At 40.9% G+C, this 57,671-nt stretch carries 56 protein-coding genes and 1 pseudogene (2 of these 57 cut by a window edge); 23 read left to right on the plus strand and 34 right to left on the minus strand.

What is annotated here, in order from left to right:
* A protein-coding gene (locus B1202_RS14875; RefSeq protein ID WP_078191378.1) for an APC family permease crosses the window boundary here: on the plus strand, positions 1–1,063 show its 3' portion. 335 nt of this gene lie to the left of the window's left edge; only the last 1,063 of its 1,398 coding nucleotides appear in the window; its start codon lies off the left edge, out of view; the stop codon is at positions 1,061–1,063.
* Positions 1,064–1,124: 61 nt separating this feature from the next.
* On the opposite strand, the gene B1202_RS14880 is transcribed toward B1202_RS14875, so the two are convergent.
* From B1202_RS14880 to B1202_RS14890, 3 genes are all read right to left on the minus strand, one after another.
* Positions 1,125–1,763 (minus strand): hypothetical protein, encoded by a 639-nt coding sequence (locus B1202_RS14880; RefSeq protein WP_078191379.1) that lies wholly within the window; start codon positions 1,761–1,763, stop codon positions 1,125–1,127.
* The gene (locus tag B1202_RS14885; protein ID WP_078191449.1) at positions 1,741–2,553 is read right to left on the minus strand and encodes a DUF6502 family protein; all 813 of its coding nucleotides are present in this window, start codon (positions 2,551–2,553) and stop codon (positions 1,741–1,743) included. Before B1202_RS14885 ends, B1202_RS14880 begins: the two co-directional genes overlap by 23 nt.
* Positions 2,554–2,619: 66 nt before the next feature.
* Positions 2,620–3,816, minus strand: a complete 1,197-nt coding sequence (locus tag B1202_RS14890) for a cupin-like domain-containing protein (RefSeq protein ID WP_078191380.1) — start codon at positions 3,814–3,816, stop codon at positions 2,620–2,622.
* 152 nt (positions 3,817–3,968) lie between these two features.
* Between B1202_RS14890 and B1202_RS14895 the strand changes: the two genes are divergently transcribed.
* Both B1202_RS14895 and B1202_RS14905 read left to right on the plus strand, forming a co-directional pair.
* Entirely contained in the window at positions 3,969–4,364 is a 396-nt protein-coding gene (locus B1202_RS14895; protein WP_078191381.1) for a hypothetical protein, read from the plus strand.
* Positions 4,365–4,434: 70 nt separating this feature from the next.
* A complete protein-coding gene (locus B1202_RS14905; RefSeq protein WP_171262669.1) occupies positions 4,435–6,072 on the plus strand; it encodes a PT dipeptide repeat lipoprotein in 1,638 nt (545 codons plus the stop codon).
* A 112-nt stretch (positions 6,073–6,184) separates the two neighbouring features.
* On the opposite strand, the gene B1202_RS14910 is transcribed toward B1202_RS14905, so the two are convergent.
* The 9 genes from B1202_RS14910 to rplU form a co-directional block, all read right to left on the minus strand.
* Entirely contained in the window at positions 6,185–6,685 is a 501-nt protein-coding gene (locus tag B1202_RS14910) for a hypothetical protein (protein ID WP_078191384.1), read from the minus strand.
* 168 nt (positions 6,686–6,853) lie between these two features.
* A complete protein-coding gene (locus tag B1202_RS14915; protein ID WP_078191385.1) occupies positions 6,854–7,333 on the minus strand; it encodes a tRNA (cytidine(34)-2'-O)-methyltransferase in 480 nt (159 codons plus the stop codon).
* A 318-nt stretch (positions 7,334–7,651) separates the two neighbouring features.
* Complete coding sequence (gene cysG, locus B1202_RS14920; RefSeq protein WP_078191386.1) at positions 7,652–9,052, minus strand: siroheme synthase CysG; 1,401 nt, start codon at positions 9,050–9,052, stop codon at positions 7,652–7,654.
* A 73-nt stretch (positions 9,053–9,125) separates the two neighbouring features.
* The gene (serS, locus tag B1202_RS14925) at positions 9,126–10,397 is read right to left on the minus strand and encodes a serine--tRNA ligase (protein WP_078191387.1); all 1,272 of its coding nucleotides are present in this window, start codon (positions 10,395–10,397) and stop codon (positions 9,126–9,128) included.
* A gap of 117 nt (positions 10,398–10,514) precedes the next feature.
* Complete coding sequence (locus tag B1202_RS14930) at positions 10,515–11,306, minus strand: RsiV family protein (RefSeq protein WP_143221623.1); 792 nt, start codon at positions 11,304–11,306, stop codon at positions 10,515–10,517.
* A gap of 161 nt (positions 11,307–11,467) precedes the next feature.
* A complete protein-coding gene (lolA, locus tag B1202_RS14935) occupies positions 11,468–12,163 on the minus strand; it encodes an outer membrane lipoprotein chaperone LolA (protein ID WP_078191388.1) in 696 nt (231 codons plus the stop codon).
* A gap of 232 nt (positions 12,164–12,395) precedes the next feature.
* Positions 12,396–14,111 (minus strand): YadA family autotransporter adhesin, encoded by a 1,716-nt coding sequence (locus B1202_RS16750; protein ID WP_078191389.1) that lies wholly within the window; start codon positions 14,109–14,111, stop codon positions 12,396–12,398.
* 180 nt (positions 14,112–14,291) lie between these two features.
* Complete coding sequence (rpmA, locus tag B1202_RS14945) at positions 14,292–14,546, minus strand: 50S ribosomal protein L27 (protein WP_067764378.1); 255 nt, start codon at positions 14,544–14,546, stop codon at positions 14,292–14,294.
* 19 nt (positions 14,547–14,565) lie between these two features.
* Positions 14,566–14,877: a 50S ribosomal protein L21 gene (rplU, locus tag B1202_RS14950; RefSeq protein ID WP_078191390.1), complete on the minus strand. Its 312-nt coding sequence runs from the start codon at positions 14,875–14,877 to the stop codon at positions 14,566–14,568.
* Between the two features lie 459 nt (positions 14,878–15,336).
* Between rplU and sdsA the strand changes: the two genes are divergently transcribed.
* The 8 genes from sdsA (at position 15,337) to B1202_RS14990 (ending at position 26,046) form a co-directional block, all read left to right on the plus strand.
* The gene (sdsA, locus tag B1202_RS14955) at positions 15,337–16,314 is read left to right on the plus strand and encodes an All-trans-nonaprenyl-diphosphate synthase (RefSeq protein ID WP_078191391.1); all 978 of its coding nucleotides are present in this window, start codon (positions 15,337–15,339) and stop codon (positions 16,312–16,314) included.
* Positions 16,315–16,345: 31 nt separating this feature from the next.
* On the plus strand, positions 16,346–18,397 hold the full coding sequence (locus B1202_RS14960) for a site-specific recombinase (RefSeq protein ID WP_078191392.1): 2,052 nt from the start codon (positions 16,346–16,348) through the stop codon (positions 18,395–18,397).
* Positions 18,398–18,549: 152 nt separating this feature from the next.
* A complete protein-coding gene (locus B1202_RS14965) occupies positions 18,550–19,146 on the plus strand; it encodes a phosphatase PAP2 family protein (protein WP_078191393.1) in 597 nt (198 codons plus the stop codon).
* A gap of 42 nt (positions 19,147–19,188) precedes the next feature.
* On the plus strand, positions 19,189–20,454 hold the full coding sequence (locus B1202_RS14970; RefSeq protein WP_078191394.1) for an efflux RND transporter periplasmic adaptor subunit: 1,266 nt from the start codon (positions 19,189–19,191) through the stop codon (positions 20,452–20,454).
* 12 nt (positions 20,455–20,466) lie between these two features.
* The gene (locus B1202_RS14975) at positions 20,467–23,646 is read left to right on the plus strand and encodes an efflux RND transporter permease subunit (protein WP_078191395.1); all 3,180 of its coding nucleotides are present in this window, start codon (positions 20,467–20,469) and stop codon (positions 23,644–23,646) included.
* Entirely contained in the window at positions 23,646–25,100 is a 1,455-nt protein-coding gene (gene adeK, locus B1202_RS14980; RefSeq protein WP_078191396.1) for a multidrug efflux RND transporter AdeIJK outer membrane channel subunit AdeK, read from the plus strand. The genes B1202_RS14975 and adeK overlap by 1 nt, the downstream gene beginning before the upstream one ends.
* Before the next feature lie 151 nt (positions 25,101–25,251).
* Positions 25,252–25,608: a YbjQ family protein gene (locus B1202_RS14985; RefSeq protein ID WP_078191397.1), complete on the plus strand. Its 357-nt coding sequence runs from the start codon at positions 25,252–25,254 to the stop codon at positions 25,606–25,608.
* 3 nt (positions 25,609–25,611) lie between these two features.
* On the plus strand, positions 25,612–26,046 hold the full coding sequence (locus B1202_RS14990; RefSeq protein ID WP_078191398.1) for a YbjQ family protein: 435 nt from the start codon (positions 25,612–25,614) through the stop codon (positions 26,044–26,046).
* Between the two features lie 288 nt (positions 26,047–26,334).
* Here B1202_RS14990 and B1202_RS14995 read toward each other — a convergent pair whose 3' ends face one another.
* Together B1202_RS14995 and B1202_RS15000 are read right to left on the minus strand one after the other, a co-directional pair.
* A complete protein-coding gene (locus tag B1202_RS14995; RefSeq protein WP_078191399.1) occupies positions 26,335–27,141 on the minus strand; it encodes an SDR family oxidoreductase in 807 nt (268 codons plus the stop codon).
* 44 nt (positions 27,142–27,185) lie between these two features.
* Entirely contained in the window at positions 27,186–27,857 is a 672-nt protein-coding gene (locus tag B1202_RS15000) for a hypothetical protein (protein ID WP_078191400.1), read from the minus strand.
* 184 nt (positions 27,858–28,041) lie between these two features.
* On the opposite strand from B1202_RS15000, the gene B1202_RS15005 reads away from it, so the two are divergent.
* The 3 genes and pseudogenes from B1202_RS15005 to B1202_RS15015 all read left to right on the plus strand — a co-directional run.
* Complete coding sequence (locus B1202_RS15005; RefSeq protein ID WP_078191401.1) at positions 28,042–30,936, plus strand: valine--tRNA ligase; 2,895 nt, start codon at positions 28,042–28,044, stop codon at positions 30,934–30,936.
* A gap of 61 nt (positions 30,937–30,997) precedes the next feature.
* A complete protein-coding gene (locus tag B1202_RS15010) occupies positions 30,998–31,600 on the plus strand; it encodes a hypothetical protein (RefSeq protein WP_078191402.1) in 603 nt (200 codons plus the stop codon).
* Between the two features lie 12 nt (positions 31,601–31,612).
* Positions 31,613–31,789: pseudogene (locus tag B1202_RS15015) on the plus strand (hypothetical protein); the annotation flags it as partial.
* A gap of 45 nt (positions 31,790–31,834) precedes the next feature.
* Here the strand turns inward: B1202_RS15015 and B1202_RS15020 are convergent.
* The 7 genes from B1202_RS15020 to def all read right to left on the minus strand — a co-directional run bounded on the left by B1202_RS15020 (position 31,835) and on the right by def (position 38,203).
* Entirely contained in the window at positions 31,835–32,560 is a 726-nt protein-coding gene (locus B1202_RS15020; RefSeq protein ID WP_143221624.1) for a hypothetical protein, read from the minus strand.
* 260 nt (positions 32,561–32,820) lie between these two features.
* A complete protein-coding gene (locus tag B1202_RS15025; protein ID WP_078191405.1) occupies positions 32,821–33,192 on the minus strand; it encodes an endonuclease domain-containing protein in 372 nt (123 codons plus the stop codon).
* A gap of 181 nt (positions 33,193–33,373) precedes the next feature.
* Complete coding sequence (locus B1202_RS15030; RefSeq protein ID WP_078191406.1) at positions 33,374–34,408, minus strand: molecular chaperone DnaJ; 1,035 nt, start codon at positions 34,406–34,408, stop codon at positions 33,374–33,376.
* 97 nt (positions 34,409–34,505) lie between these two features.
* A complete protein-coding gene (locus B1202_RS15035; RefSeq protein WP_078191407.1) occupies positions 34,506–35,783 on the minus strand; it encodes a glutaminase in 1,278 nt (425 codons plus the stop codon).
* Positions 35,784–35,847: 64 nt separating this feature from the next.
* Positions 35,848–36,300, minus strand: a complete 453-nt coding sequence (locus B1202_RS15040) for a hypothetical protein (RefSeq protein ID WP_078191408.1) — start codon at positions 36,298–36,300, stop codon at positions 35,848–35,850.
* A gap of 18 nt (positions 36,301–36,318) precedes the next feature.
* Complete coding sequence (locus tag B1202_RS15045; protein WP_078191409.1) at positions 36,319–37,530, minus strand: GGDEF domain-containing protein; 1,212 nt, start codon at positions 37,528–37,530, stop codon at positions 36,319–36,321.
* Between the two features lie 190 nt (positions 37,531–37,720).
* On the minus strand, positions 37,721–38,203 hold the full coding sequence (def, locus tag B1202_RS15050; RefSeq protein WP_078191410.1) for a peptide deformylase: 483 nt from the start codon (positions 38,201–38,203) through the stop codon (positions 37,721–37,723).
* 724 nt (positions 38,204–38,927) lie between these two features.
* Here def and B1202_RS15055 point away from each other — a divergent pair.
* Positions 38,928–40,208: an MFS transporter gene (locus tag B1202_RS15055; RefSeq protein ID WP_078191411.1), complete on the plus strand. Its 1,281-nt coding sequence runs from the start codon at positions 38,928–38,930 to the stop codon at positions 40,206–40,208.
* A gap of 51 nt (positions 40,209–40,259) precedes the next feature.
* On the opposite strand, the gene B1202_RS15060 is transcribed toward B1202_RS15055, so the two are convergent.
* The 4 genes from B1202_RS15060 to pnuC form a co-directional block, all read right to left on the minus strand.
* Entirely contained in the window at positions 40,260–40,757 is a 498-nt protein-coding gene (locus B1202_RS15060) for a DUF2505 family protein (protein ID WP_078191412.1), read from the minus strand.
* 166 nt (positions 40,758–40,923) lie between these two features.
* Positions 40,924–41,217, minus strand: a complete 294-nt coding sequence (locus B1202_RS15065) for a hypothetical protein (protein ID WP_078191413.1) — start codon at positions 41,215–41,217, stop codon at positions 40,924–40,926.
* A 94-nt stretch (positions 41,218–41,311) separates the two neighbouring features.
* Complete coding sequence (locus tag B1202_RS15070; protein ID WP_078191414.1) at positions 41,312–41,611, minus strand: hypothetical protein; 300 nt, start codon at positions 41,609–41,611, stop codon at positions 41,312–41,314.
* A gap of 82 nt (positions 41,612–41,693) precedes the next feature.
* Complete coding sequence (gene pnuC, locus B1202_RS15075) at positions 41,694–42,278, minus strand: nicotinamide riboside transporter PnuC (RefSeq protein ID WP_078191415.1); 585 nt, start codon at positions 42,276–42,278, stop codon at positions 41,694–41,696.
* 222 nt (positions 42,279–42,500) lie between these two features.
* Here pnuC and B1202_RS15080 point away from each other — a divergent pair, with 222 nt between their 5' ends.
* Genes B1202_RS15080 through B1202_RS15090 form a run of 3 tightly spaced genes read left to right on the plus strand, consistent with a single transcriptional unit; the run spans position 42,501 to position 44,845 of the window.
* Positions 42,501–43,286: a crotonase/enoyl-CoA hydratase family protein gene (locus B1202_RS15080; protein ID WP_078191416.1), complete on the plus strand. Its 786-nt coding sequence runs from the start codon at positions 42,501–42,503 to the stop codon at positions 43,284–43,286.
* 54 nt (positions 43,287–43,340) lie between these two features.
* Positions 43,341–44,231: an alpha/beta fold hydrolase gene (locus B1202_RS15085; protein WP_078191417.1), complete on the plus strand. Its 891-nt coding sequence runs from the start codon at positions 43,341–43,343 to the stop codon at positions 44,229–44,231.
* Positions 44,232–44,281: 50 nt separating this feature from the next.
* The gene (locus B1202_RS15090) at positions 44,282–44,845 is read left to right on the plus strand and encodes a TetR/AcrR family transcriptional regulator (protein ID WP_078191418.1); all 564 of its coding nucleotides are present in this window, start codon (positions 44,282–44,284) and stop codon (positions 44,843–44,845) included.
* Here B1202_RS15090 and B1202_RS15095 read toward each other — a convergent pair.
* The gene (locus B1202_RS15095; RefSeq protein ID WP_078191419.1) at positions 44,827–45,315 is read right to left on the minus strand and encodes a hypothetical protein; all 489 of its coding nucleotides are present in this window, start codon (positions 45,313–45,315) and stop codon (positions 44,827–44,829) included. The two genes, B1202_RS15090 and B1202_RS15095, sit on opposite strands and share 19 nt — an antisense overlap.
* Positions 45,316–45,751: 436 nt before the next feature.
* Here B1202_RS15095 and B1202_RS15100 point away from each other — a divergent pair, with 436 nt between their 5' ends.
* Positions 45,752–46,198: a GNAT family N-acetyltransferase gene (locus B1202_RS15100; RefSeq protein WP_078191420.1), complete on the plus strand. Its 447-nt coding sequence runs from the start codon at positions 45,752–45,754 to the stop codon at positions 46,196–46,198.
* A 141-nt stretch (positions 46,199–46,339) separates the two neighbouring features.
* On the opposite strand, the gene B1202_RS15105 is transcribed toward B1202_RS15100, so the two are convergent.
* The 5 genes from B1202_RS15105 to B1202_RS15125 all read right to left on the minus strand — a co-directional run bounded on the left by B1202_RS15105 (position 46,340) and on the right by B1202_RS15125 (position 51,090).
* Entirely contained in the window at positions 46,340–48,136 is a 1,797-nt protein-coding gene (locus tag B1202_RS15105) for a diguanylate cyclase domain-containing protein (protein WP_143221626.1), read from the minus strand.
* A 187-nt stretch (positions 48,137–48,323) separates the two neighbouring features.
* A complete protein-coding gene (locus B1202_RS15110) occupies positions 48,324–48,662 on the minus strand; it encodes an FKBP-type peptidyl-prolyl cis-trans isomerase (protein WP_078191421.1) in 339 nt (112 codons plus the stop codon).
* Positions 48,663–48,742: 80 nt separating this feature from the next.
* On the minus strand, positions 48,743–49,366 hold the full coding sequence (locus B1202_RS15115) for an MgtC/SapB family protein (protein WP_078191422.1): 624 nt from the start codon (positions 49,364–49,366) through the stop codon (positions 48,743–48,745).
* Between the two features lie 114 nt (positions 49,367–49,480).
* Complete coding sequence (locus B1202_RS15120; protein ID WP_078191423.1) at positions 49,481–50,011, minus strand: YaeQ family protein; 531 nt, start codon at positions 50,009–50,011, stop codon at positions 49,481–49,483.
* Positions 50,012–50,076: 65 nt separating this feature from the next.
* On the minus strand, positions 50,077–51,090 hold the full coding sequence (locus tag B1202_RS15125; protein ID WP_078191452.1) for a CobW family GTP-binding protein: 1,014 nt from the start codon (positions 51,088–51,090) through the stop codon (positions 50,077–50,079).
* A gap of 568 nt (positions 51,091–51,658) precedes the next feature.
* Here B1202_RS15125 and B1202_RS15130 point away from each other — a divergent pair.
* The 3 genes from B1202_RS15130 to B1202_RS15140 all read left to right on the plus strand — a co-directional run bounded on the left by B1202_RS15130 (position 51,659) and on the right by B1202_RS15140 (position 54,631).
* Positions 51,659–51,880, plus strand: a complete 222-nt coding sequence (locus B1202_RS15130) for a hypothetical protein (RefSeq protein WP_078191424.1) — start codon at positions 51,659–51,661, stop codon at positions 51,878–51,880.
* Between the two features lie 343 nt (positions 51,881–52,223).
* Positions 52,224–53,828 (plus strand): bifunctional 3-(3-hydroxy-phenyl)propionate/3-hydroxycinnamic acid hydroxylase, encoded by a 1,605-nt coding sequence (locus B1202_RS15135; RefSeq protein WP_078191425.1) that lies wholly within the window; start codon positions 52,224–52,226, stop codon positions 53,826–53,828.
* 122 nt (positions 53,829–53,950) lie between these two features.
* On the plus strand, positions 53,951–54,631 hold the full coding sequence (locus B1202_RS15140; protein WP_078191426.1) for a hypothetical protein: 681 nt from the start codon (positions 53,951–53,953) through the stop codon (positions 54,629–54,631).
* A 174-nt stretch (positions 54,632–54,805) separates the two neighbouring features.
* Here B1202_RS15140 and B1202_RS15145 read toward each other — a convergent pair whose 3' ends face one another.
* Positions 54,806–55,414: a glutathione S-transferase family protein gene (locus B1202_RS15145; RefSeq protein WP_078191453.1), complete on the minus strand. Its 609-nt coding sequence runs from the start codon at positions 55,412–55,414 to the stop codon at positions 54,806–54,808.
* Positions 55,415–55,629: 215 nt separating this feature from the next.
* On the opposite strand from B1202_RS15145, the gene B1202_RS15150 reads away from it, so the two are divergent.
* On the plus strand, positions 55,630–56,538 hold the full coding sequence (locus B1202_RS15150; protein ID WP_078191427.1) for a DUF4349 domain-containing protein: 909 nt from the start codon (positions 55,630–55,632) through the stop codon (positions 56,536–56,538).
* Between the two features lie 118 nt (positions 56,539–56,656).
* Here the strand turns inward: B1202_RS15150 and B1202_RS15155 are convergent, their stop codons facing one another.
* Positions 56,657–57,550: a LysR substrate-binding domain-containing protein gene (locus B1202_RS15155; RefSeq protein ID WP_078191428.1), complete on the minus strand. Its 894-nt coding sequence runs from the start codon at positions 57,548–57,550 to the stop codon at positions 56,657–56,659.
* Positions 57,550–57,671: the 3' end of an MFS transporter gene (locus tag B1202_RS15160; RefSeq protein ID WP_078191429.1), read on the minus strand. 1,084 nt of this gene lie beyond the right edge of the window; only the last 122 of its 1,206 coding nucleotides appear in the window; its start codon lies off the right edge, out of view — the gene reads right to left on this strand; its stop codon occupies positions 57,550–57,552. Before B1202_RS15160 ends, B1202_RS15155 begins: the two co-directional genes overlap by 1 nt.

Raw genomic sequence — 57,671 nt, forward strand, 5'->3', positions numbered from 1 at the left:
TATTATTCTTGCAGTGATTTACCTTGAAGCACTATTTCCAACAGTTAACCACTGGGTATGGGTCATTGTGCTAACGGCATTCATGACTGGAATTAACTTACGCGGTGCGCGTTTTGTTGCTAACTTTAACAGCCTGATTGTACTTGTGCAGTTATTAGTAATTGGTATTTTCACGTGGATGGTCTACAGCAAGCTTCAAATGGGCTTCAATGCTGATGGCCCGATTTCTGCGGCAGAACGCTACCAATTATGGAGCCTTGAGCCATTCTGGAATGAGCTGACGTCTGTTGGTGCGCTGATTACAGGTGCAACATTACTGTGCTTCTCCTTCACTGGTTTTGACTCATTAAGTTCATTGGCAGAAGAAACCAAAGATACTGAGAAAACACTGCCGAAAGCGATTTTCTTAACTGCTTTAATCGCAGGGATTATCTTCATTATTAGTACCTACTTCATGCAGCTATTCTTCCCTGCTGAGCCGGGTAACTATTTCAAGAATATTGCTGAAACGCAGCCAGAGATACTCATGCTCGTCGGCGGCTCACTGTTCCAATCCTATGTTTTAACTTTTGCGATTGTGACAGTAATGGCATCAGGTATTTCTGCACATGCCGGTGTATCACGTCTGATGTACGTAATGGGGCGTGATGGCGTCATTAACAAAAAGATTTTTGGTCATATTAGTCCGAAAAACTTCACACCATCGTACAACATCATGATCGTAGGTGCGGTTGCATTAACTGCGGGCTTTATGGATCTTGATATTGTCATTTCAATGATTAGTTTTGGTGCATTGACAGCGTTTACATTCGTGAACTTATCTGTGATTTCACGTTATGCACTTCGTGATGGCCGCACAAAAACAGCCAAAGATATTTTTAGCTTTGTCGTTATTCCAATGCTTGGCTTTATCAGTATCTTTGCGATGTGGTTAGAAATTGAAGAAACTGCATTGAAATACGGTTTATGGTGGGCAATGTTCGGTATTTTATACCTTGGTTATAAAACTAAAGGTTTTAAACACCCTGCACCGCAACATAACGAATTTGATGACAAACTTTAAGTTTTCCATCTCATAAAAAAGGCGCTTTAAGCGCCTTTTTTTTATTTCTAACAAATGATCTTTAAGGCTGAATACGCTTAGCTGATTGCTTAAAGTGGATTGTCATTTCTTCGCACTTCTCGCCTGTATTGCCTTTAAACTCAACAGCGGTTCCCACACCGTGGGTCCATGTGCCTACTTCCACGGTTTCCAGATTGACTGCCGCTTCAAAGACATACTGCTGCTGCGGATACAGCTTGATTTCACTTGGCGTTTCACAAGTCTGTTTTGGAAAATACGGTCGAACTTGCTCATCCAACTGCATTGTTAATGGCATATCACATTGCAATTGAATCGTGACTGGCACGCTATTGGTGTTCTTTAATGTCAGACGTACATTTTGTGAATTTAGTTCAGACTGTGCAGCTGGTATTTCTACAAACGTCTGGGTGTCTATTTTTTCACGGTCAAGTGGATTTAAGAACGTCAATTTGCGCTCTACACCATGACAGGTATCTTGCTCAGGCGCAGAAAATTCTAGATAGCGTGTTCCAAGTATAAAGCTACCATTCTGCTCACCCGCATGACCAATATCAATAATTGGATCACCTGTGCCTTCGATCGTTACCCCACCGCTCGAAAAAAAATCAATCTCACAGCCTGACAATATGGACATCAGGCTGCAAAGTGTCAGTATTTTAAAATTTAATTTTCGCATCATGTTGATAAACTCCAAAGCGAAATGCACGATTTGCTTCAGGATTCCCGTCATCCATTGCGCAACGCTCCGCGGCAAGTTTTAAAAGTTGTAGTGAGTATTTCTGCCAAAGCTCCAAGCTCATTTCATGTAATTTATTAATCGATTCTTCTGTTAATTCGTCGGCACAAATGGCTTGTTCTAAGTAAGGTATTTCATCAGGATTCAATAAATTATGCAAACCCGCTTCTAAATGCGCTTGAACATTTCGCGTTAAAATTTTACGTGCTTCTAACTGCGAAGGATCAGGAATAAAACGACGTTGTTGTAAATACACCTGTCCATCTTTTTCAGTGGCAATTTCCAAACGAACAAGCTCATTGAGTACCGAACGTGGATGGCGCTCGGTGGAGATTCGTTTCACTAACATTTCAAAACTATTTTCCGACTCACTGCTGAAGGGCAATGAATCCCCCCAGCCTTCTGCAAGCCACAAACCAATCACACGTGATGGCACACTAATTGGCTCAGAAACAGTCGCTTCAGTCAGATCCTTACCCTCAGAAATCACTTCTTTATAAGCAGTCACGTCTTTACGGTGTAGACCAGAAAGTAAACTGATCGCAGAAATTGTCGGTTTTTGATCGATACGCTCTAACTCATGTACAGCTTGTTGGAAAAAAACCGGTTTCAATGCAGCAGTAAACTCGGTATACCCCACACCTGAGCGAATCAGCCATTGGCTCAGCTCATTCATCAGCACCAATACTTGCTGTAAATTTTGATCTGCCTCATTAGTGAGAAGTTTGCTCATTGAATTGCCATGAAAATTAGACTGCATAAGTGAAATTTTCGCATTGTTTAATCTACTTCACAATTTTTATCTGATGAGATCTTGAGGATATTCAGTAAAAAAATGATTATTTACATTAAAATGCGTAAAAGAAACACTGATCGAGATATCTAAACTTTCAACACTATGCCACCAACCAATTGGGATAAATAAGGTTTCCCCTGGCTGCAAAATGCACTCGATAGGCGTCACTTTTTCTAACAGTGGATAGGCTGCGAGATCAGCCTTTGCAACGTCTGAAACCTGACTGAATACCCAATGATCGTTATACATATACGGCATTTGCCATGCAGGAATCAAAGTCACTTTTTTACGTCCATAGATTTGTGCCAACATATTATTGGTTAAGTCATAATGCAGTGGTGTAAATGTGCCTGCTGGACCAAACCATAAAAAATGTCGATCTTTGATCTCGTTTTGACAATAACCTTTGGCGAAGTCACCTAGATCTTCACTTATCTTTTGCATGAACTGCTTATTTTGAGCGGCGTTATTCGCAGTTAAATAAATGTCATTGCTACGCTTAGTGGCTTTGATTTGTGCGACAAAATCTTGCATCAAAATAATGCGTTTCAGCTGTACCGATTTTTTTTCAAATTCTTGATGCTGCTCACGATGCATCTGGACTTCAACCAACTCATTTTCAAAATGCTGTGCAAAATAATCAGGACTCCATTTATGCAATGCAGGCCAATGTTGTATCCCACCTTTTAAAATGACTGGCCGCATCTGGCTATAATACTGCTCTATAAATGTTTTAAAATCAGGTATTTCTATGCAATCGATTGTGGATGGACTGTGGTCGTTCAATTGATTCAATTGACCCATCACCTGTAATAACCAGCGCTGTTTATTCTGCTGTTGCTGTAGTTGCTTCAGTTTTTTAAAAATTACGTTATTGTTTACATGCTTTAAAAACAGAATGATCAAATGATTTGAAATATTTTTTTGCTTAATTTTTTCTAAAATTTCAACTATCTCTAAGCCCTCAAGACTGTAGCCTAAAAGTTCATTTTGCAACTGTTCTGAAAGTTGGTCTGCATCAGAAAATAGGTATTGATCCGCCCTTGGGCTTAATCCATGTGATTGTAAAATTTCACTTATTTTCTGTACATCGCAACCATTTTCAATATTTTCATTCAACCAATTTTGCCATTCCGTCGGTAAGGACTGATACCAATTTTTACTTTGCTTTAGATGTTCACTCTGGCTTTCTACATTCATTTTCACCACTCCACCCTCTTTACAAGTGAAGTATAAATGATCTATTTTAAAAATGCTAAATTTTCGCATTTTATAATTATTTAAACACCGCGAATGTTATGAATCCGTCAAATATCACGCGGAATGACATAACAAAGTAAAGGAGAAAGTTCATGAAAATTCGTCATTTAGTCATCGTTAGCAGTCTGTCTTTAGCTTCAATACCGGTATATGCAGGTTTTGCCGATACCATGCGTGATTTAAGAAATACGCTGAATCAATTTAATGAAACATCCAAAGAAGTATCGAATACCGCAAAAGAATGGACAGGCAGTCGGGCCACGACTAACTCAAGTTATGCTGCAAATGGTTTCAGCATGGGACAGCAACTCAGACCTAAAATTAATAATCTACCGCTTTATCAAACTGCAGATAAATCGAGCCAAGTCATTAATAAACTGTCAAAAAATGCAGACATTATTTTTGCGGGAAACATGACTAAAACAGGTTTGATCGAAGTCACTACAGAACATGGCAATGGCTGGATTGAGTCACACCTTGTGCAATAAATCTAGATTATAAAAGTGTATACAACGGCATCAGCCCTACATAACAACTTCACTCTATTGAGCACTAGTCATGAATAATAATCACAAAATCAGCATTATCGCTGCTGTATTTACGACATTGGTGGGCTGTGGTGGATCAAGCTCTAATGATGATGGCGCGACACCTACACCTACACCTACACCTACACCTACACCTACACCTACACCTACACCTACACCTACACCTACACCTACACCTACACCTACACCTACACCTACGCCAACACCAACACCAACACCAACACCAACACCAACACCAACACCAACACCAACAACTGTAGCGGATAAATTCACAGGTGAATGGATTCAAGGGAACTCTGCCCTCGGTAACAGTAATTGCGATTTACCACAAATTTCAATTCATAAAACCAGTGAAAATTCAGTCAGTGCACAGAACGAAGAACTAAAATATGCAGTACACAATAGTTCAAGCAAAACCTGCAGCGGTGAATTTATTTCCAAACGCTATCAATTACTTCATGACATGGTCATGAGTGAAATACAGCCGGCTGCAACACTAAATAACTTTGAATATCATGCGATTAAGTTTCAAGCAGTCAGAGGTGGCGCGACGAGCAACCGTGTCTTAACTTTTTTAAATAATAATTCTTTCTGTGTGATCAACGCGACGATTTCAAATCCAAGCTATATCATCATGCAACGCGGTCTAATTACTGACCCACTCAAGGACAGCCGCTGCTATACAAAAAACACCAATGAATTCTTCACCAATTTAAAACCGAAAGCCAAAATCACAACTGCAGACTTTAAGTCTGAAAGTTTTATTAATTCGACCGACACAGTAAACTTCTTGGCTCAGCTCAATACAATGGGACAAAGTGGTTATAAGTTAATTGGCTATGATTCTAAAACTTTGGACAATGGCAATGTTAATAGCTACATGAAACTTGCCAATGAAAATACGCGTTTCAATCATATTGTGGCAGATCGTACAGCACCCTCTACCGCTGACATTTATTTTACATGGCGTAATCAGTTAAATGAAAAAGGCAAATCAGGTTATCAATACTTGCATAGCGTCAGACCGACCAATGCCCTGAATTTCAAAGATTATTTTATTAAGAAGGAAAATGATACCGCAACATACACCTATGACAGCGGCTATGCTTCCCCACTCGTAGACCCAGTGCAACTGGAAACCATGCTTAATACACTGGGTGCCCAAGGCTGCCGTATTATTCAATTCAAAAGTTATTTCACTGGTTTACGTCCTGAAATTCTGAACGGCAATCAAAATAGTCCTAAAGTTGCAACCTGTATAAATAGCAGCGCACACCATGGCACCTACAGCTATCGTCATAAAACTTACCCAACCGGCAGCAATAGTGTAGAGCGCAGCTTAAAATTACAGGAGTTGATTGATGAGCAGGCTAAAGACGGTTACCGCTTAGTCAGCCGTGCTTTAGATATGAGTTCAACCACCAAAAACGGCATGCTGTTTATGAAAGACAGTGAAAACACCAATGTCGGTGAGTTTAAAGTCTTTAGCGAAACTGTCTTTGCAACGTCGACGTTTAACGATGTCTTGCTGAAACGTCTTCAGCAGCAAGGTCAACTCGGTTGGTTATACACCAGTGGTCAACTACTGTTTGCAAACAATCCAAAACATCTACAAACAGAACTGAGTGACTTTAATTTAATTGATTAATTCACGAGGTAATTTGAGCTTTTAAAAGTCCTTGAGCTTTTCCATGTCCTTGATGTCTCGGCATCAAGGACATTAATTATTGAGATGGATCAAAAGGGTTTCAGCAAACCACTTATTTTAAGCGGCAATTAAAACCCATCTTGGTATCTACGATATTTTTTTCATAACCCAAACTTTGAATAAATTGATTTCGATCTGCTACTAGCTGTTGATCAGCAACGCTAAGACGCGCTTTATTTTTTTGAGCCAAGCTGTATGTTTCATTGACTAAGCCTTGATATAGTCCACATACTTCCTGACGCTTTGCTTTTTTCAATTGGCGACCACCATACCAAGAACGCTCAAAATCGTCGGCTTTTAGTGTTTTCCCCCATTCCTCAATACGCTGATTTTGTCTTTGCTGCATTTCCAGCATGCCCTGCTGGATTTCAGCCTTAGTAAAAGGCTTAATCACCTCAGCCTTTGGTACAACTGGAACATTTTCTGTAGTTGCAGTGACGGTCACTGGTGTCTGTTCCGTTGTGGTCGATACGGTTGGATTAGCCCAACTCATTGATGAAATGAATCCGGTCGCAATCACGACACCAAAAGCTTTTAAATTTATAGATTTCAAGTTTTAAGTACCCGTTTTATTTCTTCACAGTGTTCTTATACACATTTTTATATTGATGCTGAAGTTTTTAACCCCTTATTTTACAAAACTTCATTGCTGTAAACGGTTCACTGTGCTCACTCCCAATAAAAAACCGCTCGATAGAGCGGCTTTTTGAACAGATCACACTTAGACCAATTCTTTAAAGTCTTGCTGACGCCAAGCTTCATATAAAATCACAGCAGTAGCATTAGACAAGTTTAAACTGCGTGAATTAGGTGCCATCGGCAGGCGAATCCAATGTTCTTTCGGGAACATCAAACGGACATTTTCCGGCAAACCACGTGTTTCTGGCCCCATCAACAAAGCTACAGGACGGTTTAAATTAGAGGTATGCGGTGTTTCAAAACCTTTGGTGGTTAATGGATAAATGGCATCCATCTCAATACCTTGCGCTTTTAAGCCCGCAAGGCATTCTTCAACGTTTTCCCACACTTTCATGTGTGCCCATTCATGATAATCCAAACCTGCACGGCGAAGTTTTTTATCATCCAGCTCAAAACCTAATGGCTTGACCAAATGTAACTGCGCTCCAGTATTGGCACATAAACGAATGATATTCCCTGTATTTGCAGGAATTTCTGGCTCGTATAAAACAACATGGATCACAGTTTTTTTCTCTACTCTTTAGTTAAATAATGGCTTTAAGCTCAGGCTATAGTTTCTATAGCTGAAGCATAAGTTTAGATGGTACAACAAGCGCTTGCTTATCTACATTGCTTAGCTTGCGCATTGCATATGGACTATACGAGAGTTTGCATATCCTCTTTGCTTAGCTTTCGCATTGCGATTGGATAATATCAGAACTTGCTTATCCTCTTTGCTCAGGCATAGCCTTCGCCTTGCATTTGGACAATTCAGCAGCTTGCTTATCCTCTTTACTCAGGCATAGCCTTCGCCTTGCGCTCGGGCAACGCGTTGCGTTGCTTATCCTCGCTCATGCCATTGAAGTTGTTCACGCAGACTCACCACATCACCAATAATGGTCAATGTAGGCGCCTGAATTTGGTATTCACTGACTTTAGATGCAATATCTGCCAATGTCCCGACCACGACTTTTTGTTCAGGTGTCGTCCCTTTAGAAACCAATGCGACAGGCATGTCTGGACGCTGCCCATACGCGATGAGTTTCTCACAAATTTTTTCTAGACCGACCAAGCCCATATACAGCACGAGCGTTTGATTTTGATAAACCAACTCATTCCAAGGTAGCTCAGGTGAACCTTCTTTCAGATGCCCTGTCAAGAAGCGTACACTTTGCGCATAATCACGATGCGTTAAAGGAATCCCTGCATAAGCCGAACATCCAGAGGCAGCAGTAATTCCCGGAACGACTTGGAAGGCAACGCCTGCCGCAAAGAGTTCCTGAATTTCTTCACCGCCGCGGCCAAAGATGAACGGATCTCCACCTTTTAAGCGGCAGACGCGTTTTCCTTCACTGGCATATTTCACCAGTAAGGCATTGATGCCTTCTTGCGGAACAGCATGATTGGATCTTGCTTTACCTACATAGATTTTTTCAGCATCACGGCGGCAGAGGTCCATAATCGGCTGAGAAACCAAACGGTCATAGATCACCACATCCGCTTGCTGCATTAAACGTAGGGCTTTTAAGGTCAGTAGTTCAGGATCACCCGGCCCTGCACCCACCAAATACACCTCACCTTTCGGCTGTTTCCATTCCAATAAGGCCTGTTCAATCAAACGATTGGCTTCAGTCAAATTATCATTAAACACCTGCTCTTTGAGCGGACTTGCATACAAGTCTTCCCAAAAAATACGGCGTTCATCTGGATTAACAATTTTGGCTTTAACAGCTGCGCGCCATTGACCTGAGAACTCAGCCAGTTTGCCCATGCCATGCGGTATTGAGCTTTCTAACTGGGTACGTATTTGGCGCGAGAGTACTGGTGATGTGCCATTGGATGCAACGGAGATGACCAGCGGAGAACGGTCAATAATTGCAGGAACCATAAAACGGCAATGTGGCGGATCATCAACACTATTGACCAAGACATTTTCAGCTTCACAGGCTTCAAATACCGCCTGATTGACAGCTTTGTCATTGGTTGCTGCAATCACTAAACGAAACTGACGCAGCGCAATGGCATTTTCTTGATAAACCGATTCGTGATAAACCGAGTTGAGATATTGACCTTGGGTTTGATTAACCAAGCTCAATAAATCATCTTCAATTTCGGGTGAACAAACTGTCAGCTGTGCGCCCGCTTTTGCAAGCAGCACAGCCTTTCGATATGCAATTCGACCACCACCAACAATCAGACAAGGTTGCTGCTGCAACTTCAAAGAGATTGGAAAGATATCCACACACGACCTCAATAGTTTAAATCTGATTGTCTTAAGCAATTTTTGTGCACAAATGTATGCACTTTATCGACTATTAATCGATAAATTCAGCACCGCCCATATATGGACGAAGTACTGCTGGAATTTCAATTGAACCGTCTGCACGTTGATAGTTTTCCATCACGGCAAGTAAAGTACGCCCAACGGCCAAACCTGAACCATTCAGCGTGTGTACAAACTCAGTTTTCTTTTGGTCAGCACGGTAACGCGCTTTCATACGGCGTGCTTGGAAGTCACCCATGCATGAGCAAGATGAAATTTCACGGTAGGTATTTTGACTTGGCACCCAAACTTCTAAATCATACGTTTTGATTGCGCCAAAGCCCATGTCGCCGCCGCAAAGTACGACTTTACGGTACGGTAAACCAAGTGCTTGCAAGATTCCTTCCGCATGGCCTGTTAACTGTTCCAATGCTTCCATTGACGTTTCAGGTTTTACAATTTGAACCATTTCAACTTTGTCGAATTGATGCTGACGAATTAAGCCACGCGTATCACGACCATACGAACCTGCTTCACTACGGAAACATGGCGTATGCGCTGCATATTTTAATGGCAAACGTTCTGGGTCAATGATTTCATCACGCACGAAGTTGGTTACAGGCACTTCTGCAGTCGGGATCAAGTAGTATTCTTTTTCGCCTTGAAGTTTAAATAAGTCTTCTTCAAATTTAGGCAATTGACCTGTACCACGTAAAGAATCTGCATTAACTAAATACGGTACATAAGCTTCGGTATAGCCATTTTCCAAGGTATGTGTATTTAACATAAATTGGGTAATTGCACGTTGTAAACGCGCCAATGGGCCTTTGAGTACGCTAAAACGAGTACCAGTCAATTTAGTTGCGGTTTCAAATTCTAAACCGCCCATCATTTCACCTAGGTCAGTATGGTCTTTGATCTCAAAATCAAACTGACGTGGTGTACCCCATTTTAAAACTTCAACATTGTCATTTTCATCTTTACCTTCTGGCACAGACTCATGAGGTAAATTTGGAATCGATAAAGATTTGGCTTCGAGTTCAGCTTGAAGGTCAGTAAGTGCGAGTTCAGCCGCTTTAATTTCATCGCCAATAGCAGACATACGTGCCATGATTTCAGATGCATCACCGCCAGCTTTTTTAATTTGACCAACTTGTTTTGCACCAGCATTACGTTCAGCTTGTAACGACTCAGTTTTAGACTGAATTTCCTTACGGCGAGCTTCAAGGTCTGCCCACTCTGCTACGTTGAGTTGAACACCACGTTTTGCTAAGGCTAAGTTTACAGCCTCAATATTATTTCTGAGTAATTTCGGGTCGATCATAGCCAATCTTAAGTAAAGAAAAAAACTGGCTATAGTGTAAGCTCTTAACACTTAAAAATACAGTGACCGAGCTTACAGCTGCCCCTTATTAGACCAATAATCTTGCTGCAAATTGTCTTATTTGGTTTCGTAATTTGGCAAACTTGGTAAATATTCAGGTTTAAATAGCCCTTTAGCCATAAAATATGGAAGTTTTAGCTCAGGCATGCCCTCTGCGTAGCTCGCCAATTCATACAATGGATAAGCAAATACGATCCCGTTCGCGCCATAATAAAAATTATCGCTTAACTGTAGTTTTGAACGTTCAATATCGTGACTATCTAACCACATATAGTTAGCATCAAAAAGTGCGCTAATCACTTTCGCATCTGCACCTTTGACTAAGACATCTTGTAAAGCCAAACGTTTTTTGGCTTTTAAATCAAAATTGACATATTCAACATGCGACATGCCATGAGCAGCATGCGCTGCGTAGGTATAGCTTTCGATCGCAAAAGTTGCGATATGCCCCCACTGACTAATATATCGAACAGAAGTGGTACTTTGACTTAGGCCTGCATCGGTCTTGTCCGATAAATCAATTTTTTGATTCGGCTCAGTTGAAAATGCAATTGGATCTGCCTTTTTAATCCGGTCAGTAAAATATTGATTGATCCAATCAACATTGGTTTCAACCGTTTGAATCGTATATTGGGTACAACCTTCCGCATCGCAAGCTTGTGCTTTCGGCAATTGCATCGCAACAGATTTAGATTGAATAAGTGGAATCGCATCAGCGACGACCGCTGGCTTCTGTTCCGTTGTTGCACCTTCAACAGGTTCATTTCGAGGATGACAGGCCGTTAATGATCCGACTAAAACCACAGCTGAAACAGCCCAAGCTATATTATTCATATGATTTTTTTTCATCCCAAAATTCCCTATAGCAACAGTCAAAACCACAAGTCACTTCATTTAAGTAACCTGCGAATATCAGCATACTACTAAATTTCACTTAAATTCAGCTTGCTTGCTTTACATTTCTCCATAAAAAAAGCAGACCGATGTCTGCTTTTTTTCGTTCATGACAATTATTGATCGATAATGTCCGTACCTTTTGGAGGTACAAAGTTAAAGGTTGACGCTGGAATAGACGCATTCACCTTCACATTATTGAAACGAACATTTGTTGTTTGACCTAATGAGTCTTGGAGAATCATTAAGGTCGGCGCATTTTTCGCACCAAAACTAATGGTTAAGCTTTGAAACACACCATCATCACTTTTTGGGTATAAGGTGTAATATGTTTTGGTCTTATTCGGCTGTGTAATACGATAAGACTTCATGATTTGAGCAGTATTACCTGACAATAATAATGCAGGCGTATTCGCAACTTGGTCATCTAAGCTTTGGCGTACTGCTTGTTGTAGGTCTGGGTCATAGATCCAAACTGTTTTACCTGTAGTCGCAATGGTTTGCTTAGATGGGCTGGTTGTTTCCCAATAGAATTTACCCGGACGCTGAACTTTCATGACCCCACTAAAAGTTTGGTTCATATGCTGCGCACTTAAACCTTTCTTTTGAGTAGCTTTCGGGTTAGTCACTTTTGTAGTTTGCTGAAAGTTAGCTGTAAAACTTTTAATACCCGATAATTGTTTCACCAAATTGGCAGTTGCCTGCTGCTCCGACGCTGCAACTGGTGCCGCGAATACTGTCGTACTCATAACCGGTGCCAGTGTCGCTGCACCTAATGCCATAGCACAGATGGTTTTACGAAGCATTTTCATAGATTCACCTTTTATATTTGCATCAACGCAATTTGTTAGATGGCTCCATCTTAAACCACTTTCATTGACTAAATTTAGAGAAAATAAGAAGTTTTGTATGGTTATTAATGCAAATTGCTGTTTTTTATTCATCATGATGGAGAAATATAAAGTAAAAAGGCACTTGATTTAACTCAAATGCCTTTCAAATAATTAAACAACATTTTAGCAATTTCAACATTCCAATATTGAGTTATTTCCATTGCCAACCGATCGATGCACCAGCGCCAAAGTCACCTTCAGAGTTTCCTGTTGCAGCCAATTTATAAACATATTTATTGCTCTCAGTTACTCCACTAAAACCTACTGCATAGCCTTGTGAACCTTCCCAAGTCCCCATACCTACGCTAAACATGTTGTATCCAGCATCTGTCGGTTGCGGTAAGGAGGCGATTGCAATACTTGAAGCAACAGCACCATAAACATTATCTTTAAATTTATTGAAATTATGGTTCAATTCATTCACACGTTGGTTGGTATAACTATTGGCTTGATTGAGTACATTTGCCCCATGTTGATCTGTATATGCTTTTGAGTTATTTAACACGTCTAGATCGGCGTCTCGCATTTGTTTCACATTTACCGCATCGGTGTCCGCCGTACCTGCTGCCACATAAATAATTTGGCGCTCTGCACCAGTCGATCCAACAGAAACCGTATTATTGCGGTTAGAGCTTGAACCATTGCCTAGTACTACAGCATTATTTGCCGATGTGTTGATATTGTTACCAACCACATAGGTATTATTACCTGTGACTGTGTTATTTGAACCTACTGCACCAGAGCCATCACCATTGACGGTATTGTTTACACCGAGGGCAATAGACTGATTACCATCAGCTTTATTACCTGCACCGACTGCAATCGCATCTTGTCCATTCGCAGTTGGTTTAGGTGCTGTATTGGCAACGTTTGATTGGATTTTAATGTACGGATCTGTTCCTTTTAAGCTCAATAACCAGTCCACTTCAGTACCTACAAATCCATTTTTTATCGCAAGTTCATATGCACTGAAACCATTTTCACCAGTTAGTCCTTGTGCGCCAACTGCACCACGTAGACTTTCTAACCATTGGTCTTCATTGCCTTCATAACCATTGCTCACCGCAACTTGATAAGCACTTGCACCATCTAGACCATTGCTGCCATTCAGACCGTTCAAACCATCCTTACCATCGATGCCGTCTCGGCCATTGAGTCCATCTTTACCAGTTGCACCTGTAGCACCTACTCCACCAGTATCACCTTTGTCACCCTTAGCTCCGGTTGCACCTGTAGCGCCTACTGCGCCAGTATCACCTTTGTCACCCTTAGCCCCAGTCGCACCTACTGCTCCAGTATCACCTTTGTCACCCTTAGCTCCGGTTGCACCTGTAGCGCCTGTTGCGCCAGTATCACCTTTGTCACCCTTAGCCCCGGTCGCACCTGTAGCACCTACTGCTCCAGTATCACCTTTGTCACCTTTAGCTCCGGTTGCACCTGTAGCGCCTGTTGCCCCAGTGTCACCCTTAGCTCCAGTCTCTCCTGTAGCACCCGTATCGCCTTTGTCACCTTTAGCTCCAGTCTCACCCTGTGCACCCGTAGCACCCGTATCACCTTTTTCACCAGCAGGACCTTGAGGTCCCATTGGCCCTACTGGCCCTACTGGCCCTTCTGGCCCAGGAATACCACTATTGCAACGATTACAATTATGCTCAGGATATGACGAGCCACTCCCACCAGCCCATGCAATTGAGCCTAGAGAAAGTAAAATACTCACAGCAAGTAATTTTGGTACAGCTTTAATAGCGATTGAAGTTGTTTCACCAAGTCCTAGTGTCTTTTCAAATGCAATTTGTTGGCTTTTATCAGGACAATTCCTTTTCTGATAGTCAGCATTGATAAAAACTGTATTCAATATTTTATTCATGTCCTTATCCTTTTTTTGTATTTGTACTCCTCTATTACGCTCTTTAAATTTTGTGATTTAAATCACTATTTATGGTGATTTATTGCTTTATACATCATTTGTAACAATCAAAAAAAATACATCACATTTTCTTCAGACGAAAAAAACCCGCAAAAATTGCGGGTTTTTTTCTATTAAAGCTTACGCTTCAACAGATACGTAGCGACGACCGAATTGGCCTTTCACTTCGAATTTCACAACGCCGTCAGCAGTTGCAAATAAAGTATGGTCACGGCCCATACCTACATTTACACCAGCGTGGAATTCAGTACCACGTTGACGAACGATGATGTTACCAGCAGTCACAGATTGACCGCCGTAGATTTTAACACCCAACATTTTTGGGTTCGAGTCACGACCGTTTTTAGTCGAACCACCGGCTTTTTTAGTTGCCATGTCTACTTACTCCTCGTAATTAGCCTGAAATAGCTGTAATTTTCAACTCAGTGAACCATTGACGGTGACCTTGTTGTTTACGATAGTGTTTACGACGACGCATTTTGATGATGCGGATTTTGTCGTGACGACCATGGCTAACTACTTCAGCAGTTACTTTAGCGCCAGCTACTACTGGTGCACCAATTTGAATGCTGTCACCGTTAACAAGCATCAACACGTCATCAAAAGTAACAGTTGAGCCAGTTTCAGCTTTCAATAATTCTACTTTAAGGGTTTCACCCTCAACTACACGGTGTTGTTTACCACCGCTTTGGATTACTGCGTACATTTAAGTACTCCAAACATGCCCGTGTTGTCGTGCCGGTAAAGGGATATACCGATCTTAAAACGATCGTCACTGGGGTTTTGCAAAGGCAAAGATTTTAAGGGATAACCCGAAAAACAACAAGTCATTTCCGTAAAATATTAGATGAGTATGCGTTTATTATATAAACAGCGTCATTAAAACCATTAAAATGAGTGCTCTATTTCACTTATCATGCTTTTGGCAAGGTTTGACATAGATTTTTAGCAACAATTCGCTAATATACACTGGACTGACATCAACAACATGCTGTTCAAACAACATGCTAAAGATAAAAGTCTGTTAAAAAATAAGTACAATACTTCCGCTTGATGAAAAAAATCACTTAAGATTAAGTCAATTGAGTAAGTTCTTATCTGTTATTCATATAACAAATTGCTACACTACGTCTGTAATTCAAAAATTATTGAGGTTTCTCTTCATATGACCATCGACTTTAAGCAAGATATTCTCGCGCCTGTTGCCACTGACTTTGCTGCGATGGACAAATTTATTAATGAAGGGATCACCTCTAAAGTTGCCTTGGTCATGGCAGTCAGTAAACATGTGGTTGAAGCAGGCGGTAAACGCATGCGTCCAATTATGTGCTTACTTGCAGCAAAAGCTTGTGGTGCAGAAGATTTAGAAAAACACCGTAAACTTGCAGCAATTATTGAAATGCTACATACCGCAACCTTGGTACATGACGACGTAGTAGATGAATCGGGTTTACGCCGTGGTCGGCCAACCGCAAATGCGACATGGAATAATCAAACTGCCGTACTTGTGGGTGATTTTCTAATTTCTCGTGCTTTTGATTTATTGGTGGATCTAGACAGCAAGGTATTACTCAAAGACTTTTCAACAGGTACCTGTGAAATTGCTGAAGGTGAAGTTTTACAACTTCAATCACAGCACCAACCAGAAACCACAGAACAAACTTATTTAGATATTATTCACGGCAAAACATCACGTTTATTTGAGCTCGCTACCGAAGGTGCCGCAATTCTGACTGGTACACCAGAGTACCGTGAACCGCTTAGAAAATTTGCCGGACACTTTGGAAATGCCTTTCAAATTATTGACGATATTTTAGATTACACCTCAGATGCTGAAACATTAGGTAAAAATATTGGTGATGATTTGATGGAAGGTAAACCAACTTTACCTTTAATCTCTGCCTTAAAGAATACCACTGGCGAAGAACATGACATTATTCGCCGCAGTATTGCCACAGGTGGTACGGCAGATTTAGAGCGTGTTATTCAAATTGTACAAAGCTCTGGGGCACTCGATTATTGTAGCCAACGTGCGACTGAAGAAACTGAAGCAGCACTAGCCGCTTTAGCAGCGCTACCAGATACTGAATATCGTCAAGCTTTAATCAACCTCGCAAACTTGGCATTACACCGAATTCAATAATTAACAATATTCATCGTAATTCCCCTTGCCTATGCATATAAAACTGAATGATATCTTTTTGACCATGCAGCAACAGCTCGATACCCCTCGGGCTGTGCTGGATGAAAACTTGCTGATCGAATTGGTCAACCGAATTCGACCAGAAGATACAAAAAATACTGACGAAATTAAGAAAAAATTTCAGGCTTTCATCCAAGCTTTACTCATCACGCCAGATGCAGCCTCTACCCTGCAAAGCTTTGTTCTAAAACTCATTAGCCGATATAAACAAACCAGTTTATATGCGGACACGGGTATTTTGTCTCTCGATGGTTTTTGGGGACAACTGTTCCAACGTCTTGGCGCACATTTTCTTCCCCTGATCAATGACGAAACTCAATTACAAGATTTAGTCCGTCGAGTTTTTTATCGTCATAGCGACAAATATTGGCTCGACAGTATTGATGATCAGCAATGGATGCAGCTCTTTCGATTGTTTAACCAAGGCCATAGCAATCAAGAAGAAAAAAAGAAAATTCGCCGTGAGTTAATTAAGGCCATTACCGTTTTGTCCTATCGGGTAAGTGGTATTGGCTTATATCCTGAATTTATTAATGCGCAGCCTGAACTGACCGAATATGAATCGCCTTTTTTGGTGCAAAACCGTGAAATAAACGATTTTATTCAACAGTATAAAAAGCTCCATCAAAGTGCTGAAGAAATGAGTGCCGTGCTACCGCCAGATGCTTCTCAAGCGTTGGTGATGCTGGAACAATGTCGTGATGTAGTCCTGAAGATTCGCCGTGCGACCAAACGTATTGGTGTAAGTGTCAGTCTGACTTACTTATTATCACTTTTAGAACAGTGTTTAGATCGTTTAGAAATCTTACTCAACCTGATAGTTGAAGAAGATGACGTCCGCTATGTGTCTATGGGCAGTTTACTCAGTGATGTGACGTCAGCGATTTATAGCGAGCGCAGCGTGCGCGATTTACTTGCCACCAATAGTGAGTTAGTTGCGCTACAAGTCACCGAAAACGCAAGCAAAACTGGCGAACACTATGTAAGTACCGACAAACAAGGCTTTATGAGCATGTACCGATCTGCGGCAGGTGCCGGCGTGATCATAGCATGTATGGCAACGTTAAAAGTGCTGATGGCCCGTGTGACCATGGCACCGCTCATGCAAGCCATTTCATATAGTCTGAACTACTCTTTCGGCTTTATGCTGATTCATGTTTTACATTTTACAGTTGCCACTAAACAGCCTGCAATGACAGCTGCCGCACTTGCCTCGACGGTTCAACATCGTAAAGGCTCGAAAATGGCGCAGATTGCCGAACTGGCTGCGCTGATTATTAATATTATCCGTACACAGTTTATCGCGATTTTAGGCAACATCAGTATTGCGATTCCAGTTGCAGCACTGATCGCCCTCAGCTGGGACATGGCTTTACATGAACCTTTAATGAATCATGCAAAAGCAGCCAAAACCTTACACGACCTTAACCCCTTCACTTCTCTCGCTGTCCCACATGCTGCGATTGCTGGGGTATGTTTGTTTTTATCCGGTTTGATTGCTGGTTATTTTGACAACATGGCGGTTTATCGCAAAGTTGGACCACGAATTCAAGCGCATCCAAAGTTAAAACGCATCATGGGTCAAGACAGACTGGATAAATTTGCCGCTTACATTGAACGAAACTTAGGTGCTTTGGCGGGTAACTTCTTATTCGGGATCATGCTGGGTAGTATGGGAACAATTGGTTATATCTTAGGTTTACCTTTAGATATTCGCCATATTGCCTTCGCATCGGCCAACTTCATTCAAGGCCTCATCAATATCAATGGTTCACCAGACATTGGCTTAATCATTGTGTCATTCTTGGGGGTTATTCTGATCGGTCTTACCAACTTATTCGTCAGTTTCACGTTAACAATTATTGTGGCACTACGGGCACGTCGCGTAAGATTTGAACAATGGAAACCTCTGGCTAAATTGGTGATGACTCATTTTCTAACTCGACCAAGTGACTTTTTCTGGCCACCAAAAACCCCACTTGAAGTTGAAGATGGCACACAAGCCAGTAAGAACAATCATTAGCAGATTTGTGTTTTATTTTAGTAAGATGTAAATGAACACAAAAAATAAAATCAGTATGATTTACACAGACTTGAAATAAAGTGTACTGATGAGTACACTTTATTCCATTAATTAACCGAGCTCGAACCGGTTAAAATGACAAGGAATAAAATATGCCACGAACGCTACTGTTTGTTGGTTTTTTTGCATTAATTATCAGTGTGTTGTCGCTTTATTCTAGCCATTTAAATCTAATAGATTTAAATCTCGTGGAATGGATGAGTCAGCACCGTATTGCTGTTTTTAATCAAATTGCCATCGGACTTTCGGCGTTAGGCGGCATGCCTTTTGTATTATTTTTCACCACGCTATGGTGTTTACACTTTGCGTGGTATAAAAAATACACAGAGATTATTTTTATCAGTATAGGGATCTTTGGAAGTATCGGCCTTGCATGGTTGCTTAAATTTACGTTCACCAGACCGCGTCCCCCAGAAATGTACCATCTTGTAGCGTCTTACGGGAGTTCATTTCCAAGCGCACACAGTTGTTATGCTGCATCGCTTGCGTGTTTGATGATCTTGATTTACCGACAACATGCTCAACATCGCTTGATCACCATTTTGGCATTGTTATGGATGCTGTGTATGGGTGTTTCGCGAGTTTATGTTGGGGTTCATTTTCCGACTGATGTCTTATCCGGTTGGAGCATAAGTTTTATTTGGATCACGCTACTTTATTTGAGTTACATCAAAATCAGTAAAGCGTAAACAAATGAATTATTTAGATAAATATCTAATTGAGGTGGAACAATGATGTCTGCAAAGCTTTGGGCTCCTGCCCTGACTGCTTGCGCATTGGCAACAAGTATTGCACTTGTTGGTTGTAGCAAAGATCCTAAAGATGCACAGCAAGCTGCTGCTGCACAGCAAATGCCACCAACTGAAGTCGGTGTCATTGTTGCCCAACCGCAAAGCGTTGAACAATCTGTTGAACTTTCAGGCCGTACATCTGCCTATGAAATTTCAGAAGTACGTCCACAAACCAGTGGTGTAGTACTGAAACGTCTATTTGCAGAAGGCAGCTATGTTCGCGAAGGACAAGCCTTGTACGAGATCGACTCACGTACAAACCGTGCTTCAGCTGACAGTGCTCGTGCTGCTTTAACACGTCAACAAGCTAACTTAAACGTGTTACGTGTTAAAGAAGGTCGTTACCGTCAGCTTGTTGGCTCAAATGCGATTTCAAAACAAGAATACGACGATATTGTTGCTCAAGTTAAACTGGCTGAAGCAGATGTTGCGGCATCTCAGGCAGAACTTAAAAATGCAGAAATTAACCTAGGTTACTCAACTGTACGTGCGCCAATTTCAGGTCAAACCAACCGTTCTACAGTCACAGCGGGTGCATTAGTTACTGCATCTCAAGCTGATCCATTGGTAACAATTCAACGTCTTGATCCAATGTACGTTGACATTAACCAATCAAGTGCTGAACTTCTTCGTCTACGCCAACAGTTAAGCAAAGGCAACTTAGACAGCAGTAATAACACCAAAGTGAAATTACGTCTTGAAGATGGTAGCGAATACCCAATTGAAGGTCGTCTTGCATTCTCTGATGCGAGTGTGAACCCTGATACAGGTACGGTTACGCTTCGTGCTGTGTTCTCTAACCCGAACCATTTATTGCTTCCGGGTATGTTTGCCAATGCTCGTATCGTTCAAGGTGTGATTCCAAACGCTTACCTTATTCCACAAGCTGCTATTACACGTACCCCTACAGGTCAAGCAATGGCAATGATTGTGAATGCAAAAGGTGCTGTAGAATCTCGTCCTGTAACAACAGTCGGTACTCAAGGTGCAAACTGGATCGTGACTCAAGGTTTAAACACTGGCGATAAAGTGATTGTTGACGGTATTGCGAAAGTGAAAGCTGAGCAACAAGTTGTAGCCAAACCGTATCAACCTCAGGCTGCTGCACCTCAAGGTGCTCAACAACCTGCTGCAGCAAAGCCAGACGCTAAAGCCGCAGAACAAGCAGCGCCTAAAACTGAACAAAAAGCTACTTCAAACGCATAAGGAGTAGACTGAATGGCTCAATTCTTTATTCATCGCCCCATTTTTGCGTGGGTGATTGCATTGGTAATTATGCTAGCGGGTGTACTCACGCTATCAAATATGCCAATTGCACAGTATCCGACCATTGCGCCGCCAACGGTTTCAATCTCTGCGACTTACCCTGGTGCGTCTGCAGAAACAGTTGAAAACACCGTAACCCAAATCATTGAACAACAAATGAATGGTTTGGATGGCTTACGTTATATTTCGTCAAACAGTGCGGGTAACGGTCAGGCATCTATTACATTGAACTTTGAACAAGGGATCGATCCAGATATCGCCCAAGTTCAAGTCCAAAACAAACTCCAGTCTGCGACAGCGCTTTTACCTGAAGACGTACAACGTCAAGGTGTAAAAGTCACCAAATCTGGCGCAAGCTTCCTACAAGTTGTAGCATTTCACTCACCGTCAGGTAAGTTGACTGCGGACGACATTAAGGACTATGTAAACTCGAATATTTCTGAACCTCTCAGCCGTGTGGCAGGTGTAGGTGAAGTCCAAGTATTCGGTGGTTCTTATGCGATGCGTATTTGGCTAGATCCAGCCAAAATGGCAAACCTACAAGTTACACCGAGTGATGTGGCTGCGGCTATCCGTACACAGAATGCTCAGGTAGCTGTTGGTCAGTTAGGTGGTGCGCCTGCAACTGAAGGTCAAGTCCTGAACGCGACTGTTACAGCACAAAGTTTGTTGCAAACACCTGATCAATTCAAAAACATTTTCTTACGTAACAGTGCCAATGGTGCTCAAGTCCGTATAGGTGATGTAGCACGTGTTGAATTAGGTGCGGACAACTATCAGTTTGACTCTAAGTTCAACAACAAACCTGCAGGTGGTGTAGCGATTAAACTGGCGACTGGTGCGAACGCATTGGATACAGCTGAAGCTGTTGAAGCACGTTTAAAAGAGCTACGTCCAAACTACCCTGAAGGTTTAGAAGACACACTTGCATTTGATACAACACCATTCATTAAATTGTCTATTGAAAGTGTTGTACATACCCTTGTAGAAGCCGTGATTCTCGTATTCTTTGTGATGTTCTTGTTCTTACAGAACTGGCGCGCAACGATTATTCCGACATTGGCTGTACCTGTAGTTGTATTGGGTACATTTGCTGTCATTAACATGTTTGGTTTCTCGATCAACACACTCACCATGTTCGCGATGGTACTGGCGATTGGTCTCCTCGTGGATGATGCGATTGTTGTCGTAGAGAACGTTGAACGTGTCATGGTCGAAGATCATCTTGACCCTGTGACTGCAACTGAAATCTCAATGAAACAGATCTCAGGTGCCCTCATCGGTATTACCTCTGTGTTAACCGCAGTATTCGTACCGATGGCATTCTTCGGTGGTACTACAGGTGTAATTTATCGTCAGTTCTCAATCACGCTGGTAACAGCAATGATTCTGTCATTGATTGTGGCATTGACCTTTACCCCTGCCCTATGTGCGACCATGTTGAAACAACATGATCCAAACAAACCTGAAAGCAACAACATCTTTGCCCGTTTCTTCCGTTGGTTTAACAGCTCTTTTGATAAAATTGCGCATAAATACCAAGGCGGCGTGAACTTCATGACACACCACAAGATTTTCTCTGGTGTGATTTATGCGGTTGTGATCGGCTTGTTGGTACTTTTATTCCAAAAATTACCATCGTCATTCTTACCTGATGAAGACCAAGGTGTCGTGATGACCCTTGTACAGTTACCACCGAATGCTTCACTTGAGCGTACGGACAAAACTGTCACTGCAATGACCAATTACTTCCTGAAAAACGAAGAAAAATATGTCGAATCTGTATTCAGTGTTGCCGGCTTCTCGTTCACAGGTGTGGGTCAAAACGCAGGTCTTGCTTTCGTCAAGTTAAAAGATTGGGAAGACCGTACATCACCTGAATCTCAAGTGGGTGCGATTATTCAACGTGGTATGGCATTGAACATGATCGTGAAGGATGCTTCATACATCATGCCAATCCAATTACCAGCCATGCCTGAATTGGGTGTAACTGCTGGCTTCAACTTGCAGTTAAAAGCTTCTGCAGGTCAAACCCATCAACAACTTATCGATGCCCGTAATATGGTGCTCGGTATGGCTGCTCAAGATAAACGTCTCATGGGTGTTCGTCCTAACGGCCAAGAAGATACGCCACAGTACAAAATCACGATTGACCAAGCTCAAGCCGGTGCTATGGGTGTCAGCATTGCTGAAATCAATACCACAATGGGTATGGCATGGGGTGGTTCTTACATCAACGACTTCGTTGACCGTGGTCGTGTGAAGAAAGTCTATGTACAGGGTGAAGCTGCAGCACGTATGATGCCTGAAGACCTGAACCAGTGGTATGTTCGTAACAACCAAGGCACAATGGTTCCATTCTCGACCTTCGCTACTGGCGAATGGACTTATGGTTCACCACGTCTTGAACGTTATAACGGTATCGCATCTGTGAACATTCAAGGTTCACCGGGTGTGGGTGTAAGTTCGGGAGACGCGATGAAAGCGATGGAAGAAATTGTACAAAAACTTCCTTCGATGGGCGTTCAAGGCTTTGACTATGAATGGACTGGTTTATCTCTAGAAGAACGTGAGTCTGGCGCACAAGCACCATTCCTATACGCACTTTCATTGTTAATCGTCTTCCTCTGTCTTGCTGCCTTGTATGAAAGCTGGTCTATTCCGTTCTCAGTATTACTGGTTGTACCATTAGGTGTATTGGGTGCGTTATTACTGACTTTCCTTGGAATGGTGTTCTTCAAAAATCCAAACTTGGCGAATAACATTTACTTCCAGGTGGCTATTATTGCCGTCATTGGTTTGTCCGCGAAGAATGCGATCTTGATCGTAGAATTTGCCAAAGAACTTCAAGAAAAAGGTGAAGATCTGTTTGACGCAACTTTGCATGCCGCTAAAATGCGTCTACGTCCAATTATCATGACCACTTTAGCCTTTGGTTTTGGTGTACTTCCTCTTGCGCTTTCATCGGGTGCAGGTGCAGGTAGTCAGCACTCTGTAGGTTATGGTGTATTGGGTGGCGTAATCAGTTCTACCCTACTTGGTATCTTCTTTATTCCTGTGTTCTACGTATGGATCCGAAGTATCTTTAAGTACAAACCAAAACAACAAAATAATCAGGAGCATTTATCGTGATGCAAAATGTATGGTCTATTGCAGGTCGTAGCATTGCGGTTTCTTCACTTGCGCTTGCTTTGGCTGCCTGCCAAAGCATGCGTGGTCCAGAGCCGGTTGTTCAGACCAATATCCCCGAAAGCTACACAGCAAGTGCTTCTGGCACTTCTGTGGCTGAGCAAGGATATAAAGATTTCTTTGCTGACCAACGTCTGGTACAAGTTCTTGACTTAGCTTTAGCCAATAACCGTGACCTGCGTACCGCAGCTTTAAATATTGAACGTGCACAGCAACAGTACCAAATCACTGCCAATGGTCAATTACCAACCATTGGTGCAAGTGGTAGCGTACTTCGTCAAGACACGTTGAATACGCAAAAGCCTGTAACTTCTTACAATGTCGGTTTAGGTGTCACTGCCTATGAACTTGATTTTTGGGGTCGTGTACGTAGCTTAAAAGACAATGCCTTAGATAGTTACCTTGCAACTGCAAGTGCCCGTGATGCAACGCAAATTGCGCTCGTGGGTCAAGTGGCTCAAGCATGGTTAAACTATGCGTATGCCAACTCAAACTTGAAGCTTGCGGATCAAACATTAAAGGCTCAACTTGAATCTTATAATCTCAACAAAAAGCGTTTTGATGTTGGTATCGACAGTGAAGTTCCTGTTCGTCAGGCTCAAATTTCTGTAGAAACTGCACGTAATGATGTTGCGAATTACAAGACTCAAATTGCTCAAGCGCAAAACTTATTGAACCTATTAGTGGGTCAACAAGTGCCTGCGAACTTGCTTCCAAACCAACGTGTCAATCGTATTACTTCGACCAATACCATTGGTTCAGGTATTCCAAGTGACTTGTTGAACAACCGTCCAGATGTACGTGCAGCTGAATATAAACTGTCTGCTGCTGGTGCGAACATTGGTGCAGCTAAAGCACGTCTGTTCCCTACGATTAGCCTGACAGGTTCTGCGGGTTATGCTTCAACGGACTTAGGTGATCTATTTAAATCAGGCAACTTTGTATGGTCTGCTGGCCCTAGTCTAGATATTCCAATCTTCGACTGGGGTACACGTCAGGCCAATATTAAAGTTTCTGAAACTGACCAGAAAATTGCATTGTCTGATTATGAAAAATCAGTTCAGTCAGCTTTCCGTGAAGTGAATGATGCGCTTGCAGTTCGCCAAAACATTGGTGACCGTATTGCAGCACAGCGCCGTTTAGTTGATGCAACCAATACAACGTACAAACTATCAAATGCTCGCTTCCGTGCTGGTATTGATAGCTACCTAACTGTACTGGATGCGCAGCGTGCATCTTATGCAGCTGAGCAAGGTTTGTTGCTGCTTGAACAAGCAAATCTCAACAACCAAGTTGAATTGTATAAAACACTTGGTGGCGGTATCAAAGCCAACACTTCTGATGCTGTGCAATACCAACCCTCTACTGCTGAGCGTAAAGCGGCATCAAAACAATAATTTGATTTAGCCTAGTCAGTAATATTTGAAAAGCTCACTTCGGTGGGCTTTTTTCATTTTTAGATCGAAGCTTCAAAATAAAAATGAACATATTGCTTTTTGTTGAAGAGTTTCCTATCTTCAATTCACCTTTTTATATTGATAACTAAAAATGCTTTTAAGTAATCTTGAATCTGTTCCAGGTCATACCATTACACAACAACTTGATGTCGTTTATGGCAGTACTGTCCGCAGTAAACATGTTGGTCGTGACTTTATGGCTGGCCTAAAAAATATTGTGGGTGGTGAGCTCAAAGGTTATACAGAACTACTCGAAGAATCCCGTCAAGAAGCCATGAGCCGTATGATTGATAAAGCACGTGCCTTAGGGGCGAATGCGGTCGTCGGTATCCGTTTTTCAACCTCAAATATTGCTCAAGGCGCCTCTGAGTTATTTGTATATGGCACGGCTGTTCGCGTAGAAGCCAACTCAGAAAAACTCCCAGACCCATTTCCAACTCAGGACTAAGTCATGGATGCCTTTATTTTTAAAGTCCTGATCTTTGTGGTGCTCTTTTGTATTGGTTGGGGCTTCGGTCGCCATATCGAACAAAAGCATCTCAAAGAACTCGAAGCTCAAGAAAAGCGTTTATCGCATATTCAAATAGACAACAACCGCTTTAAAACTACTGAACATTTTGGACAACTGATTTCGAGTAATGTGGTGATTTCACATGATTATTTTAAATATGTGATTGCCAATATTCAGAACTTCTTTGGCGGACGTTTGACTAGTTATGAAAGCATTGTCGATCGGGCACGTCGTGAAGCCGTGGTGCGTTTAAAACAAGAAGCTGAAAAAATGGGCGCAACGCAAATTATGGGCCTGCGTTTAAGCACCACTGAGCTGGGTATGCAAGGTGGCATGGTCGAAGTCTTTGCGTATGGGACTGCTATTCAAAAATAGTTTATGCTTTAAAATGCGCACTGGGTGTAAATCAAGAATAGTGGATTTTACGCCCGTTAATAAGAAAAATGATGGGCTATGTTTTAGGTAGAATTGGCGGATATTGGGCGTATTGCTAGGTCCATTCACCTTATTGATTGAGCAGCAACAAAGCGAAAGTTCAACAGCAGATTAGCGCAATGCTTGATGCTGAATTCAATGCATGATCATATGGGTATCGAATGACGCTTAATTTTTATAAGCGTCATTTAGCTACGAACTTGATTTTATAAATGTAAAATTAAGCCCTTATTTCACTTTGGTTTTACGAATCATTTTATACAACGTTGTCGGTGATAAACGTGACACCCAAACACCGAGCTTTTCTTTAGAACCACCCACCACGATGTATTCTTCCCCACGTTGCAAAGATTGCACTACTGTTTCGGCAAACTCATTGGCCTCTAGACCATTTTCAATAGCTTCATCCTGATGCCCTTGTGGCTTGCCTGCACCATTGAGTGCATTAAATGAAACATTGGTTTTGACAAATCCAGGGAAAATCACCGATACGCCCACCCCTTGATCCGCCACTTCTGCACGTAGACTGTTTGCCCACATATGAATGGCAGCTTTTGCAGCAGAATAGGTCGCGCGGTACTGTGTCCCTAATAAGCCTGCAACACTAGAAACAAAAGCAATTCGACCAGACTTTTGCGCTAAAAAAGTCGGTAAAACGGTTTTAGTCAAATAGACTTGCGAAAAATAATCTACTTCCATGATGGCACGTTCAGTTTGCATAGTCGTATCCGTGATCAATGCACGCTGACTCAATCCCGCATTATTGATTAGCCAATCAATTCGGCCTTTATGCGCAAGGACTTGTTCATAAGCATGGCGAACTTGTTCTTCATTGGTAATGTCTGCACACACTGAAAGATGCTGATCTGGATGTAATAATGAAACCCGGACTTTTTCCAACTCTTCAAATCGACGTGCGGTCAAAATGACCTGTGCCCCTTGCAAAGCACATTCTTTCGCTAAAGCTTCACCCAAACCTGAAGATGCCCCAGTAATCCATACCACTTTTCCGTTCAAATCATCACGTTTTGCCATTTTGACATCCTTTTAAATAACTAATTTATTCATTTATATGTATTTTATGCTTTATGTAGTACAGGCTCATTGTTCAAAAACACCATAAAATGGTCAAAATACTGACTCATCGATTGTGCATCATAAATTTTGCCGAGTTTATCGAAGCGTTTATAACCGAGTTGCGTGGTGAGATTGATGACACCAGTTAAAGTCTTATCCACCACCATATTAAATTTCAGCATTTTTTTCGGTTCACGCACCAAATGCGTCACCCCTGCATCGACCACTTGCGTGAATGCTTTCAACGCAAGCGGCACATATTGATTTTGTCCATCTTTCATCTGACTGACATAGCCTAGCAAGTCAGTCGCTAGAGAGGCATCGATCGGGTAATGCATAAAATGCTGACCCTCTTCGCTATAAAAACGTCCATATAAATAATTCACCATCGGTACAAGGCGGTCATTGCCGAAAAAAGACACTGACCACGGCATATATTTACGGGTCGTTTCACGTATTTGCTGAATAATTTTTTCGGATTCATTGTCTCCAGACTTATTCATGCGCGCCATTTGACCAAAAACTTGATCTAAAATTTCACATGCAATATCCGCTAGATTATCCCCTAAGGCTTTGGACTGACTTTCTGTTTCACCCGCGTTGAGTTTTTGATGAATCGCCTCAAAACGTTGATATGTCGTAGGTTGAATCTTTAAAGAAATAGAATAAGTCATTTGATATTGCTCCTTTTATCTTAGTTTTGGGATCAATGGATACTTCTTATCTTAGGTCCTATCATACGGACTCTTTTATTTACTGCCAAATCCTAAAAGTTAACATTCGCCCAACATCCCTAATACACCATTTTTTTTGCTACAATAGATCTAATTTTTTATCCACTTTTGATCTGTTTAGACTATGACTGATTCAGCGCAAAATATTGCTACGACCTACGATCCGACCGAGATCGAAAAAAAATGGTACAAGACTTGGGAAGAGAGAGGCTACTTCAAGCCATCTCAAAAAGGTGATTCATTCTGTATTATGATTCCGCCACCAAACGTCACCGGTAGCTTGCACATGGGTCATGGTTTTAACAATGCCATCATGGATGCGTTGACTCGCTACAACCGTATGTCTGGCAAAAATACCCTTTGGCAGCCGGGTACCGACCATGCGGGTATCGCAACGCAAATGGTTGTTGAACGTCAATTGGGCGCAGAAGGCATCAGCCGTCACGACCTTGGTCGTGAAAAGTTCATCGAAAAAGTGTGGGAATGGAAAGAACAATCTGGCGGTAACATTACCCGTCAAATTCGTCGTCTAGGTTCATCTGTAGATTGGTCACGTGAACGCTTTACGATGGACGAAGGTTTATCAAATGCTGTGAAAGAAGTATTTGTTAAGCTACATGAAGAAGGCTTAATTTACCGCGGTAAACGCCTAGTCAACTGGGACCCTAAACTACAAACTGCCCTTTCTGACTTAGAAGTTGAGTCTGATAAAGAAGAAGCAGGTTCATTGTGGCACTTCAAATACTTCTTTGAAGACAAATCAATCCGCACCCACGACGGTAAAGATCACATTGTCGTTGCGACGACTCGTCCTGAAACATTATTAGGTGATACAGCCGTTGCAGTTGCCCTTGATGATGAACGCTATGCAGCGCTTGTTGGCAAAAACATCATCCTACCTATTACAGGCCGTGCTGTTCCTATCGTTAAAGACGAATATGTAGACAAAGAATTCGGTACAGGCTGTGTGAAAATCACCCCTGCACACGATTTCAATGACTATGAAGTGGGCAAACGCTGTGAACTTCCAATTATCAACATTTTCAACAAAAATGCTGAAGTGTTGGCTGAGTTTGAATACATCGCGAAAGCGGGCGAACAAATTTCTAAAACCATTCCTGCTCCAGCGGACTACATTGGTTTAGAACGTTTTGCTGCACGTAAGCAATTGGTAGCTCAAGCAGAAGCTGAAGGCTGGTTAGACCAAATTCAACCGTACACATTGAAGCCACCTCGCGGTGACCGTTCAGGCGTGATCGTTGAGCCACTATTAACAGACCAATGGTATGTGAAAATTGCGCCACTTGCTGAGCCTGCAATTAAAGCAGTGAAAGATGGCGAAATTAAATTCGTTCCTGAGCAATATAGCAACATGTACATGGCGTGGATGAACAACATCCAAGATTGGTGTATCTCACGTCAATTGTGGTGGGGTCACCGTATCCCAGCTTGGTACGATGCTGAAGGCAACGTATTTGTAGGCCGTGATGAAGCGGAAGTTCGTGCGAAAAACCGCATTGCACCTGAAGTTGAATTGAAACAAGACGAAGACGTGCTTGATACATGGTTCTCTTCTGGTCTTTGGACGTTCTCAACTTTAGGTTGGACTGGCGACGCGGCGAAAGATAAAGAAAACTACTTCTTAAATACTTTCCACCCGACTGATGTACTGGTAACTGGCTTTGACATCATTTTCTTCTGGGTTGCCCGCATGATCATGATGACCATGCACTTCATGAAAAATGAAGACGGCACACCACAAGTGCCGTTCAAAACTGTGTACGTTCACGGTTTGGTACGTGATGGCGAAGGTCAAAAAATGTCTAAATCTAAGGGCAACGTGCTTGACCCATTAGATTTGATTGACGGTGTGGATCTTGAAACTTTAGTACAAAAACGTACTACAGGACTCATGAACCCGAAACAAGCAGCTAAGATTGAAAAATCAACCCGTAAAGAATTCCCTGAAGGCATTCAATCTTACGGTACTGATGCTGTACGTTTCACTTTCTGTGCACTTGCAAACACTGGCCGTGACATTAAGTTCGACATGAAACGTGTTGAAGGTTACCGTAACTTTGCCAACAAAATCTGGAACGCTACCCGTTTCGTGATGATGAACTGCGAAGAGCAAGTGATTGGTCAAGAAGTTCGTCAAGACCTTTGGGAATTGCCTGAACAGTGGATCGTAAGCCGTCTGCAAAAAGCGGAACAAGCGGTGCAAACAGCATTCGCGACTTACCGTTTAGACTTGGCTGCGCAAGCGATTTATGAGTTCATTTGGAATGAATACTGTGACTGGTATGTCGAACTGACTAAGCCTGTTCTAAATGACGAAAACGTATCGGTTGAGCGTAAAGCTGAAGTACGTCGTGTTCTGCTTGCTGTGATGGAAGCGTCTTTACGTTTGGCTCATCCGTTGATGCCTTACCTAACAGAAGAAATCTGGCAAACACTTGCGCCGAAACTGAACATTTCTGGCGAAACAATCATGTTGGCGCAGTATCCTGTTGCTGACCAAGCGTTAGTGAATGAACAATCTGAAGCAGATATGCAATGGCTTCAAGGTTTGATTGGTGCGGTACGTAACATCCGTGGTGAGATGGGTCTAGGTAATGCACGTTTATTGCCTGTTCTACTTCAAAATACGACGGATAGCGAGAAAGCACAGATCACGCGTATTGAAGCGTTATTCACTGCATTGGCTAAAGTTGAAAGCATTACTTTCCTTGCTGATGGCGAACAACCGCCATTGTCTTCATCTTCTGTAGTGGGTCATGTGTCTGTATTCGTTCCAATGAAGGGTTTAATTGACCCTAAAGCGGAATTGGGCCGTCTGCAAAAAGACTTAGACAAGGTTCAAAAACAGCATGACCAAATTGCGACTAAATTGGGCAATGAAGGTTTTGTGGCGAAAGCACCTGCGGCTGTGGTTGAAGGCGAGAAAGTAAAACTTGCTGAGTTTGCTGACCAGCTAGCGAAGATTAAAGCGAATATGGAGCAAATTGCAGCGCTTTAAGGTGTTGTTAATTTAATCTGATTTGTGTATAAAGGGCTGATTATTCAGCCCTTTATTTTTTATGAAATATCATCGCGAAGAAGAACTCAAAAATAAGCTAAATCATTTTTTTATAACACAATTTTCACTTCCTGAAGAAGATTACTATAATCGCCTTGATAGTGAAAAAATTATTTCTTTAAAAATGGCTCTGTCTGATATCAACAATTTATTAACCATGAAAATCACTATTTCGTTTATTAACTGGATTTCAGAAAAGTTTAATATTTCTCATACTTCAAGAGAAAAAATATTGGATGAAATTTTAGCTACGAAGCCGAGTACTAACGGCTATGATATTGTTTCAAACGAAATTATAAAATTAATAGGCGAAGTCAAATGTAACATTCCAATAAATGGTGGAATCAAATATGGATCAGCTCAACGTAATGGCATAAGTAAAGATTTAAATAATCTTCTTTATGGAAAAACTAAGTCCAAGTTTGATACCAATGACTATCTAAAATTTATGGTTTTTTTAGAAAATGAATCTGTAAGATCTGCTAACCAACATTACATTCACCTATCAAAAGAATTCAGAGAAAAAATAATAGTTGTTGATGAAAAAACTATATTTGATCGAAAGGACTGCGTTTATTTGATACATATAAATTTTATCAATTGATTTTAATTATAAAAAGACCTTCATAAGGTTTATAAGCAACATGACCAAATTGCCACTAAACTTGGCAATGAAGGTTTTGTGGCTAAAGCACCTGCTGCAGTAGTTGAAGGCGAGAAAGTTAAACTTGCTGAGTTTGCTGATCAGTTAGCGAAGATTCAAGCGAATATGGAGCAAATTACAACGCTTTAATGTGTTGTTAATTTAACCATATTTGTAGTATAAAGGGCTGATTATTCAGCCCTTTATATTGTTAGAAGAAAATTTCAAATTCTCAAATTTCACTATTTTATAATCTAATTTTTCCTTTCCACTTTTCAGATTAATTAACACTACTTGATCATTGAAATAAGTTAGAATTCTCCAGTCTTCCTGATTTGTTAAATTCTCACGTTCTACTCTTACTAAGTTACTTTTCTTAATATCTAAATCAATTTTAGATTGATAATTACCCACAGAAAAACAAGATAAAAATATATAAATCAAAATACTCATATCATCTACAGAAAATCTTTTATTAATCTCTCTATAAACTAATGCAGTTGAAGTAAAAAATAAGAGGGTTATTAATGATGAAAGCTCTCTAAAATTTTCATTAAACTGTAATACTCCATTGAATATTACGGTTGGTAGCCATGCAACCAATATCCATGTTTTGGAATAGTTTTCTTTAATATCTTTATAACCTAGAGACTGAATTAATATATTAAAAATAAATGCCAATAAACACCCTAAAAGAAAAAGTATATAAGACAAAACAAAACATATTATTAAATAGCTTGCTGATTTAAACGTTGACATAATCAGCATAGATATTGACACATCTTTTATTAGAAAGTCTAAACCAAGAGCATGAAAATATGCATAAATATTAGCACCACCGATCACAACTAAAAGAATAGTTATTAAAACCATGATTTCAGATGGTTGCATTTCTAATAATCTTTTTCTTAACTCCCCCACATCACCCCCTATTAAATATTTTTAAAATATAATTAAATTATAAACTTAGAATCATGTAAATATATTTTACAATCTCTTATAAATCAGTGCTACTCATCCCATAGGGAGAGGAAGCATCATTTAATTTAGTACCTACATCAATTTTATATTGGAGCTCCCTCTCCTTTTAGGAGAGGGTTAGGGAGAGGTGCTTTTTGTTTTTTCCATTATGAATTCTACCCTCACCCTAGCCCTCTCCCCGAGGGAGAGGGAATTTTCCATTATTGATTAACTTTCAGCTTAATACATAAATTCCACAAATCTTCCAACACCACATCCGTCCTCCCCAACACATCATAATTCCAATATCGCACAACAGTTAAACCCAAAGCCTCTAAAAACTTAGTTCGCTCAGCATCGTATTCAATCGCATCATTCGTTCCATGCTGACTACCATCCAACTCAATCACTAAACCAATTTCATGACAGTAAAAATCCACAATATAAGGTTTGATCACATGCTGACGACGAAATTTCAGGTTCATAAAACGCTTGGCCCGTAGAATTTGCCACATGAGGTTTTCAGCATCGGTGGCAGTGTGGCGCATGGTTTTGGCGAATATTAAAAGTTGGGGGGCGAGTTTATTGTTCATTACGTTTTGTTTTTTATTATTTTAATCAGATTATCAAATTTTATTACCTCTCCCTAGCCCTCTCCCACAAGGAGAGGGAATATTCATTATTAAGCCGATTGATGGTATTTAATTAGATGCAGCTCCCTCTCCCTTTGGGAGAGGGTTGGGGTGAGGGAAACGTGCTTTTAATAAAAAAGCATCAAAGTACATTCTGTGCCAACAACACTTCCAGCCCCTTCACCTTCTCCATATATTTCAGCCGTTCTTTTTCCCACTTCACTTGTTCTTTCAACACCGAAACATCACCATCAATCACCTTATACACATCTTTCACCTGCATATTCTTCGGCTTTGGCTTTTCGCTCCAGTGGAAACTATCTGTGATGTCATCAATCTGACTGGTAAGGCGCTGGCTTTGCGCTTCAAGCGCCATTTTATAAAACTTTAAATGTTCATCAGTTAAGGCTTTAGGGCTTTTACCTTTGTTCGTTTCAAGCTGTAATTGCAGCTTCAGTAAATAAAACAAATCCTGTGCTTCATGGGCTTGGTTCACCACTTGCAGCAACTCGGTTTTTTCGGCTTTTTTAGATTCATCAGGTTCACGGTCAGGGTGAATCATGGCGGTGATTTTTAAATACACCGTTTTAAGCGACTGTTCGGCAAGCTTCTCCGCTTGCTCACGTTTTTGCTCTAGGCGTTTCCGCTGATGTTCTTCTTTCTCACGTTGATATTGTTCGCTGTCCCACGCTTCATAAGACTCATGTTCTTCTGCAGCTTCCTGTTCTATATCAACATGGCGTTCTGCTTTGCGCTGTTCTGCTTGTGCTGACTTGGCTTTTTTATTCGGCTTTTGCCTATGTGCATGATGCTGCTGATAAAAGGAATCCACTTCAGCAACCTTTTCAAGTTCGGCAGTATTTAAGTAATTGGATTTTTTCAACTGCTTTGCCAGTTTCGTAAGCTTCTCATCGAGCTGTGCTAAATCTGCTTTGGCAAAGTCTTCTTGCTGTAGATGCAGCCAAAGCTGTGCAAGCTGACGGTAGTACACCGCATGCAAATCACGATAGATCGGCACAAGTTTGAGTTGGATATAACTTTGAATTTCACTTTTGGCATTTTGCCAAAGCGTTAAATCTTGTTTTTGCTGTTCAATTTGCTCAATCAGTTTATTCAGCTTTTTATGCTGTGGGGATAAAGCTTCAGCACTCGGGAGTAAACTGACTTTTTTGCTCAAAAGACATAAGCAAATTTAACGCAAAAAGAAAATTATAGCCGATCTAAGCACTAAACTTATGAGCACCTTGTATGAATCAACACTGGATTTTTATCCATTAACGCTCAAACCGTTGTAAATATTGACTCAACTCTTCTCGAACAACCACCTCATGTCCTGCATGACTTCGACTTTGTTCCAAGAGATGCTCTGAGTCGATCACTGCCACGCGATGACCATCCGCAATTAAACGATCTACACCTTCAAAAAGCATTCGGACACCAACATCGTGTATCAAAGAAATATTGGTCAGGTCTAAAACGATATGGTTATTCGCGACAGGTTCATCCTCTAAGATCCGCAGCAACATTTCCGACTCAGTAAATTGCAATACGCCGCGCAGTTCATACACCACCACCGAATGATCTATCCCGCAGGTATAGCGACTCTGGACGATCGTTTGCGCTGAAGGTGTTCCCTCCATCACATGTAGCCCCATGTCCTTAGACAGTCGTTCAAATATTTCGACGCCTCGAACACTATTACCATGTGTATCCAGTTTCGGACTAAAGACCGCCAGCCCAACCTGCCCCGGTAAAGCTCCCATGATGCCACCGGCCACACCGCTTTTGGCAGGAATACCGACCGTTGTCAGCCAATCACCCGCAGCATCATACATGCCACAAGTCATCATCACACTCAACACTTGGCGCACCACCGAACGTGACAGCAATCGTTTACCTGTGGCTGCTTGCACACCACCATTGGCAAGCACACTGGCCATTTTTGCCAAATCTTTAACCGTCACTAATATTGCACACTGACGAATGTAACCATTCACCACATCTGCAGGATCTTCTTCAAGGACACCAACTGTGCGCAGCATGTAACCGATCGACAAATTTCGAAAAGCCGTCTTCACTTCAGACTGGTAAACCGCGTCATCAAAACTCAGCTCCCGCCCTGCCAGTTCACTTAAAAATTCACGGAGTTTTTCAGCACGAGTGCTGTGCTCGTCATGCGGTAAAAGTGAATGTGTGGTGATTGCCCCCGAATTGATCATCGGATTTTTCGGGGTATTGCTCTGTGGATCGAGCGCAATTTGATTAAACGCCTCTCCCGATGGCTCGACACCGACTTTTTGTAAAACGCTGTCTAAGCCAAGATGACGAATCGCTAAAGCATAAGCAAAAGGTTTAGACATCGACTGAATAGTGAACGCGACTTCGTCATCACCCGTAGAATAAATCGTGCCATCTACGGTAGACAGTGCCAAAGCTAGTCTATTCGGATTGGCGTTAGCTAACTCAGGAATATAATCTGCCAAAGCTCCGTGTTGATTGGCATCGCAGGCATTAAGGACATGCTGTAAATAATCTGGAACAGGAGTTTTCATAAGGGCTATTTTTTGTTGTGTGCTTTTTTATTTATAACAAATTGAGCTGCCTCTGTATAAGTCCTTATGGTGAAGACGTGTTCTGAGCTAAAACCTGTATGTGCTGTATATTCAAATGGTGCATCATTTCTCGAATAAAAACGAAATAACTGAGTTGAATGATTGCCTGTTCACCAAATAGATTTTGATAATATTCAGTATGTTCAATCATTTCATTAAAGCCATGTTCTAAGCTTTGTCGTTCAATGAGGGTCGCATGTTCAAAAAAGGTCTGCGCCAATATATGCAGCATCTCATCATTCGACTGAGCATTGCGCTGCGTCTGATAATCAAGCTGTAATCGTTCTAAAATTTCTTCAATTTCATAGATCAAATATTCAATTGCCAAAGCATCGAAACGCTGATGTCGGACACATTTTTGTACCAAAGCCACTAACCCATGATCAAAATGAATATTCTGTTGCTCGGTCTGAAAGTCGAGCTGCGCTAATCCAAGCTGAAATTGTAATTGCTGCATCGCTACCTTTTAACTTTTTTAATCTTCTGCCAAGTTTAACTCACGAAAGCTGCGCACTTGGTTACGTCCTTGTTGCTTTGCCATGTACAGCGCTTGATCGGCCATACGCGTGACCACAGCAGACGGTGTCCCCTCGATCGCAGTTGCTACACCAAAACTTGCACTAATCTTCAACATATGTTGGTTGGCTATCATGGTTTCAGCGTCAGAAATGGCCAATCGACAACGTTCAGCGACCTCTATCGCCTGTTCTAAATTCTGATTTTTTAAAATTAAAATGAATTCTTCGCCGCCATAACGTCCAACCACATCTTGCACACGAGTATTGTCATTTAAAATTTGAGCAACACGTTGTAAAACGGCATCTCCTGCATCATGTCCATATTGGTCATTGATCAATTTAAAATGGTCGAGATCAAGTAAAACCACTGCAAATTCAGGCCGTGTCTGTTTGCTGAGTGTATCAAGTTCATGACTGACATAACGACGGTTAAACACATTGGTCAGGCCATCCACACGGCTGAGGACTTCCATCTTTTGTTCACGGTGTCGCCACTGTAAAAGCAAAATCTGAAAAAATACCGCACTGACGATCAATATGGGTAAATACAACTCCGCCATACTCATGAGCCAAAAGGCATTATCGTAAAACTCACTCTGTTTTAAAGCCGGGCTGAAAATCGGTGCATATTCTAGATGGTCAATCGAAGTTTGATAGCAAATGTAGCCAATAAACAGTGTGATCGGAAATGTGATACTGAGCATAATCGCAGGACGATAAAAAACTAAACCGACCATCAACAAATTGACTGTTCCCGCCATGGTGGCAGGACTATAGATCCCGATCATATAGCCACCATAGATCATGCCAATCCCAAACAGGACAGGTGCAAAATAGCTAAAAAACAGTCTGAAATTTAAATATTTTTTGAAATAAAGACTGAGTACTGCCAATACGCCATAACTGAGTAGGACTATACAAGCGACCATGATCCTAAACTTGAGCGCACTCGGATTAAACCAGATCCGATTGGTCGAATAATAAAAATTCATGATGCACCACTTCAACACGCTGACTTGACTCAGCATGCCAAAGATGAGGAGTAAACGCCCTTTATCATAGTCAGACCAATTGATGATGAGATAGTCCGATTCAAACAAAAGATGCTTCAATTTACGCCATTGTACGCCCCATTTCGTACAGACAGCATTGCCCCAATTTTTCCCCATTAATCTTCTTTTTTATTTTATTATTTCGCTAGTTATACAAGGTTTTAGCTTCAAAAAGAAAGCCTATTTCACAGTTATAAGTGCAACATTTGAAGCCTTTAAACTTCACTTGCACCACTATTCAAATTACTTTTCCGCTATTTTTTTAGCTCAATTGGTCATTTTTATATTTTTGAAATAACACGGTTGATTATTCTAAACGCTCGGTGAATAAGATCCCGTTTAGATGATCGACCTCATGTTGCACGATCCGTGCGGGAAAGCCATTCAGGGTTTTCTCTTTGACTTCACCTTGAAGGGTCAAATATCGCACGTGAATTTGCTCAGCTCTCGGGACTTGTCCACGCGCATTCGGCACACTTAAGCAGCCTTCTTCACCCAATACCGTCGTTGTCGATCGAGATGTGATCACTGGATTCACCATCACGATCGCTTCCATTTCAGGCGCATCGGGATAGCGTAAATTTGCACGTGAGGCCACGATAATCACCCGCTTTGAAACATAAATTTGCGGTGCCGCAATACCTACGCCTTGACGCTCAAGCATGGTGGCATGCAATGTTTCGCTCAGTGCAATTAACCATTCAGAACCTATTTCAGATGCTTGCACCTCTGCAGCTGTAAGCGTCAAAATCGCTTCACCACGCTGTGCAACAGCAGCAACATTACTCATGTTTTTATCCTTTTTAAGTCTAGCGGGCTTAAATTATTTAACTGATGTTACGCACGTAAAAGTAATTACGCATTTTTAAAATGATATTTAAGTTTATTCGACGGAGTCTTACATCTAGGATTTAAATAAAGGGATTAGCCTTCGGCTGGAGGTACTTTTGTTTCGGCAAAATGAGAAGCGAAGCTTCGCAAGGAAACCATCTTGCGGAGCAATGCTCCTCACCGCAAAACTCGTTCACTAGTATCAAATTATTCAAAATATCGCAAAAGCATTTTTGATTAGAAGGAGTCCTGTCTCAAACACTTGCAGATGACGTTACCGCTTTTCATTCTTTCATTTGAATCAAATTACGCTTCTGATGTTACTGCGTAACATCAGTTATTTAAAAAAAAACAACCATGCACTATGCATTATTATCGGTTCTGAGTATAAAACAACAGCATGCTATGGCTTTGAATCTTTTGTGGCTTATATAGACCACAAAGTAAAATGGCAGATCATACCATCCTATACTATTGATATTTATCATTTATACATCAAGGTGCGCCATTATCTATTGCCAATCATTCTTTTAGTTAATGCTACTTTATCTATATTATTTTGTTCTTAATTAATGATATTTTCATAACTATAAGTTTTTAATAAGGCAACAAAGTTTGATTATTCAATAAAAAATTGAATCACTAAAATCGTCAAATGCTATTTGCTGCTGGAAAATATTTGCATGGAAGCTCAGCCACGCCTGACTCGTCAAGATAAACGTACCCTCGGACTGTCATCTCTAGGTGGCGCACTCGAGTTTTATGACTTTGTCATTTATGTGTTTTACGCCAAAATTATTTCGGAACTATTTTTCCCCACGGGACTCAGTCCATTTTGGGCGATGCTGAATACCTACGGTATTTTTGCAGCCGGATATTTTTTCCGCCCATTGGGTGGTGTGGTGATGGCGCATTTTGGCGATTTGATTGGTCGTAAGCGTTTATTTAGTTTATCTATTTTACTCATGGCTCTGCCTACGCTAATGATCGGTGTGATGCCGACTTTTGAAAGTATTGGCTATGCAGCACCGCTTCTGCTCCTACTGATGCGCGTGATTCAAGGCATCGCGATTGGTGGTGAAATCCCTGCGGCATGGACTTTTGTTTCAGAGCATGTGCCAGAGCAAAAAATTGGGATCGCCAACGGCCTACTCACTGCCGGCTTATCTTTGGGTATCTTGTTGGGCGCACTGATGTCTTTGTTTATTTCATTACAATTTACAGAGTCAGAAATCCATGACTGGGCATGGCGGATTCCATTTATTCTAGGCGGGATCTTTGGTTTTGTTGCGCTCTATCTCCGCAGTTATTTAAAAGAAACGCCTGTATTTAAAGCCATGCAAGAAAAGAAACAATTGGCTAAAGAGCTTCCTGTGAAACAAGTACTGCAACAGCACAAAACAGGCGTCGTGATTGGTATGCTGTTTACATGGTTCTTAACTGGCTGTGTTGTTGTGCTGATTTTAGCGATGCCAAATTTACTCACGGGCGCCTTTGGTTTTGAACGTGCCGATGCCTTTAAAATGCAAAGTGCCGCTATTGTGATGCAAATGGTCGGTTGTATCTTGGCAGGTCTTTTGGCAGATCGCTTCGGTGCGGGCAAAGTGATGCTGTTCGGTTCCCTCCTTGTTGCGGTAATCGCAGGCGTGTTCTATAACAGCTTGGGCCACGTGGCAGCATCGACCGTGTTTGCGCTCTATATGCTGCTCGGTTTGGCATCAGGTACGGTTGGTATGGTGTCTTATAGTATGGTGAAAATGTTCCCTGCACAGATTCGTTTCTCGGGGATTTCATTTTCATACAATTTGGCCTATGCCATCGCGGGTGGTATCACCTTGCCATTGGTTCAATGGTTGAGTTTATACAGCAACATTGGCGCCATGTATTATATTTGGACCGTCTGTTTGGTGACCTTCTTTACTGCGATGCTCTATCGTCAACGTTTTGAAAAAACTTCGCACTAAAAATAAAAAAGCGGTCAATGACCGCTTTTTTTAACTCGCTTTCAAATCAATTCAGGCTTTTAAATTTTTACGTAATTCATCTTCTACAATTTCAATCTCAAGCTGACTAAAACGACGAATTTCACCTTCTGCATGTTTTTCTAGTAATCCGCCAATCAGTGGAACTTTGACTTTCACCGTCCAGTCCAAATTAAAACTGACTCGTGTTGCATCGCCACTGACACTTCTTTTACAACTCGCTTCGAGCGGTAAGTTCGGATCAAGTTTGACGTCAGACGTTAATGCCGCCAAATTACTAATATCCGTACGTTTCAGGCGAAACGCATCTTTTAAAAATTTCTTGGCAATATCTGGAATATTTACATCCAAGTTATAGGCACGTTTTAAGGTATACATATCACCTGTTTTTTTTGATTCTAAAATTTCTAGATTTTCACCCGGTATGCGTTTGCACACCGCTTCATGCAAGCTGATATCTGCGGCTAGTCGTTTAAAATCTTCAAGTGAAACGCCATGAATTGTGGCATTGACGGTAAATTGATGTGCCATTCTCGTAATCCTTAAGGTCAATATTGGTTTTATTGTTTTATTTCGCCCAGTCTACAGTTGCTAAAACTGTGCTTTGGATTAAATCGGAAAGCGCTGTGGCTGTCATTGACCTGAAACCAAGCTAGAAATACAGAATTGCCATACTGCAACTCAGAGGGACTCTGCCTTAAAGGCTTTTTTGAAAGATTTGCCCATGCTGATCTTTAAACTCGAGCTGAAATTCCCAGCCCGCATCGATTTTTAAATACATCCCTGCATAGGACAACTTTGCGCACCAATGACCAAAGTCGAGGCTAAAAATATCAAAGCTGGCTTGTTCAGGAAGCTGTTGCATTGGTTTTGCATGTATCAAAGTGCTAGGTTCAAAAGACGTGCAGTGCGCGCCATAATGATGAAAAAGGTCAAAACATAGCTGATTGAAAATTTTAAATGTTGAATCTTTTGGGTCAAGTTGCGTCATTTTTTTTAACTTTCCATATCTTTTCATTTCTTCTTGCGCTTATTTTTATATTTCTATAACAAATCTTTGTGGTACTGATTTAAATTTTTTTTAGTTAATTTAACAGCATGCTATGCACCACACCATTCCGATCACGGTGTACCAATTTGATCGGTTGTGAATAATCGATCAAGACGCTTTGGTGTTTATAACTGATTTGGATGCCGTATTCATCTGCACCATCATCCAAACCGCTGATGCTACATTGCGTCCCTGGTGGAAATGCGTTGAGCCATTCTGCGTTATACACATCTGCTATTTGCTCAAACTGAAAAAAGCTCGCCTTTTGCTGCAGTAGAAACCCAGCTTGTCGATCAAAACGCAGTTGCTGCTCATGTTGAAAGTCGATAATCATGACTCTGCACGCTCTTTAATTGTTCATCGGGTTCGGGCTAACTGCTAACAAAAAAATAAGCGATGCCATCACCCAGTGATCCTTATAAAGCTTTCATCGCCTGTTGCTGCTGTTTATTTTTGACTTGTGTCCATTGCCACCAACCAAATGCCGCCAAGCCCACAAAACCTGCATACAACGCCGCAGTGAGATACAGGTCTTTGTATATAAACATACCCACATAGATAATATCGACAAATACCCAAAGCACCCAAGTGGCAATATGTTTCCGGCTGGTCCAATACGTTGCGAGTAAGCTAAACGCGGCCAATTGTGCATCCAAAATTGGTACGGCTGCATCGGTAAAATAGTGCAGGCTTAAACCAAAAATCAAACCGCCCACCGCAGCTAAAAGCATTTGAAAGATCACGAGTTTGGTCGCAATCGGTTCAATACGAATGTCATGATCTTGTTGTTTGCCCTTCAACCAATGATAGAAACCATAGAAGTTCACCACCACAAAGAAAAACTGCAAAATGGTTTCGCCATAAAGTTTGTAGGTATAAAACAGGTAGGCATACAGTAAAAAAGCGGCAAAGTTAAACCACCAACACCACATATTTCGCTTAATGGTTAAAGTCACCCCGATTAAGCTAATAACAACTGCAAATATTTCTAAGTTCGACATGGTTGATTGGGCCTTAAAAAAGCTGCAGCTATTATGGAAAAAATTGGCCCAAAGGCAAGCTATATCCTGCACTATTTCATATCAACTCTGTAAATTTTAAATCAAACCATTCAGCCAACTTACTTTGATTTTGATGTTTTGAACGCATCAGTTTTGACAGTTTTCTAACAATCGTTTAAAAACTTAGTTATGCCTAAAGAATAATCAGAAGGAATCATCCAAATGTCAGAACAACAAGGTCGTGTAAGTCGAGAAATTCGTGGTCATCTTTATTTGATCGGTTTGGACCGTGCAGATAAACGAAATGCGTTTGACAGTCATTTAATTCATGACCTTTCATTGGCGCTCACTGAATATGAAGATGATCCAAATTTACGTTGTGCGGTGATTTTTGCTCATGGCGATCATTTTACTGCGGGCCTAGATCTGGTCGAGCTACAACCCAAACTCGGCAGTGGACTGTTTAATTTTCCTGATCAGCAGATAAATCCCTGGGGAACCAACTCACGACAACGGAAAAAACCAGTTGTGGTCGCGGTACAAGGGTTCTGTTTTACAGCGGGTATTGAACTCATGCTGAATGCCGATGTCGTGATCGCACAGCGTCAGACGGAGTTTGCTCAAATGGAAGTGCAACGTGGCATTCTTCCTTTTGGTGGCGCAACAGTTCGCTTTGTGCAAGCAGCGGGTTGGAATAAAGCCATGCGTTACTTACTCACGGGTGAACGTTTCAATGCGCAAACGGCATATGACATGAACTTGGTGACTGAAATCACCGATCAAGCGCCCTTATCTCGTGCCATTGAACTTGCAGAACAGATTGCACAGGCTGCACCATTGGCAGTTCAGGCAACACTCGCTGCAGCACAGCAAGGTGTGCATTTGGGAGCCGATGCTGCCTTTGCGCAATTAGATCAGCACTTACAGCCACTACTAACAACACAAGATGTACAAGAAGGCGTGATGGCCATGCTACAACGTCGCGCAGCCAATTTTCAGGGCAAGTAAGCCTTTATTTAAACTGAGTAAACCCTTAACGTCCTGCCTATTAAGAGAAAAATTATGCCAACGGATTTAGAACAAACAGCCCAAGAAATACACAGTACACCCGTGAGTTTCCCAGCAACCGATGGCTATACGCTTTCAGGCGTTGAATATCGGCCTAATTCTGCTGCTAAAGCCAATATTATTATTTCAAGTGCAACAGGTGTACCTCAACAATTTTACCGTCGTTTTGCCGAATATGCCGCAAAACTCGGTTATCAAGTACTGACTTTTGATTATCGTGGTATTGGACGTTCTGCACCGTCAAAACTTAAAGGCTTTAAGATGTCCTACCTCGACTGGGGACGTTATGACCTTTCTGGTGCCATAGCTTATATGCAACAACACGGTCAGGAAACTTTTCTAGTAGGACACTCCTATGGCGGTCAAGCACTAGGCCTCACCTCAAATCATGATCAGATACGTGCCATGTATTGTTTTGGCACTGGCGCAGGTTGGCATGGCTATATGCCCTTTAAAGAAAAAATGAAAGTGCACGTGATGTGGAATATCGTTTTTCCACCGATGGTTGCCATCAAAGGGTATTTGCCTTGGAGCAAACTCAATATGGGCGCTGACCTTCCTGTCGATGTCTATAAACAGTGGCGTCGTTGGTGTAAAAATCCAACCTATTTCTTTGCCGACCCTGAGCTGAGTGAGCTAACTCAACAATATGCTGCAGTTCAAACGCCGATTTATGCGGTCGCTGCACTCGATGATGACTGGGCATTACCCAATTCACGACATGCTTTTATGCAGCATTATGCACAAGCGTCAATGCACTATATCAATATTGAAGCGCAAGATTATGGTCTAAAACAGATTGGTCATATGGGATATTTCCGCAAAGGTGCTGAACCCTTATGGCAAGAAGTCATTGGACGGTTTGACGAACTATTAGTCGCCTAGACCAATTTACTTCATACACATCATATTGATTTATTCGAATAGAGAGATACATGCGTCCACGGAAAAACACCTCTGAACATCTATTGTTACAGTCAGCACACGCCTTTAAACGCTATGGCTATATGGGTTGCAGCATGGGAAAATTGGCTGAAGCCTGTGGACTCTCAAAAGCTGCGTTTTATTATGACTATCCGAATAAAGACGCTTTACTGATGGAAATTTTAAACCTGACGCATGTAAAGTTACAGCACAGCATTTTTCAGCAATTACAGCAATCCACTACATCCCCTCAACAGGCTTTCTCGCACATCCATCAGCAGGCCATCCAGTTTTTTAGCCAAGGTGGATTAGGCTGTTTGGTCGGGATCTTAAGTATGGAACGTCAACATTTGCCTACCGAGATTTTTGCAAAATTGCAGTCTATCTTTCACGAATGGCAACTCGCCTTTGAAGTGTTTTTTCAGCGATATATGACCATCGAACATGCCACGCAACTTGCCAAAATCAGCTTGGCAGATTATGAAGGCGCGATTTTAATGGCTCGAATGAGCGATGATTTGAGTTATCTCGATTTAGTCCGAGACCGCATTTTGCTTCAACTTGCAGAGTCTTGACACCGATATTCAATTTTATGTTCTTCGCCAAAACGGTCGACATGTGTATAAAACTCGCCGTATCGACCTAAATAATACTCGAGCGATTGATGGTAAAAATTCCAATAAATCGACCATTCATTCAGATCTAATTGGCGAATTTGAGTTTTACAATTGACTGGCATGCGACGTAGAAAAACTTCTTGTAACTGCTCGGCTGCCTGTAGCGAATCTAATTTGTATTGTTGTTGAAAGAAAATTTCCGCAATATCATCAAAAAGTTGCTGTTCATATTCATCAACTTCAATGACCTGATCGACTTGGCGTATAGCATCATCATTCGATGCTAAAGAGATACTGTTCGATTTTTCTGGTGCCTGATAGCGCGTATATTTTTGACGATATTTTTCTGTTTTGAGGATTTTTTTGACCACAATACCCGCTGCAGACAATGCAATCAGAATACATAGCACAATGAGAAAATTAACCATAATGACAACCTACTGCCGATGACACGCCTTTACATCTTGAGCCATCAAATATTTTTATGAACTAATATAACGCACAATAACGATTAAAATTCATACAAAAATATTTTAAAGCTGAAATTTGGCCTATTTTCTTTGCTAATTTATTTCAAATTATTACTCCTGCTCAATTCATTGAATATGTATCGATTCATGCTACATCTATTTTTAGTTTTAAAATCAGTATGAATGGATGAATTTATGTCGATTTTTCTCTGTATTTAGCGATTAATCCATAAATATACATTTGTAAATTTTGAAACAATTTTGAAATAAAAACCCAACCCAACAGCGCAATGGCAGCAAAAAAATATAAAACGCAACAATAAGCCTCTTTAAGCACAGGGCGATATCTTCTGAAATGGCAGGCTGTTGGAGTTTTTTATAAAAAGAAAAAATTATGATACGCGAAGCACAAATCCAGGACATACCCGAAATTATTCACGTGATTCACAACAGCATTCGTTCATGTATCCAGGACCATCAACGTAATGAAAGTGTGATTCAAACTTGGCTTGAGGAGGCAAATCAATCGAATATTTTAATGTGGATGCTTTACAACGACAGTTGGGTCTACGTCAGTGACAATCGAGTGGTCGGCTTTATTTTAGTCAGTGATCAGGGACAAATTTTACTGAACTATATCTGCCCTGAACGTCAGTACCAAGGCATTGGTAAGGCATTATTGTTAAACATGATGCACTGCGTCAGGAAAAAGAATATTACCGAGATCAGTCTAGAAAGTACCCATACGGCACTCGCCTTTTACCAAAAATATGGCTTTGTCGCACATCAGGATTTTGAGCCTGCCGATGTTCCGCTTAAATTGGTCAAACAGCTCTGTTAATGGAGAGATAAAGTCCATAGAGTGATAGATTTTCAAACTGCATGAATGTGAAAGATGAATTTAAAGTGAGATCAATCTAAATAAGTATTGGCAAAGGATAACCGATAGCACCACAAAGTTTTAACCGTTTACAACTGAGTATTAAGGCTTAAGTTGATCGCGTCCTGCCTGTTTGGCCATATATAAATAATGGTCTGCATGTTTCATTAAAGCTTCGATACTGTCAAAGTCATTTTGCTTATCCATCCATGCCATGCCCAAACTCAGTGTGACGTAATTTTTGTCATCACCCCGATTAACATGTTCAAGCTGTTCATTACGCATGGCTTCGAGTACCGATTGCAATTGCTCTTGGGCAATCGCATACGGAACATCATGCATCAATATGGCAAACTCCTCTCCACCGTAGCGAGCCACATAGGCTGAACTTGGCAGGGTATTTTGCATGGTTTTCACAATTTGCTGTAACACCTCATCACCTTTGAGATGCCCATAGTGGTCATTATAATTTTTAAAATAATCAACATCTAACATGGCAAAGACCAGTGTTCGATGGCTATGAAAACGGACTTCTGAATATAAACGTTGAATTTCGGCATTCAGCGCACGGCGGTTAAATGCCCCTGTTAAGGCATCAATACGAATTTGTAGCTCTAGCTTTTTATTCAGCTCATGGAGCTGTAAGGTTCGCTCTTTGACTTTCTGATCGAGTGAACTGTTTAGCTCAAGCAAACTATTATTCAACTGCTCGGTATGCATTGACTGCTGTGCATAATGATGCGATTGCTGAAACATGATCAACAAGGCATACAAACTGGTTGAAATGAACGATAAATTGACTGAATCAATCAAATTCATCATCAGCAAAAAGTCGTTTAAAAAAGTAATGCACAGGAAAATAACTGCGATTAAATTTAATTTTGAATACGGTTCTTTCTTTTTCAGTGTTAGGTAAAAACCATACGCAAAATTACTTAGAACAACGATCACATAGGCAAAACTGTAGGTTGCCAAAGGCTGAAAAATTTCAGGCGTCGAAACAAAAGTCACTGAAATATTCAAAGACAATAGCAACATCGCGATCTGATAATTTAAGGTAAATAAATAGCGACGACTGAGTAAGTGGATATAACTTAAAAAGAAAATCGACGCCAAATAAGTAAATAAATATTCTAATCGCGTGCCCCACAACCAATTGATATCGGTAAAAGTGGTATAGGCATAAGGTGCTGAAAATAAATTATGGAATGCTAAAAAGACAATAAATAAGCCAAACACCAAGTTACTTCGGCTATTGCGACCGCGTAAACCTCGGAAAACAGAAAATAGGATCGTAAATAATCCCACACCCAAGACGGCGCCAGACACCATTCCAATACTCATCATCTGTTGTTGGAACTGGCGGTTTACTGTCTTAGCAATACCAATACGCATCGGGTTTTCAAACCCGCCATGCATACTGTTAAAACTTGAAGCCTGAATGGTTAAAGTGAAATATTCATCTTGTGCCACAAAATAGGCAATTCGTGGTGCATTCTCCGTTTTTTGTTCTGCTTCAGTACGCCCCACCTCGCCCAAACGAACGATCACATCACCATTTAAAAATACCCGATATGCACCGTACTGATTTGGAATCAATACCGCGATACGTCGACCAATAAATTGTTTAGGGATTTGGAAATGTCCAGTAAATGTCCCAAAACCTTTACTGTCCCCTGTGATGTCTTTAAATGATGTAGGCAGATAGACCGTTTGACCGACTAGAACCGAACTCGGAGAAGTTAAAAATTGATTTGGATAAAACAACCATTTGCCTTGCAAGAGGCTACTGGTGTCTTCCGTGAAGTAGATTTGGTTAACTTCGTTTTGATGTTTTAAATAAAATGATTTAGGAGCAGTTTCATACTGTGCTTGAGCAGTCGATACAGTAAATGCCAATGTAAAAATAATAAAGGTAAGGACCCAGAACAATCTGGTGCAAGGCAACTGTAAAGACAACGGCTTTGATTCCTGCGTTTATACTCGAGCAATTATTCTAATCTACGGTAAAAGACAAAAATAACAACTACTATTTTATCAAATTGATCAATAACTTCCATGTCACTGATCTAAAACAGTCGCTGTATTAATCGCGAGTTTTTACGTCATACAATTCAATCTCAAAAATAAGATTTGAATTGGCTGGAATTACATTACCCATTTTACGCTCACCATAAGCCAAATGTGATGGCACGATTAACTTACGTTTACCACCGACTTTCATCCCCATGATGCCCTGATCCCAACCTTTAATCACACGGCCAGTACCAATCACCGTTTCAAAATAATTACCACGATCTAGTGATGAATCAAATTTAGTGCCGTCTTCTAACCAGCCTGTATAGTGCGTTGTAATCAAAGCACCTTTAACCGCTTCTTTACCTTCACCTACCACTAAATCAATAATTTCTAATTCCGTGCTCATGCTCTCAACCTCAAATGCCGCAATCAAAATAAAGCCCTATTATAAACAGGATTACTTTGGATGCCGTAGTAAATACGCTGTTAAAAATTGAGCTCCAGAATATCCTGATCATTCATTAGATCTTGAGTTAATTTTTTATGGTTTGTCGCAGAGCCAATTAAGATCCAACGCCCACTTATTTTATGTTCAGTTTTATGTTGCACACTACGAACCACTTGCATTTGATAGGTTTTAAACAGCTCTTCATAGTCATCCAGCGTTTGTTGTCGAAAGTGACAAACGATACGATAACTCCGTGCTTGGTTTTTCGCTTCAATCCACGCTTGAATATAAATCAAAACAATTAAAACGATCAGCACAATCACCGTACCAATCAAGCTCAGCATGACATAGCCCGCTGCCGCAGCCATGCCTAAGGCAGCGGTCATCCAAATGGTAGTTGCTGTGGTAATGCCTGAAATTCGATTTTCATCTTTAAAAATTACCCCTGCACCCAAAAAGCCGAGGCCAGTCAAAATATTGGCCGCAATTCGATCATGATTATCAACGCCGATACGTAACGATAAGATAGTAAATAAACATGAACTTAAACTTACCATAATCATGGTGCGCAGACCTGCCGACTTACTTCGGTACTCACGTTCCGCACCAATGACAGCGCCAATCATAAGCGCCACAAATAACAAATAAAAATCAGGGTACATCGGCTGCTCCCCATCTTTAAAATTTTCTCATTGTTTGTAGATATACAGAATTTTATAGTCAGGATGCAAGCCTAAACTCACATCCATCAAGATGAGTTAAATCACATCAAACGCTTATTGTAATTGTGTCCATTCAATCACCGCTTGAGCTTTATCACCAATCAAAGTCCATTCGCCGTCCATTACGTTTAATTGTAAAGACATGGTTCGTTCGCATAACTCTTGAATGGCAGCTGTACTCGCTTCAGATAATTGCCAAATTTCAACATTCTTCAATGTTTTCAGTTTGCTGTTGCGTTTATACCATTCGTCTACTGAAGAACCATAGGTAATCACAGCAACGTGTGGGCAACGAGCACTGGCTTTTTTGACTTTGTCTTCGTCAGGGCAACCGACTTCAATCCATTTCACCAATTGGCCTGTTAAATCTTTTTCCCACAGCGCTGGTTCGTCTGTTTCGAAAAGATCTTTGGTAAATTCTAATGCTTCATCTGCATAGCGTGCATATGCCAAGACACGTACCATCAAACGTTCAATCGTTTCAGAAGGATGCAAAGCCATCGTCAATTGATAATCACCATATTGGTGTACATCCATATTGGCAATGTTCAAATCTGCTTTATAAATTGTAGCTTTTAGCGCCATGGTAAAGTCCTCAAATTTGGCGCCTAGCATATAAGATTTAGCAAGCTTTTGCTGCGCTGATTTACTTATTTCTCAGCTTTCTCGGCATCGATACGACACTGCATTAAGCGATCTTCAAATTCGAGCCATTCACGTTCAGTCTGGTAAATAATTTCGACACGATTATCGATACTTTCCTCGCTCGACTGATAATTAAACTGATCGGGATTAAAGTTAAAGGTTTTCCACCCTTGGTCGGTCTGAAAAATACCTTTGATCCGTAGCCAATCTTGCTGCTCACAGAGTAAATCTAACAGCTCAAAAAAATCGAAAGCCCATCGTTTTGGGAGTTTCCAACCTGCGACACTATAGCCCTGAGCGGATTCAACATAATGATAAGGCAACTGTTTAATTTCTGTCGGTACATCGACCAGCGTTTGCTTTTGTATTGCCAATAAAGGCTGAATTTTACGCGGACTTCCCATATAGGCGAGATCAATATTTGCTAGTTTTAAATCACCTTTAACAACATTGATCCATTGCTGCTGATACGGTAAATACGCCAATTTCAGTCGCTCTAAACCAGCATGATCTGCTTCACTCATACAATCGACATGAGACACCACCACGATTTGTGCCACTTTGAGTTGATCGGCATACAGGTTTTGCGACGTCCAATCTTGATCATGTAAGCGTGAGCCATCGACCACGGTCACCAATGCTCGCATGGCTAAATGCGGATGCCAATGTGGCTCAGTCAATTGCTCCAAAAGTTGTCCCGGATGCCCCAAACCTGTCGGCTCAATAAACAGTCGGTCGGGTTTCACCTCTGACAATAATCGTGACAACGCAATTTGCATCGGGAGTTGGCTGCTACAACATAGACAACCACCCAATAATTCCTTCACCGCAAAGCCCTGATCTTGCGGCAACATCTGTTGATCGACCCCAATTTGCCCAAACTCATTCATCAGTACGGCCCAAGTTTCGCCCGCTGGCTTTTGCTTTAATAACTGCTGTAAAACTGTGGTTTTACCCGCACCTAAAAAGCCAGAAATAATATGAACAGGAATCGCACCGTGGGTAGAAACTAATTTCAAAAGTGAGTCACTCAAATAAATAGCCAATGATTGATGGCCTTTACCATAATGATTTCAAAAAAATGCTGCAAGCCTAGTCTTCATTTCTCTGTCTTCATTTTCCTAAAGCATAGATCAGCCTCTTATTCCAACGAATTGTATAATCATCTGGCTATTAAAAGTCTGTTTATACTATTTGCATGAATGCATGACATATCTGGTCACACTTTATTAGCAAAGTTAACTCTTATATTTTAAAAAATGGTCATATCGAAAAGAATCCTTACATTTGGATTTTAGTGAAATTTCTGGATTCTGCTTATTTACGACTTCGATGTAATCATCATGTAAACAATGAATGAATCATGAAGTCGATTTGGTCATTTTTTCTTGCAAAGTTAAATGAAGATTCCGATATTTTTTTACATTTAAAACACAGGATGGACGGTTATGTATTCATCCAGTTAACCAGTTTGTTTCACTTTGTTGCTCGCATTGATCACTCGGTTTTCTCGATTTAGCATGAGTTCTCTCCTGATGGACGTGATGATCTTTTCAGGATTTACTAAAATATATAAGGATGCTCAAAATGAAATTAACTCAAATTTTACTTGCTTCTACTCTAGCTGCTGCAGCTGCAACAAGTTTTGCTGCAAGCAAAGATAAACAAGAAGCACCTGAACAAGAAAAAGTAGTGGTTAGCACTCAAGAACAGCCAGCGACTGAAACAACTGCTGCTGAAGGTACTGCTGCTCAACCTGCTTCAGAAGCAAATGCTGAAGGTTCTGCACCAGCTCAACCTGCTCAGTAATAGACGGATAGCGTACTCCACACGCTAAATTCATTTAGTCTGCTGCTCAACATTTATCCCTCACTAATAGAATGTTGTGCTAAATGAATTAAAGTCGCCGGATCATTGAAAAATGGTTCGGCTTTTTTATGCTCAAAGCCACTGATTGATAGATTTTAATGATCGATAAATCATTCAAAATGATTGATGATTTTAATATAAATAAATATATATCATTCACTTAAAATAAAACCCTGCAAAAAACACGACAATTCGATTCATCGTTTCGACTTATGCCTAGCTTGTTGAAAGCCTCGGTTTAGAACTTAATAGTGGCATATGTGAAGTGATTGGATGTTTACGCATGAGCAATAAAGCAAATTACACAACGGAAGTTGCCATTCTGGGCGCAGGTCCTGTCGGCTTAACCATTGCAAACTACTTAAGTAAGCAAGGTGTCAAAGTCACTGTGATTGAACAACTGGACAGCCTGATTGACTACCCACGTGCGATTGGTATTGATGATGAATCATTACGTACCATCCAATCATTAGGTTTAGTGGACCAAGTGTTACCGCATACAACACCGAACCACGCGATGCGTTTCTTAACCCCTAAAGGTCGTTGTTTCGCAGACATTCAACCGCTCACTCGTGAATTTGGTTTCTCACGTCGTAATGCCTTTATTCAACCGCAAGTCGATAATGTACTGCTACAAGGTTTAAAACAGTACGAAACCACAAATGTTTTATTCTCTCGTCAATTGTCTGATTTTAGCCAAGATGCCAATGGTGTAACGCTAAATATTCAAAATAAAGACGGTGAAGCTGAAAAAATTCAAGCGCAGTATTTGATTGCTTGTGATGGTGGTAACTCAGTGGTCCGTCGTACCCTCAACATCGGCTTCGATGGTAAAACTGCACCGAACCAATGGATCGTGATCGACATCAATAATGACCCACTTGCAACGCCACACATTTACCTATGCTGTGACCCTGTGCGTCCTTATGTATCTGCTGCTCTTCCACACGGTATTCGTCGTTTCGAATTTATGGTGATGCCTGGTGAAACTCAAGAAGAATTAAGCAAACCTGAAAACATTGCCAAACTATTGTCGAAAGTACTTCCAACGACCGATGGTATTGAAGTGATTCGTCAGCGCGTTTATACCCACAATGCCCGTATTGCAGATAAATTCCGTGTAGACCGTATTTTACTTGCAGGTGATGCTGCGCACATCATGCCAGTATGGCAAGGTCAAGGCTATAACAGTGGTATGCGTGATGCGTTCAACCTTGCGTGGAAAGTTGCAATGGTTGTACAAGGCAAAGCTGGCCCAGCGCTTTTAGATACATACCAAGTTGAACGTAAAGATCATGCCAAAGCGATGATTGATCTTTCTGTAATGGCGGGTCATGTCCTTGCGCCACCAAAAAAATGGCAAGGTTTTGTGCGTGATGGTATTGCCTATGCGCTCAATTACATCAAACCGATCAAGCAATATCTATTGGAAATGCGCTTCAAGCCAATGCCGAAGTACAACGACGGTGCGTTGATCAATAACGGTGTTAAAGACTCACCTGTGGGTAAAATGTTCATTCAACCACATGTTCAACTTGAATCTGGTGAGAAAGTCCTACTTGATGAAGTCATCGGTAACGACTTTGCAATCATTGCTTGGGGCGTCGATCCGAAATGGGGTCTGTCAGATGCAACCATGAAGAAATGGCAAAAATTGGGCGTTAAATTTATCCAAGTATTGCCTGCTGTTCAGCTTAGCAATGAAAATCGCACTAAGTACGACAATGTGATCACGATTGGTGATATTGGTACCGATATTCGTGGTTGGTTTGGTAAAACCACTGAATCTGTTACGATTCTTCGCCCAGACCGTTTTGTTGCAGCGATTGCAATTCCACAAACTTTAGACAGCGTGAGCCAACAATTGTTTGCAAAATTGCATGCTTAATAATCTAAATAGATCTGCAAGAATTAAAAATCACCATGCATAAAGCATGGTGATTTTTTTCTATAATCACTATAAACATCGCATGCTATAATCGTTCAATACATAATTATAAGCTTCGCAAAATGCAAAAAAGATTTCAGAAATTATTCATTTATAGTTTGTTGGGCTTTATTTTTATCTGTTCACTCATTTTCGTAGAGATACATCATTTTCATGCCAATAGTTGGTTAGCTATTTTCGTTTTTTGCCTCTGTTTTCTTATTTCTTTGAATTGCTATTTATTAGGCTTAGAAAAAGATGTGAACAAAAACGAAGAATCTAATTTTTTGTCCTTCCATTTATACATTTCATTTTTTTATGCAGTCATTGCCAGCTTTTTTCTCACCACAGTGATTCTTGCTTTATTTGCATTACAAACTCAATATTTTGGTCAAGAAAAAAATATCATTCTAAAAGGCCAAGTCTATTCACCCACATTTACACTAGAAAAGAAGCCCTGCCGAACTCGCCTTAAATTTCCCGAAAGTGGTTGGTCTACATTCGCCTATCTCTGTCTAGATACCAAGAAACACTACTTTTCTGGTTATTACAAACTCCATTTGAAAACCAGTTTCGCAGGGTCTGCGATTCAGGATTATGATTGGATTGATGATCAATTAACATATCAGCAGCATCGTGCCTTAGATATGGATCCACATCAAAAAAGACTGCTTGAAATATATGCCAAACTTGAAAGAGATTTAGGCCCACCTCTATCTGATGATGAAGCCCATGATTTTTTAAATAGAACCAACAATGATTGAGTCTATTTAATTTAGCTCAACATTTGCCATACATTATCTAGGCAATAATTAAAATCGCTTTACCATCTTAGTGATTGATATTTAAAACTCTTTCTTTGTAGTTCCAAAGAAAGAGTTACATGATTAGACATATAGCAACACCACGTTCAGCCAACAATCAAATAAGCATCCAAGTTAAACCGACTGAAACCAATGCACATTTTTTACCGATTCACGTTGCTGAATCTGCTGAATAAAAGGTTTAAATTCATCTAAATATGGCAATATTTTGAATGAAATGGCATACACCATCCAATAAGCTAAATACAAATCTGCTGCGCTAATTTTATCCCCCAACAGATATGGCTGAGCCTGTGCAAACCCTGTTTTAATAAAATCTAAAAGTATTTTTTCATTACCAAAACTCAAACTGCCACGTTTCTCATCCATCAACTCTGTGCTAATGCCGACATTTTTCATGTCCATGTATTCAGTCAGCGGACCATGACAGAAAAACATCCATTTCAAATATTCACCCCGTTTTGGATCATCCAATGCGGGTGCTAAACCTTTGTCACTGAATTTATCGGCTAAATAGCTAAAGATGGCTGCAGTTTCACTGATCACGGCAGTACCATCGACTAAGCAGGGAACTTTGCCCATGGGGTTAATCTTGAGATATGCCGCTTGGTGCATCACTTCATATGGCACTTCAATAATCTCAACTTCTGACTCGATGTCTAATTCTTTCAATAAAGGCAGAATGGTATTACTGCGTGAGCGTGGATTGCTGTAGAGTTTCATTGTTGGGTTCATTGTAGATATCCTTATTTTCATCCTTATTGTTCTATCTATTACTATACGCGGCTTTATGTAGATTTATGTTGCGTTCATCCCTGCTTTAAACACTTTCCGATACAATACGCCCGACTAATAATTACGCTAAATTTGAATTTATATTTAAAGCAAAAAGTATTTACTCCGACTTTCTGATAATCAAACAATTGAGCTCTACATCAATGAAAAATAAATATTTAATTGCCATGTTAACGGTGATTTTAATTTCAGGCTGTTCCAAGAAAACCGAAGAAATGGCAAACGAAGCCAGTGCAGAAGCGCAACCTACTCAAGTCAGTACCCAGCAAGATCAAGCAGCGGAAAGCACATCCAATGAGCCGTCTCCCACGCCTGCAACAACACAGAAACCTGAAACTATTTTAAATGAGCAGGTCAACCCAGCTGAAGCCTCTCGTAAAATGGTACGAGAAGCCAATGTCAGTTTTGAGTCGAAAGATGTCGTTAAAACGGCCTTAGAAATTGAAAAACTCACGCTAAGTTTAGGTGGCTTTATTGAACAGAAAAATATCGACTTTATGGTGCAAGAGAGTCAATCCTACCCGATTGCTGACGGCAAAATTAAAATCTTTGAAAAAGTAAATCCGCAAGCGGAAATGATCATTCGTGTGCCAAGTGAAAAAGCTGCACATTTCGTCAATCAACTGTTGCCGCTTATGCATTTTTTGAACCGTCAGCAATATTCGGCAAAACGCTATGAGCTAAAACTACTCGAAGAAAAAATGTCACAAACACAGGTCGTGCCCGACCATGTTGCAGCAGCACAAATCAATGAAATCTCACGTCTGACCCGCTTAGAAGTTCAAGATCGTGTCCGCTATAGCACGATTGTGATTGGCTTTAGCCAACCTGCCACTGTCCGTGAACATATCGATATTAACCTTGATACTATTGCTCAGTTAAATGGCGATAGTGTCTGGCAAAGAGCATGGTACGGTATACAAAAAGGGTGGCAATTTGTGTTGAGCCTGTTGGTTGTTCTCATTACGATTTGGCCACTCTATCTGATTATACTCATCGGTTTGATTGCATACCGCGTGATGAAACCCTATTTACAAAAATGGTTTAAATAAATCAGAGTGACAAAGGCTATGTATCATTGAGTCTTTGATTAAAAATACGATAAATAAAAAATCCCGAAGCGCTTAATTCGGGATTTTTTGTTTAAATTTTAGGGCAATATTTAAAGGCTTAGAAAAAGCCCATATAGAACTGCTCTTTTAAGACTTTTAAAATCAATTCGATTGCATCATTTTTACGATCTTTTCGATAGCTCGCATACAAACCAATGGTCGGTAACGGTTCAACCGTACTTTTAACCAATATTTTATCACCGAGCAATGGAATGACATAAGACGGCACCAAACTCCAACCGACACCCATTCCCACCAAATTGACATTTAACAAAATATTGGTCGAATGCTGTACCAAGTTCACATTCAGTTTATTTTGCTTAAAGAAATCTTGAATAATTCGGTATAGCTCAGGTGATGAGTGTTCATCACTAATAATAAAATCCTGATTATTCATGTTTTTAATGCTAATGTGCCGCTGTTCTGCCACAGGCGAATTTTTCGGTACAATCAGCGCCAAAGGCTCAGTAAAAATCTGAACAGATTCTATATCAGGGCTTTCTTCGACATAACGGGTAAAGGCAATATCAATCTCCCCTTTACGCACTGCACTGATCTGATCGACATCCATTAAGCTATGAAAATGGATTTTTAACTCAGGAAACTGAGCACGGATATTCGGCATGATATAAGGAAAGACCTTCATTTCAGCCACAGGAACAAAGCCGATATTCAGTTGCTCTTTACTGAGCTGCGCAATTTGACGCGCATCTATCATGGCTTTTTCAGCATGTTCTAAACTCAAACGCGCTTCTTTTAAAAAGGCCTGACCTTCTGCAGTCAGCTCAACTTTTCGGTTGGTTCGCATCAATAATTGCACCCCAACTTCCTGTTCTAAGTCTTTAATTTGCTGACTTAAAGAAGGTTGCACAGTACACATTCGCTGCGCAGCCTTGGTAAAATTTAGCTCTTCGGCAACCGCAACAAAATATCGTAGATGTCGTAATTCCATTATTCAGCTCCTAAAGCACTGCGTTTAAATTGGTTTGCCACGAATAGACGATACATCCACAAAGTGAACAGCACCATCACCGCACAAAATAAATAGGTTGCCTGAAATCCAAAGTATGCAA

This window comes from Acinetobacter amyesii (assembly GCF_002018365.1).
In the GTDB taxonomy this organism is placed as follows: domain Bacteria; phylum Pseudomonadota; class Gammaproteobacteria; order Pseudomonadales; family Moraxellaceae; genus Acinetobacter; species Acinetobacter amyesii.

Excerpts from the sequence above, each read along its gene's own strand:
- B1202_RS15070 (WP_078191414.1), bottom strand. The coding sequence starts at position 41,611 with ATGATTATCGACTTTCAACATGAGCAGCAACTGCGTTTTGATCGACAA.
- B1202_RS15130 (WP_078191424.1), top strand. The coding sequence starts at position 51,659 with ATGAAATTAACTCAAATTTTACTTGCTTCTACTCTAGCTGCTGCAGCT.
- B1202_RS14930 (WP_143221623.1), bottom strand. The coding sequence starts at position 11,306 with ATGAAAAAAAATCATATGAATAATATAGCTTGGGCTGTTTCAGCTGTG.
- B1202_RS14960 (WP_078191392.1), top strand. The coding sequence starts at position 16,346 with ATGCATATAAAACTGAATGATATCTTTTTGACCATGCAGCAACAGCTC.
- B1202_RS14975 (WP_078191395.1), top strand. The coding sequence starts at position 20,467 with ATGGCTCAATTCTTTATTCATCGCCCCATTTTTGCGTGGGTGATTGCA.
- B1202_RS16750 (WP_078191389.1), bottom strand. The coding sequence starts at position 14,111 with ATGAATAAAATATTGAATACAGTTTTTATCAATGCTGACTATCAGAAA.
- B1202_RS15095 (WP_078191419.1), bottom strand. The coding sequence starts at position 45,315 with ATGGTTAATTTTCTCATTGTGCTATGTATTCTGATTGCATTGTCTGCA.
- B1202_RS14895 (WP_078191381.1), top strand. The coding sequence starts at position 3,969 with ATGAAAATTCGTCATTTAGTCATCGTTAGCAGTCTGTCTTTAGCTTCA.
- B1202_RS15100 (WP_078191420.1), top strand. The coding sequence starts at position 45,752 with ATGATACGCGAAGCACAAATCCAGGACATACCCGAAATTATTCACGTG.
- B1202_RS15055 (WP_078191411.1), top strand. The coding sequence starts at position 38,928 with ATGGAAGCTCAGCCACGCCTGACTCGTCAAGATAAACGTACCCTCGGA.
- serS (WP_078191387.1), bottom strand. The coding sequence starts at position 10,397 with ATGATCGACCCGAAATTACTCAGAAATAATATTGAGGCTGTAAACTTA.
- B1202_RS14905 (WP_171262669.1), top strand. The coding sequence starts at position 4,435 with ATGAATAATAATCACAAAATCAGCATTATCGCTGCTGTATTTACGACA.
- B1202_RS14890 (WP_078191380.1), bottom strand. The coding sequence starts at position 3,816 with ATGAATGTAGAAAGCCAGAGTGAACATCTAAAGCAAAGTAAAAATTGG.
- B1202_RS15135 (WP_078191425.1), top strand. The coding sequence starts at position 52,224 with ATGAGCAATAAAGCAAATTACACAACGGAAGTTGCCATTCTGGGCGCA.
- adeK (WP_078191396.1), top strand. The coding sequence starts at position 23,646 with ATGCAAAATGTATGGTCTATTGCAGGTCGTAGCATTGCGGTTTCTTCA.
- B1202_RS14995 (WP_078191399.1), bottom strand. The coding sequence starts at position 27,141 with ATGGCAAAACGTGATGATTTGAACGGAAAAGTGGTATGGATTACTGGG.
- sdsA (WP_078191391.1), top strand. The coding sequence starts at position 15,337 with ATGACCATCGACTTTAAGCAAGATATTCTCGCGCCTGTTGCCACTGAC.
- B1202_RS15005 (WP_078191401.1), top strand. The coding sequence starts at position 28,042 with ATGACTGATTCAGCGCAAAATATTGCTACGACCTACGATCCGACCGAG.
- B1202_RS14880 (WP_078191379.1), bottom strand. The coding sequence starts at position 1,763 with ATGATGCGAAAATTAAATTTTAAAATACTGACACTTTGCAGCCTGATG.
- rplU (WP_078191390.1), bottom strand. The coding sequence starts at position 14,877 with ATGTACGCAGTAATCCAAAGCGGTGGTAAACAACACCGTGTAGTTGAG.
- def (WP_078191410.1), bottom strand. The coding sequence starts at position 38,203 with ATGAGTAATGTTGCTGCTGTTGCACAGCGTGGTGAAGCGATTTTGACG.
- B1202_RS15035 (WP_078191407.1), bottom strand. The coding sequence starts at position 35,783 with ATGAAAACTCCTGTTCCAGATTATTTACAGCATGTCCTTAATGCCTGC.
- B1202_RS15155 (WP_078191428.1), bottom strand. The coding sequence starts at position 57,550 with ATGGAATTACGACATCTACGATATTTTGTTGCGGTTGCCGAAGAGCTA.
- B1202_RS15040 (WP_078191408.1), bottom strand. The coding sequence starts at position 36,300 with ATGCAGCAATTACAATTTCAGCTTGGATTAGCGCAGCTCGACTTTCAG.
- B1202_RS14885 (WP_078191449.1), bottom strand. The coding sequence starts at position 2,553 with ATGAGCAAACTTCTCACTAATGAGGCAGATCAAAATTTACAGCAAGTA.
- B1202_RS15140 (WP_078191426.1), top strand. The coding sequence starts at position 53,951 with ATGCAAAAAAGATTTCAGAAATTATTCATTTATAGTTTGTTGGGCTTT.
- pnuC (WP_078191415.1), bottom strand. The coding sequence starts at position 42,278 with ATGTCGAACTTAGAAATATTTGCAGTTGTTATTAGCTTAATCGGGGTG.
- B1202_RS15115 (WP_078191422.1), bottom strand. The coding sequence starts at position 49,366 with ATGTACCCTGATTTTTATTTGTTATTTGTGGCGCTTATGATTGGCGCT.
- B1202_RS15150 (WP_078191427.1), top strand. The coding sequence starts at position 55,630 with ATGAAAAATAAATATTTAATTGCCATGTTAACGGTGATTTTAATTTCA.
- B1202_RS14985 (WP_078191397.1), top strand. The coding sequence starts at position 25,252 with ATGCTTTTAAGTAATCTTGAATCTGTTCCAGGTCATACCATTACACAA.
- B1202_RS14965 (WP_078191393.1), top strand. The coding sequence starts at position 18,550 with ATGCCACGAACGCTACTGTTTGTTGGTTTTTTTGCATTAATTATCAGT.
- B1202_RS15045 (WP_078191409.1), bottom strand. The coding sequence starts at position 37,530 with ATGGGGAAAAATTGGGGCAATGCTGTCTGTACGAAATGGGGCGTACAA.
- rpmA (WP_067764378.1), bottom strand. The coding sequence starts at position 14,546 with ATGGCAACTAAAAAAGCCGGTGGTTCGACTAAAAACGGTCGTGACTCG.
- B1202_RS14990 (WP_078191398.1), top strand. The coding sequence starts at position 25,612 with ATGGATGCCTTTATTTTTAAAGTCCTGATCTTTGTGGTGCTCTTTTGT.
- B1202_RS14970 (WP_078191394.1), top strand. The coding sequence starts at position 19,189 with ATGATGTCTGCAAAGCTTTGGGCTCCTGCCCTGACTGCTTGCGCATTG.
- B1202_RS15120 (WP_078191423.1), bottom strand. The coding sequence starts at position 50,011 with ATGGCGCTAAAAGCTACAATTTATAAAGCAGATTTGAACATTGCCAAT.
- B1202_RS15060 (WP_078191412.1), bottom strand. The coding sequence starts at position 40,757 with ATGGCACATCAATTTACCGTCAATGCCACAATTCATGGCGTTTCACTT.
- B1202_RS15145 (WP_078191453.1), bottom strand. The coding sequence starts at position 55,414 with ATGAAACTCTACAGCAATCCACGCTCACGCAGTAATACCATTCTGCCT.
- B1202_RS15000 (WP_078191400.1), bottom strand. The coding sequence starts at position 27,857 with ATGACTTATTCTATTTCTTTAAAGATTCAACCTACGACATATCAACGT.
- B1202_RS15110 (WP_078191421.1), bottom strand. The coding sequence starts at position 48,662 with ATGAGCACGGAATTAGAAATTATTGATTTAGTGGTAGGTGAAGGTAAA.
- lolA (WP_078191388.1), bottom strand. The coding sequence starts at position 12,163 with ATGAAAATGCTTCGTAAAACCATCTGTGCTATGGCATTAGGTGCAGCG.
- B1202_RS15025 (WP_078191405.1), bottom strand. The coding sequence starts at position 33,192 with ATGAACAATAAACTCGCCCCCCAACTTTTAATATTCGCCAAAACCATG.
- B1202_RS15080 (WP_078191416.1), top strand. The coding sequence starts at position 42,501 with ATGTCAGAACAACAAGGTCGTGTAAGTCGAGAAATTCGTGGTCATCTT.
- B1202_RS15065 (WP_078191413.1), bottom strand. The coding sequence starts at position 41,217 with ATGACGCAACTTGACCCAAAAGATTCAACATTTAAAATTTTCAATCAG.
- B1202_RS15085 (WP_078191417.1), top strand. The coding sequence starts at position 43,341 with ATGCCAACGGATTTAGAACAAACAGCCCAAGAAATACACAGTACACCC.
- B1202_RS15090 (WP_078191418.1), top strand. The coding sequence starts at position 44,282 with ATGCGTCCACGGAAAAACACCTCTGAACATCTATTGTTACAGTCAGCA.
- B1202_RS15010 (WP_078191402.1), top strand. The coding sequence starts at position 30,998 with ATGAAATATCATCGCGAAGAAGAACTCAAAAATAAGCTAAATCATTTT.